At 42.8% G+C, this 57671-nt stretch carries 48 protein-coding genes and 1 riboswitch (1 of these 49 running past the window's edge); of the genes, 25 read left to right on the top strand and 23 right to left on the bottom strand.

What is annotated here, in order from left to right; all coding sequences use genetic code 11:
* The first annotated feature begins 63 nt into the window (after positions 1-63).
* Positions 64-345, top strand: a complete 282-nt coding sequence (locus FGL37_RS05295) for an acylphosphatase (protein ID WP_028070702.1) — start codon at positions 64-66, stop codon at positions 343-345.
* Between the two features lie 4 nt (positions 346-349).
* Complete coding sequence (locus FGL37_RS05290; protein ID WP_028070701.1) at positions 350-1852, top strand: lipopolysaccharide biosynthesis protein; 1503 nt, start codon at positions 350-352, stop codon at positions 1850-1852.
* A gap of 58 nt (positions 1853-1910) precedes the next feature.
* Here FGL37_RS05290 and dusB read toward each other — a convergent pair whose 3' ends face one another.
* From dusB to trmD, 6 genes are all read right to left on the bottom strand, one after another.
* On the bottom strand, positions 1911-2906 hold the full coding sequence (gene dusB / locus FGL37_RS05285; protein WP_028070700.1) for a tRNA dihydrouridine synthase DusB: 996 nt from the start codon (positions 2904-2906) through the stop codon (positions 1911-1913).
* A 126-nt stretch (positions 2907-3032) separates the two neighbouring features.
* Positions 3033-3815: an indole-3-glycerol phosphate synthase TrpC gene (trpC, locus tag FGL37_RS05280; RefSeq protein ID WP_028070699.1), complete on the bottom strand. Its 783-nt coding sequence runs from the start codon at positions 3813-3815 to the stop codon at positions 3033-3035.
* 44 nt (positions 3816-3859) lie between these two features.
* On the bottom strand, positions 3860-4432 hold the full coding sequence (locus FGL37_RS05275; protein ID WP_028070698.1) for an anthranilate synthase component II: 573 nt from the start codon (positions 4430-4432) through the stop codon (positions 3860-3862).
* Positions 4419-4712 carry a chorismate mutase family protein gene (locus tag FGL37_RS05270; protein WP_028070697.1) on the bottom strand — a complete coding sequence of 98 codons (294 nt, stop codon included), beginning with the start codon at positions 4710-4712 and terminating at the stop codon, positions 4419-4421. The genes FGL37_RS05275 and FGL37_RS05270 overlap by 14 nt, the downstream gene beginning before the upstream one ends.
* Positions 4709-6112 (bottom strand): anthranilate synthase component I family protein, encoded by a 1404-nt coding sequence (locus FGL37_RS05265; protein WP_028070696.1) that lies wholly within the window; start codon positions 6110-6112, stop codon positions 4709-4711. Before FGL37_RS05265 ends, FGL37_RS05270 begins: the two co-directional genes overlap by 4 nt.
* A 255-nt stretch (positions 6113-6367) precedes the next feature.
* Positions 6368-7045: a tRNA (guanosine(37)-N1)-methyltransferase TrmD gene (gene trmD / locus FGL37_RS05260; protein ID WP_028070695.1), complete on the bottom strand. Its 678-nt coding sequence runs from the start codon at positions 7043-7045 to the stop codon at positions 6368-6370.
* Between the two features lie 83 nt (positions 7046-7128).
* On the opposite strand from trmD, the gene FGL37_RS05255 reads away from it, so the two are divergent.
* A complete protein-coding gene (locus FGL37_RS05255) occupies positions 7129-8760 on the top strand; it encodes an ABC-F family ATP-binding cassette domain-containing protein (RefSeq protein ID WP_028070694.1) in 1632 nt (543 codons plus the stop codon).
* Positions 8761-9039: 279 nt separating this feature from the next.
* On the opposite strand, the gene gnd is transcribed toward FGL37_RS05255, so the two are convergent.
* The gene (gene gnd / locus FGL37_RS05250) at positions 9040-10455 is read right to left on the bottom strand and encodes an NADP-dependent phosphogluconate dehydrogenase (protein ID WP_232048639.1); all 1416 of its coding nucleotides are present in this window, start codon (positions 10453-10455) and stop codon (positions 9040-9042) included.
* 182 nt (positions 10456-10637) lie between these two features.
* Here gnd and FGL37_RS05245 point away from each other — a divergent pair, with 182 nt between their 5' ends.
* From FGL37_RS05245 to FGL37_RS05205, 9 genes are all read left to right on the top strand, one after another.
* On the top strand, positions 10638-12149 hold the full coding sequence (locus FGL37_RS05245) for a gluconokinase (RefSeq protein WP_037533752.1): 1512 nt from the start codon (positions 10638-10640) through the stop codon (positions 12147-12149).
* Between the two features lie 15 nt (positions 12150-12164).
* On the top strand, positions 12165-13487 hold the full coding sequence (locus FGL37_RS05240) for a gluconate:H+ symporter (RefSeq protein ID WP_028070691.1): 1323 nt from the start codon (positions 12165-12167) through the stop codon (positions 13485-13487).
* A gap of 167 nt (positions 13488-13654) precedes the next feature.
* Positions 13655-15142, top strand: a complete 1488-nt coding sequence (locus FGL37_RS05235; RefSeq protein WP_051607042.1) for a TPM domain-containing protein — start codon at positions 13655-13657, stop codon at positions 15140-15142.
* 156 nt (positions 15143-15298) lie between these two features.
* Positions 15299-15904 carry a CDP-alcohol phosphatidyltransferase family protein gene (locus FGL37_RS05230; protein WP_028070690.1) on the top strand — a complete coding sequence of 202 codons (606 nt, stop codon included), beginning with the start codon at positions 15299-15301 and terminating at the stop codon, positions 15902-15904.
* Positions 15897-16742: a phosphatidate cytidylyltransferase gene (locus FGL37_RS05225; RefSeq protein ID WP_028070689.1), complete on the top strand. Its 846-nt coding sequence runs from the start codon at positions 15897-15899 to the stop codon at positions 16740-16742. The genes FGL37_RS05230 and FGL37_RS05225 overlap by 8 nt, the downstream gene beginning before the upstream one ends.
* A 181-nt stretch (positions 16743-16923) precedes the next feature.
* Positions 16924-17955 carry a patatin-like phospholipase family protein gene (locus FGL37_RS05220; RefSeq protein WP_028070688.1) on the top strand — a complete coding sequence of 344 codons (1032 nt, stop codon included), beginning with the start codon at positions 16924-16926 and terminating at the stop codon, positions 17953-17955.
* A 210-nt stretch (positions 17956-18165) separates the two neighbouring features.
* Positions 18166-18921: an SDR family NAD(P)-dependent oxidoreductase gene (locus FGL37_RS05215; RefSeq protein WP_028070687.1), complete on the top strand. Its 756-nt coding sequence runs from the start codon at positions 18166-18168 to the stop codon at positions 18919-18921.
* Entirely contained in the window at positions 18903-20354 is a 1452-nt protein-coding gene (locus tag FGL37_RS05210; protein ID WP_028070686.1) for a phosphatase PAP2 family protein, read from the top strand. Before FGL37_RS05215 ends, FGL37_RS05210 begins: the two co-directional genes overlap by 19 nt.
* 98 nt (positions 20355-20452) lie before the next feature.
* Positions 20453-22159 (top strand): bifunctional alpha/beta hydrolase/class I SAM-dependent methyltransferase, encoded by a 1707-nt coding sequence (locus FGL37_RS05205; RefSeq protein WP_028070685.1) that lies wholly within the window; start codon positions 20453-20455, stop codon positions 22157-22159.
* Between the two features lie 73 nt (positions 22160-22232).
* Here FGL37_RS05205 and FGL37_RS05200 read toward each other — a convergent pair whose 3' ends face one another.
* Positions 22233-22484: a hypothetical protein gene (locus FGL37_RS05200; protein ID WP_138096678.1), complete on the bottom strand. Its 252-nt coding sequence runs from the start codon at positions 22482-22484 to the stop codon at positions 22233-22235.
* 165 nt (positions 22485-22649) lie between these two features.
* On the opposite strand from FGL37_RS05200, the gene FGL37_RS05195 reads away from it, so the two are divergent.
* The gene (locus FGL37_RS05195; protein WP_028070683.1) at positions 22650-23603 is read left to right on the top strand and encodes a hypothetical protein; all 954 of its coding nucleotides are present in this window, start codon (positions 22650-22652) and stop codon (positions 23601-23603) included.
* 17 nt (positions 23604-23620) lie between these two features.
* A complete protein-coding gene (locus FGL37_RS05190; RefSeq protein ID WP_028070682.1) occupies positions 23621-24841 on the top strand; it encodes a hypothetical protein in 1221 nt (406 codons plus the stop codon).
* 394 nt (positions 24842-25235) lie between these two features.
* Here the strand turns inward: FGL37_RS05190 and FGL37_RS05185 are convergent, their stop codons facing one another.
* The 7 genes from FGL37_RS05185 to FGL37_RS05155 all read right to left on the bottom strand — a co-directional run bounded on the left by FGL37_RS05185 (position 25236) and on the right by FGL37_RS05155 (position 35793).
* The gene (locus tag FGL37_RS05185; protein ID WP_028070681.1) at positions 25236-30080 is read right to left on the bottom strand and encodes a DNA repair ATPase; all 4845 of its coding nucleotides are present in this window, start codon (positions 30078-30080) and stop codon (positions 25236-25238) included.
* Between the two features lie 14 nt (positions 30081-30094).
* Positions 30095-31528 carry a serine hydrolase domain-containing protein gene (locus FGL37_RS05180; protein WP_081817915.1) on the bottom strand — a complete coding sequence of 478 codons (1434 nt, stop codon included), beginning with the start codon at positions 31526-31528 and terminating at the stop codon, positions 30095-30097.
* Between the two features lie 74 nt (positions 31529-31602).
* A complete protein-coding gene (locus tag FGL37_RS05175) occupies positions 31603-33723 on the bottom strand; it encodes a flotillin family protein (RefSeq protein WP_037533750.1) in 2121 nt (706 codons plus the stop codon).
* 55 nt (positions 33724-33778) lie between these two features.
* Positions 33779-34498 (bottom strand): OB-fold-containig protein, encoded by a 720-nt coding sequence (locus FGL37_RS05170; RefSeq protein ID WP_028070678.1) that lies wholly within the window; start codon positions 34496-34498, stop codon positions 33779-33781.
* Positions 34499-34510: 12 nt separating this feature from the next.
* Positions 34511-34705 (bottom strand): DUF4177 domain-containing protein, encoded by a 195-nt coding sequence (locus FGL37_RS05165; RefSeq protein WP_028070677.1) that lies wholly within the window; start codon positions 34703-34705, stop codon positions 34511-34513.
* Complete coding sequence (locus tag FGL37_RS05160; protein WP_028070676.1) at positions 34692-35399, bottom strand: PspA/IM30 family protein; 708 nt, start codon at positions 35397-35399, stop codon at positions 34692-34694. Before FGL37_RS05160 ends, FGL37_RS05165 begins: the two co-directional genes overlap by 14 nt.
* A gap of 4 nt (positions 35400-35403) precedes the next feature.
* On the bottom strand, positions 35404-35793 hold the full coding sequence (locus FGL37_RS05155; protein WP_028070675.1) for a type III secretion system chaperone family protein: 390 nt from the start codon (positions 35791-35793) through the stop codon (positions 35404-35406).
* A gap of 90 nt (positions 35794-35883) precedes the next feature.
* On the opposite strand from FGL37_RS05155, the gene FGL37_RS05150 reads away from it, so the two are divergent.
* Complete coding sequence (locus tag FGL37_RS05150; protein ID WP_028070674.1) at positions 35884-36543, top strand: helix-turn-helix domain-containing protein; 660 nt, start codon at positions 35884-35886, stop codon at positions 36541-36543.
* Between the two features lie 180 nt (positions 36544-36723).
* Here FGL37_RS05150 and FGL37_RS05145 read toward each other — a convergent pair whose 3' ends face one another.
* Entirely contained in the window at positions 36724-37119 is a 396-nt protein-coding gene (locus FGL37_RS05145; RefSeq protein WP_028070673.1) for a single-stranded DNA-binding protein, read from the bottom strand.
* Between the two features lie 185 nt (positions 37120-37304).
* Between FGL37_RS05145 and FGL37_RS05140 the strand changes: the two genes are divergently transcribed.
* Positions 37305-37661: a hypothetical protein gene (locus FGL37_RS05140; RefSeq protein WP_037533781.1), complete on the top strand. Its 357-nt coding sequence runs from the start codon at positions 37305-37307 to the stop codon at positions 37659-37661.
* A gap of 105 nt (positions 37662-37766) precedes the next feature.
* Here FGL37_RS05140 and metE read toward each other — a convergent pair whose 3' ends face one another.
* From metE to FGL37_RS05125, 3 genes are all read right to left on the bottom strand, one after another.
* The gene (gene metE, locus FGL37_RS05135) at positions 37767-40079 is read right to left on the bottom strand and encodes a 5-methyltetrahydropteroyltriglutamate--homocysteine S-methyltransferase (protein ID WP_028070671.1); all 2313 of its coding nucleotides are present in this window, start codon (positions 40077-40079) and stop codon (positions 37767-37769) included.
* A 74-nt stretch (positions 40080-40153) separates the two neighbouring features.
* Positions 40154-40257: riboswitch (SAM riboswitch) on the bottom strand.
* 151 nt (positions 40258-40408) lie between these two features.
* Positions 40409-41098, bottom strand: coding sequence for a response regulator transcription factor (locus FGL37_RS05130; RefSeq protein WP_028070670.1), 690 nt, complete (start codon positions 41096-41098; stop codon positions 40409-40411).
* A gap of 54 nt (positions 41099-41152) precedes the next feature.
* Complete coding sequence (locus FGL37_RS05125; RefSeq protein WP_028070669.1) at positions 41153-42985, bottom strand: sensor histidine kinase; 1833 nt, start codon at positions 42983-42985, stop codon at positions 41153-41155.
* 150 nt (positions 42986-43135) lie between these two features.
* Here FGL37_RS05125 and FGL37_RS05120 point away from each other — a divergent pair, with 150 nt between their 5' ends.
* Entirely contained in the window at positions 43136-43456 is a 321-nt protein-coding gene (locus FGL37_RS05120; protein WP_028070668.1) for a hypothetical protein, read from the top strand.
* A 54-nt stretch (positions 43457-43510) separates the two neighbouring features.
* On the opposite strand, the gene pyk is transcribed toward FGL37_RS05120, so the two are convergent.
* Both pyk and FGL37_RS05110 read right to left on the bottom strand, forming a co-directional pair.
* On the bottom strand, positions 43511-44938 hold the full coding sequence (pyk, locus tag FGL37_RS05115) for a pyruvate kinase (protein WP_028070667.1): 1428 nt from the start codon (positions 44936-44938) through the stop codon (positions 43511-43513).
* Between the two features lie 135 nt (positions 44939-45073).
* The gene (locus FGL37_RS05110) at positions 45074-45568 is read right to left on the bottom strand and encodes an IPExxxVDY family protein (protein WP_232048638.1); all 495 of its coding nucleotides are present in this window, start codon (positions 45566-45568) and stop codon (positions 45074-45076) included.
* Between the two features lie 288 nt (positions 45569-45856).
* On the opposite strand from FGL37_RS05110, the gene FGL37_RS05105 reads away from it, so the two are divergent.
* The 8 genes from FGL37_RS05105 to FGL37_RS05070 all read left to right on the top strand — a co-directional run bounded on the left by FGL37_RS05105 (position 45857) and on the right by FGL37_RS05070 (position 54353).
* The gene (locus FGL37_RS05105; protein ID WP_028070665.1) at positions 45857-46093 is read left to right on the top strand and encodes an acyl carrier protein; all 237 of its coding nucleotides are present in this window, start codon (positions 45857-45859) and stop codon (positions 46091-46093) included.
* A gap of 27 nt (positions 46094-46120) precedes the next feature.
* Positions 46121-47374, top strand: coding sequence for a beta-ketoacyl-ACP synthase II (gene fabF / locus FGL37_RS05100; RefSeq protein WP_028070664.1), 1254 nt, complete (start codon positions 46121-46123; stop codon positions 47372-47374).
* Between the two features lie 84 nt (positions 47375-47458).
* Positions 47459-48199: a ribonuclease III gene (gene rnc / locus FGL37_RS05095; RefSeq protein ID WP_028070663.1), complete on the top strand. Its 741-nt coding sequence runs from the start codon at positions 47459-47461 to the stop codon at positions 48197-48199.
* Positions 48200-48223: 24 nt separating this feature from the next.
* Entirely contained in the window at positions 48224-49606 is a 1383-nt protein-coding gene (hisS, locus tag FGL37_RS05090) for a histidine--tRNA ligase (protein ID WP_028070662.1), read from the top strand.
* A gap of 243 nt (positions 49607-49849) precedes the next feature.
* Positions 49850-50845 carry a pyruvate dehydrogenase (acetyl-transferring) E1 component subunit alpha gene (gene pdhA / locus FGL37_RS05085; protein WP_028070661.1) on the top strand — a complete coding sequence of 332 codons (996 nt, stop codon included), beginning with the start codon at positions 49850-49852 and terminating at the stop codon, positions 50843-50845.
* Between the two features lie 29 nt (positions 50846-50874).
* Positions 50875-52518 (top strand): dihydrolipoyl dehydrogenase family protein, encoded by a 1644-nt coding sequence (locus FGL37_RS05080; RefSeq protein ID WP_028070660.1) that lies wholly within the window; start codon positions 50875-50877, stop codon positions 52516-52518.
* 263 nt (positions 52519-52781) lie between these two features.
* Positions 52782-53972 (top strand): serine hydrolase domain-containing protein, encoded by a 1191-nt coding sequence (locus FGL37_RS05075; protein ID WP_028070659.1) that lies wholly within the window; start codon positions 52782-52784, stop codon positions 53970-53972.
* A gap of 21 nt (positions 53973-53993) precedes the next feature.
* Positions 53994-54353, top strand: a complete 360-nt coding sequence (locus FGL37_RS05070; RefSeq protein ID WP_028070658.1) for a CoA-binding protein — start codon at positions 53994-53996, stop codon at positions 54351-54353.
* On the opposite strand, the gene FGL37_RS05065 is transcribed toward FGL37_RS05070, so the two are convergent.
* Together FGL37_RS05065 and FGL37_RS05060 are read right to left on the bottom strand one after the other, a co-directional pair.
* On the bottom strand, positions 54350-55600 hold the full coding sequence (locus FGL37_RS05065) for an ROK family protein (protein WP_037533743.1): 1251 nt from the start codon (positions 55598-55600) through the stop codon (positions 54350-54352). The two genes, FGL37_RS05070 and FGL37_RS05065, sit on opposite strands and share 4 nt — an antisense overlap.
* 132 nt (positions 55601-55732) lie before the next feature.
* Positions 55733-57671, bottom strand: partial view of a 3-keto-alpha-glucoside-1,2-lyase-like domain-containing protein gene (locus tag FGL37_RS05060; RefSeq protein ID WP_028070657.1) — the 3' portion only. The gene runs 1463 nt beyond the window's last position; only the last 1939 of its 3402 coding nucleotides appear in the window; the start codon falls outside the window, past its right edge; it ends in the stop codon at positions 55733-55735.

Genomic DNA, 57671 nt, shown 5'->3' with positions numbered 1-57671 from the left:
ATCTTCTCATGAAGTACCTGGTCCTGGAAATATCCATCTGATTGATGGGAAAAAATATGACAGATGAAACATTTGAACATTTCAGTAAGAGGCAAAGTACAAGGAGTCTTTTTCCGATTGACCACCAAAGCCGTTGCAGACCAGGTTGGTGTCAAGGGGTTTGTTATGAACCAGCAGGACGGTTCTGTTTATATCGAGGCGGAAGGTGACGATTTCGCTCTTGATGCATTGTTGGATTTCTGCCAGGAAGGTCCAGAAAAATCAGTGGTCGAAGCTGTAGAGGTACAGGAGGGCGAACTGAAGGGTTTTTCGAATTTTGAAGTGGTTAAAAAAGCGCAATCCTAAGCCAGTGTCTACAGTCAAAAAATTTCTTAGTGATACGGTCATCTATGGTGTGACTACTATTGTTTCGAGGATGATCGGATTCCTAATGACTCCGCTCTACCTTCGTAAATTTAAGGATGCAGCAGTCTATGGGATTTATTCGAATTTCTATGCCTGGATGTCGATGTTAAATGCTGTTCTGGCATTTGGTATGGAGACAACCTATTTCAGGTACCTCCAGAAAGTTGAATCAGAAGATAGGGATAAGGTTTACAATAACAGTTTGTTTGTTACCTTGATCACCTCAGGGCTATTGCTACTATCCGTGTTTGTTTTCACAAGCCCCATCGCGGCATGGTTTGCTGACGGGGGAGATGTCTCCGTATACGAGCAATATATTAAATACTTTGCATTTATCCTTGTAGCAGATGCGCTTGCAGTTGTGCCGTTTACCAAATTGCGTGCTGAGGGCAGGCCTTATAAGTACAGCGCTCTTAAATTCATCAATATCGGTATTACGGTAGTTTCAAATCTGTTTTTTATCGTTTTTCTTCCCAGCTGGGTGCATACTTACAGTTTTTGGGAAAATTTTGCAGGCGCATGGTTTAAAGAAGGCTGGATCGGTTATGTTTTTATTTCTAATTTACTGGCGAGTTTGGTCACTTTACTTTTGTTATTGCCTGAATTATTAGCTTTTCGGTTTAGATTTGATCGAAAATTAATGCATGAAATGCTGAGATATAGCCTTCCTATATTGGTCGCTAACATTTCATTTATTATAAATGAGAATCTGGATAAAATGTTCTTTCCCAAACTAATGCCAGGCGAAGCGGGGAAAGAAGATTTGGGTATATATGGAGCTGTTGCGAAGCTGGCGGTATTTCTCAGTTTGTTTGTTACAGCCTTTAGATTGGGGGCAGAACCATTCTTCTTTTCCTATTCTAAAAATCAGAACGCTTCCAAAACTTATGCAGTGATCATGGAGTACTTCGTTATCCTGATGGTTGTCGCAATGGTGGGCCTGACAGTCAATCTGGACTGGTTGAAATATTTTATCCGAGGCAATGAAAAGGAGATCGCTGCTTATTGGACGGGACTAAAAATAGTCCCTATTCTTTTGTTTAACTATGTCTTGTTGGGTATATATATGAATCTTTCCATTTGGTATAAGCTGACTGACCACACACGTTATGCGATTTATATCTCAGGGATAGGTGCTGTCATTACTATCCTTCTTAATATCTGGCTTATTCCCATTTATTCTTATGTCGGGGCAGTGCTGTCTACCACGATGGTGTATCTAGTTATGATAGGGTTTTCACTTTACTGGGGTCAAAAATATTATCCTATCCCTTATAAATTGTTGAAGATTGTTCTCTATTTGGCGATGGGACTTTTGATCTCCTGGCTTAGCTTCCAAATTTTTGAAAGTAATATCTGGATCGGGAACTTTATGCTCCTTCTCCTGTTATTTGCGGTCTATATGCTTGAAAAGGATGGACTGGTGCGCCTGATCCGGCGGAAGTAACATGCTAAAATAACAAAGGCGATAAGCAGTATTATCGCCTTTGTATTCAATAAAAACATTATATTAATTCTGTGTGGAATGTGTGTTCAATCTCCTCGAGCACTTCCAGAATTTCTTCTTTTGTCTGTAAGCTCACAAGTTTCATGCGAGATTCTTTAAAGTTTGGAATGCCTTTGAAATAATTTGCGTAGTGTCTGCGCATCTCGAAAATCCCGAGTTTATCGCCTTTCCATTCGATCGATTTGATGAGGTGGGTTTTGCATACGTCCACACGCTCGGCAATGGTCGGGCCTTCGAGGCGCTCACCGGTGTTGAAGAAATGCTTGATTTCACGGAAAATCCAGGGATACCCTATGGCTGCACGCCCGATCATGATTCCATCGACTTCATATTCTTGTCTCCATGCGGCAGCTTTTTCTACTGAATCGACGTCTCCGTTGCCGAATATCGGGATCTTGATGCGCGGGTTGCGTTTTACATCCCGGATCATGGACCAGTCTGCCTGTCCTTTATATAACTGGGCGCGTGTACGTCCATGTATTGCCAGTGCTTTGATACCCACATCTTGTAACCGCTCTGCGACCTCATACACGTTCTTGGTGTTATCGTCCCAGCCCAGGCGTGTCTTAACGGTGACCGGTAAATGTGTTGCTTCTACCACTGCCTTGGTCATTGCCACCATTTTATCTATATCCTGCAATAGCGAGGATCCAGCTCCTTTACAGACCACCTTTTTGACAGGACAGCCGTAATTGATATCGATCAGGTCGGGATTTGCTTTGGTACAGATCTCCGCAGATTGCCGCATATGCTCAATATCGCCACCGAATATCTGAATGCCGATAGGCCTTTCATACTCAAAAATATCGAGTTTTTGGATTGATTTGGCTGCATCACGAATTAACCCCTCGGAGGAGATAAATTCAGTATACATTAAATCAACACCGTTCTGTTTACAAACATACCGAAATGGAGGATCGCTAACATCTTCCATCGGCGCGAGTAACAAAGGAAATTCTCCCAAATCAATATTTTCACCAATCTTGACCGACATCTTCAATTTTTTTTTACAAAGGTACAAAATTTGGCATTAGTATAAAGTTAGCTAACGGTCATGGGTCACAGCCCATTCCTGATCCCTCCGGATCAAGCCGTACATCGGCAGTCTGCCTGTCTCTCTCTATATTTCTCTCACAAAATCCCTGATTGCCTGCCCGGGATCGTCTGTTTTCATAAAGTTTTCGCCGATCAGAAAGGCTTGGAATCCTGCTTTTTTTAACTCCCGGATGGTTTGGGGGTTGGATATGCCACTTTCCGATACCTTGATATATTCTGAAGGTATTTTGTCCAACAGGTCATAAGAATGCTGAATGTCAACCGAGAAGTCTTTCAGGTTTCGGTTATTTACACCGATGGCATCGATATCATCGAAAAGGTTGTCGAGCAATTCCTGCTCATTATGTACTTCGAGCAGAACATTCAGTCCGATCTGATGGGCGTAGGCCGCGAACTCCCGAACCTCCTCTTTTTTGAGGCATGCCGCTATAAGAAGAATAACATCAGCCCCGTAAGCTTTGGCTTCTGCAATCTGATATTTATCCACAATAAATTCTTTACGAAGGATAGGAATACTGATCGCTTGACGTGCATTGGATAGATCCTCTAAAGTACCTTTAAAAAACTCACTATCGGTCAGGACAGAAACTGCTGAAGCTCCCGCTTCTTCGTACGCCTTTACAACATCTTCTACCCTTGCACTGCTGTTGATATCACCTTTTGATGGTGAGGCTCTTTTGTATTCGGCGATGATCCCTGTTTTATCAGGATCCAAGATGGATTCCCGCAGCGACAGACAGGCCACATTGAAGTAGGGATAGTTTACTAATTCCTCCAAGGGTACCGAAGCTTTCGCTTTTTCGACCTCTATTTTTTTCCGTTCTATGATTTTATCGAGTATAGTCATTTTTAGTGTTGAATATTGAGTATGGATATTCATTGCTGGATAAGCTAAGATAACCAGTTTTCAATTAATTTTTTCCCATTTGTTGTTAATACTGATTCCGGATGGAACTGCATGCCTCTGACATCGTATTCCGTATGGGTCAAGGCCATGATGATACCATTTTCGTCTATTGCCGTCACTTTGAGGGTGGGCGGCAGGGTGTCTTTGCTCACCGCCCAGGAGTGGTAGCGACCTATTTTAGAATCCTTTGGGAAGTCTCGAAACAGTTTCTCGGATTCGTCGGTAACGTGAATGTTTGTGGCTACGCCGTGCAGTGGTTTTTCCATATTGAACAGCGTACCTCCAAATACTTCAGCGATGGCCTGTTGACCTAAGCAAATCCCCAATATACTTTTATGTGGGGCGTAAGTACGGATTACATCCAGCAGCAAGCCGGCTTCTTCCGGTATACCCGGACCGGGGGAGAGGAGGATCTTGTCGAACGGCTCCAGGTCCTCCAGCTTAAATTTGTCATTGCGTAGCACCACATAATCCTGGCCAAGTTCCTGAAGCAGATGAACCAGATTGTAGGTGAAGGAATCGTAATTATCGATGACGACGATCTTATTGTTGCTCATAGCCTTTTGTTGTATAATCCTGATTAAAATAATTGTTTATTTGATCAAATATAGCTTGAATAAATTCAGTTGGCAGGTCAAACTTTCTGGCCATAACCGCATAATTATTGCTTATATTCCGAACGCTGTCCGCTTCTATACATTCTTTGCCAGTGAAGGCACGCTCCTTATTTAAGTATGCCTGGCGTAGGGCGAGCAACTCGACGATGCGACTGTCGATGGTGTCAATAGAGCTTTTGATGTGCTGGCTGTTGACACAGTATTCTAATGGTCTGATCATAATGTTTCTGCTAATTGTAGGGCTTTCCGCAATGCGGCGATTTTATTATTGACTTCCTGAAGTTCCATTTCGGGGTCTGAATCCAGTACGATTCCGCCGCCGGCCTGATAGTGAAGCGTATTCTGTTTGCTTAAGAAGGAACGGATCATGATCGCATGGTTGAAATCCCCATTAAATCCCATAAAACCGATAGCGCCGGAATAAAAGGAGCGCTGTAGGCCTTCGTAACGGTCTATCAGTGTCAATGCCATATGCTTTGGAGCACCTGACAGCGTACCGGCGGGATAGGTGTCGCCAACGATGTCAAAAGGATTGACATTATCCTTTAAGGTTCCGGTCACTTTAGACACCAAGTGGATAATATGCGAATAATATTGGGGTTCCATATAGGATTCTACTTTAACCTGTGTACAATGTCTGCTCAGGTCATTGCGTGCCAGGTCGACCAGCATCACGTGTTCTGAGGTTTCTTTTGGGTCTTGCTTAAGCCTAGAAGCGATTTTTTGATCTTCATCCATATTGCCTGTCCTCTTAAACGTTCCCGCGATCGGAAAAATAGTCGCCTGACTGCCATGGATACGCAATTGTGCTTCTGGAGACGAACCGAATAATTTAAAATCACCGTAATCAAAGTAGAATAAATAAGGAGAGGGGTTAATGGAACGTAGTGCCCGGTAGACGTTAAATTCATCGCCTGAGAAAGGAGTCCGGAAACCGCGCGAAGGAACGATCTGAAAAACATCGCCACGCTGGATATGTTCTTTCATCTTTTTGACAAGCTGGCGGTGCTCTTCGTCACTACGGTTGGAACTTTCCTCTCCTGCCAGCTTGAACGAATATTCGGGGAAGTTTTTGTTCTGAATAAGGAATTGCATTCTTTCCAGTTCCGATGCCTCATCTTCCAGTAGATGTTCGAAGATATAGAGCTGATTTCGGAAGTGGTCTATCGCAATAACATACTTGTAGACATGGTATTGCATAAATGGTATTTTGCGTGCAGGATCGGGCTCTGTGGTCAGCTTGATATCTTCGAAATGTTCGATGCAATCGAAAGTAAAGTAACCGAATAGACCATTGGAGATCAGGTTGAGCTCGGCAATGGTAGCATCTTCAAACGAATTTCTGAAGTCCGAAACTTCCTGACGTAGATCGATGTGCTGTGCATCCTTGACAATTCTTTCTTTTCCGGGGAAAGTCAAGGTTAGTTCTCTTTCGTCCAGCTGTATGCCGGCAATGGGCTGGCAGCAGATGTAACTGATGTTGTTGTCACGACTGTGGTAGTCGGAACTTTCCAATAGTAGTGAGTTGGGAAAGATATCCCGTAGCCGGAGATAAATACTCACCGGTGTGGTCGTGTCGGCCAGCAGTTTCCTGCTTTCTGTTTTGAATCTGAACTTCATTTTATAATTTCTTCTTTTTTACAATTTTGTACATAAAAAAACCCGATACTTTTTAGCATCGGGTTTGGAATTTCCATAAATGGTTTTGGTTGATTATGAAATATTATGACAATACCAATTAGTTCCCGATGCTTATTGCTTCAGGCCACCACCAATTTGTATTTGTATATCTTCGTGTCATTATTACACAAATTTATAAAAAAAAATAAATAAGCAAACTTTTTCTGATAAAAAATCAAAAATTCCGTTTGTTTTTTAATCATTTAATAAATCGGGGCGTCTTTCCTGGGTTCTTTTCAGCTGCTGCTCGTGTTTCCACGTAGCGATTTTCGCTTCATGTCCGCTGAGCAAAATGTCTGGTACTTTGTGCCCTTTCCAGTCTGCAGGGCGGGTATAGATCGGTGCGTCGAGCAGACCATCCTGAAAGGAGTCGGAAAGCGCGGAGGTTTCGTCGGACAGCACACCGGGAATCAGGCGGATAATGGCGTCTGTAACAATGGCTGCCGGAAGCTCTCCTCCTGAGAGCACATAGTCGCCTATGGAAATTTCTTTTGTCACGTAGATATCCCGAATGCGCTGGTCTATTCCTTTATAATGTCCGCAGAGGATCATGATATTTCCTTTGGTCGACAATCCGTTGGCGATATCTTGATTAAATGTTTCGCCATCGGGTGTCATATAGATAATTTCGTCGTATGCCCGTTCGGCCTGAAGCTGTTCTATGCATCGGGCGAATGGTTCGATCTGGAGCACCATACCTGAACCGCCGCCATAGGGATAGTCGTCCACACTCTTGTGTTTATTGGTGGAGTAATCTCTTAAATTGTGTACGTGTATTTCGGCGAGGCCTTTGTTTTTTGCCCGCTGCAATATGGAGTGTGCAAATGGGCTTTCTAAAAGGTCTGGTAAGACTGTAATGATATCAAATCGCATGGGGCAAAGATACACAAAAATGCTCCATTGTCTATTTATAAGATTGATTCGCTTATCTTTGTGCCAAATTAAGTGAATATATAGTGATTGACGTAAATAATATTTCTGTTTCGTTCGGGGGAACGACTCTTTTTTCGGATGTATCGTTTTCCATCAATGAGAATGATAAGATCGCTTTGATGGGTAAGAACGGTGCTGGTAAATCTACCCTGTTGAAAATTATCGCGGGCGTGGGTAAGGCTTCTACAGGGCATGTCGCGGGCCCGAAGGATGCGGTCATCGCATACCTGCCGCAGCACCTGCTGACTGAGGATCATGTAACGGTCTTTGAGGAGGCTTCTAAGGCTTTTGAGCAGGTGTATCGTATGCGTGATGAGCTGGAGCGTCTGAATGAGCAGCTGACTATCCGTACAGACTATGAATCGGATGATTATATGTTGTTGATCGAACGTGTGTCGGAGCTGAGTGAGAAGTTTTATTCGATCGAGGAGGTGAATTACGATGCGGAGGTGGAAAAGGTGTTGAAGGGGCTTGGTTTTGAGCGCTCGGATTTTACCCGGCAGACCTCGGAGTTTTCTGGTGGCTGGCGTATGCGTATCGAACTGGCTAAAATTTTGTTAAAAAAACCTGATCTGATTTTGCTGGATGAGCCGACTAACCACATGGATATTGAAAGTATTCAATGGCTGGAGGACTTTTTGCTAAATTCTGCGAAAGCGGTGATTGTCATTTCACACGACAGGGCTTTTGTGGACAATATTACAAACCGTACGATTGAGGTGACGATGGGCCGTATCTACGATTATCGAGCCAAGTATAGCCATTATCTGGAATTGCGTCAGGAACGTCGTCAGCACCAGTTGAAAGCATATGAGGAGCAGCAGCGCTTTATTGCGGATAATCAGGAGTTTATCGACCGTTTTAGGGGGACATACTCCAAAACTTTGCAGGTACAGTCTCGGGTCAAAATGCTGGAGAAACTGGAGATCATTGAGGTGGATGAAGTGGATACTTCGGCCTTGCGTCTGAAATTTCCTCCATCTCCGCGGTCTGGCCAATATCCGGTCATTGTGGAGGACCTGACCAAATCCTATGGCGACCATGTGGTGTTCGAAAAGGCCAATATGGTTATTGAACGTGGTGAAAAGGTGGCGTTTGTCGGAAAGAATGGTGAAGGTAAATCAACGATGATCAAAGCAATAATGGGTGAAATTGACTTTGAAGGTACATTGAAGATCGGCCACAATGCGAAGATCGGTTACTTTGCCCAAAATCAGGCGGCATTGCTGGATGGCGAGCTGACGGTTTTTGATACGATTGATCAGATTGCTGTCGGCGATGTGCGTGTCAAAATGAAAGATCTCTTAGGGGCCTTTATGTTTAGCGGTGATGACACCACCAAAAAGGTGAAGGTACTGTCGGGTGGTGAACGGACGCGCCTGGCGATGATCAAACTGCTGTTGGAGCCTGTGAATGTACTGATTCTGGATGAGCCTACCAACCATCTGGATATGCGGACCAAAGATATTATCAAGGATGCATTGAAAGATTTTGATGGCACCTTGATTCTTGTTTCGCACGACCGTGACTTCTTGGATGGTCTGGCACAAAAGGTATTTGAATTTGGAAATAAACGTGTGCGTGAACACTTTGAGGACATCAAAGGGTTTCTTGAGTATAAGAAGATGAGCAGTTTGAAGGATATTGAGCGATAGCATCTAAATCAACGGAGTGTAAACGTATGCTGTTAGTCTATCTCCTATAATCATACGCTACAAGTTTTTGTTCTAATCCCGCTATTTGCAGTATGGAAATCAGAAACCTTATCTGTAAACGAAGCTTCCTGGGCTCATCTGGTAGAGCAACGGACTTGTAACAAATAGGTCATTGGCTCATCTCGATGAGAGGCTCAGTTATAAAAAGCGGCTTACTATAAAAAAGCCGCTTTTTTGCGTTTAAACCAAAATTAAACCGAATATTCAAGCTTTTTTTCCTTAATCCCAAAGGGTGTGAAAGATACCTTCCTGATCAATACGCTCATAGGTATGTGCACCAAAATAGTCACGTTGTGCTTGTATAATATTTGTAGGTAATTTTTCGGATCGGTAGGCATCAAAATAAGAAAGTGCGTTTACGTATCCAGATACGGGTATGCCGTTTGCGATAGCATCTTTCAATACCTCGCGAAGGCTGGCCTGCGTACTCAGCAACTTTTGTGCAATGGTGTTATCGAGTAGGATATTGCGCAAGTCCGGATTAGCCGCATAGGCTTTTCTAAAATCCTCGAGCAAAGCCGCGCGAATAATACAGCCGCCGCGCCAAACTTTGGTTACCACCCGTAAATCTAGCTCATAGCTGTAGCTTTCCGATGCAACAGTAAGCTGTGCCAAACCTTGCGCATAGGTCGTGATGATCACAAAGTACAATGCCTGTTTTAAGCGATCGATGAGCGTTGTTGCGGGAAGGTCAACAGCGTGTCCATCCCAATGAAGTAATTTTGCTGCCTCCAAACGCTCGGGTTTATATTTGGACATATCGCGCATATTGACCGCTGCATCAATCACGGGCACTGGCACCTGTAGGTCCATCGCATTTTGCGAAGTCCATTTACCCGTTCCTTTTGATCTTGCCCAATCTGAAATCAGGTCCACCAAATATTGGTCACCTTCTTTTTTCTTCAGAATCTGGGCGGTAATCTCAAGCAAGAACGAGTTTAGTTCGCCCTCGTTCCATTTTTCGAAGGTCTGCTGTACGGTTTGTGTGTCAAAACCATATAATCTTTTCATCAGGTCATAGGTCTCTGCAATCAACTGCATGATCCCATATTCGATACCGTTATGCACCATCTTTACATAATTTCCGGCCGACCCGTTGCCTAGAAATTCCACACAGGGCTCGCCGTTTACCTTGGCCGAAACCGCCTCAAATATTGGCCTTAGTCTTTCGTATGCCTTTTTGTCGCCACCGGGCATCAAACTCGGCCCGCGACGAGCGCCACTCTCTCCTCCAGATATACCCATTCCGAAGAAATGTATACCCATCCCGGAAAGCTCATTAAATCTTCTGTCCGTATCCGCGAAGTAGCTGTTTCCGCCGTCGATGATTATATCTCCTTTGTCCAAAAGCGGAACAAGGCTGGCAATCGCCATATCAACCGGCTTTCCGGCCGGCACCAACAGCATAATTGCTCTGGGTTGTTGCAAAGCCCCTATAAACTCTTTTACTTGGGTCGTCACTTTGATGCGATGTCCTTCACTTGCTTCAGCTTCCAATGACTCAGCTTTCTGTGGATCAAGGTCTAATCCAGCTATCGCGAAACCCTTGTCGGCAATGTTCAGCAATAAATTACGTCCCATTACGCCGAGTCCAACAATTCCAAAATCGTAATTATTCATTTTATCTATACTCATCGTTTGATACCGTTCTTTAAAGTTGAAATTTACCATTTTTGTTGATACTATGAAAGACATTTGTCAGCAGATCGGTATGAGGCGCTTTTTTTTTGTTCTAATTACTTCGCTGGTATTGAGAATTTTGTGGTAAAACAACAGATAATCCGTATATTGAACTCTCCTAAACATCAATTTTATTTATGATCATTGGATTAGACATTGGGACATCATCCGCGAAAGCTGTTGCATTTGACTACGAAGGTAACATCTTGTCGCTGCATAGTATAACTTATCCCATATTAAACCCGTCGGAAGGCTGGTACGAGCAAGATCCGGAGATTGTTTATGCTGCATGTATTGAGTCTATTAGGTATGTCATGATTAGCTTAAAGCAATCGAGTGCCGAGATACCAAAACCCGTATGCATTTCGGTAAGTAGTGCTATGCACGGACTGATCGCTGTTGACTCGGCGGGCAAGCCACTTAGCAATTGCATGATTTGGGCAGATCGCAGAAGCGAGGATATTGCAGTTGCCTTGGAGGCAAGTGAGGTGGGCAGGCTGCTTTATCAGCAGACGGGGACACCAATACATCCCATGTCCTTGCTCTGCAAATTAATGTGGATAAAGTCTAACGATCAAAAATTATTTGCGCAGTCGCACAAGTTTATCGGTATTAAAGAGTTTCTTTTTTACAGGCTCTTCGGCGTTTATGTGGTCGATCATTCCATTGCATCTGCAACAGGGCTTTTCGACATACATCAACTAACATGGTCTGATCTGGCGTTAAGATTGACGGGCATATCGGAAGAGAAACTAGCATCGCCAGTTCCGGTCAATTATACTCTAAACATGCCTAACCGAGAAATTGCGGACTTGATGCACATCCCTCAAGATACCCCTTTCGTTATAGGTGGTAGCGATGGTTGTTTGGCCAATCTCGGGGTAGGGGCTATACGTCCCGGGGTGGCTTCGGTAACTGTCGGCACCAGTGGAGCTATTCGCGTAGCGAGTCCGCAGGCAAATCAAGAAAAAAAACAAAGACTATTTACCTACCTACTGAGACCGGATGAATATATAATTGGTGGCGCGGTTAACAATGGCGGTGTATTACGCAACTGGTTTCGAGATAACTTTTTGCATGAATTTATCCAAATGGAAGCGGATGGAAATCCTTCCGCGGCGTTAGATGCTTTGGTCGACTCCGTCGTTCCCGGAGCAGAGGGCTTGATATTCTTGCCCTATTTAACCGGTGAACGGGCACCACATTGGAATTCCAATGCAAAAGGCGTTTATTTTGGAATACAGCTGCACCATGGCAGGGCGCACTTTGCACGGGCTATGATGGAAGGGATGTTGTTTGCGATTTACAGTGTAGGAATCGCATTGGAGGAGAACACCGGCCCCATTCATACGATCTATGCAAGCGGCGGCTTAGCACGTTCATCGTTGATGGTGCAAATGCTTGCAGATATTTTCAATAAACCTGTATTCATCAAAAATACGGTAGAAAGCTCTGCATGGGGAGCAGCATTGATAGGCTTGGAAGCATTGGGTATCCAGGCGGGTGAGCCTACCGTAAAAAACAAGCAAGCGGCGGGAACACACGATACTGAGCACTATTTCAAACCAAGTGTGGAGAATCACGCCGTATATATGAAGAACTTTCAGAAATTTGAACACCTGTACTATCTATTGGAAGGTGAGTTTTAACTAGATGTAATTATTATGCCTCTAATCATTGTTGTTTTGGGAGTAGCTTTACTACTTCTTTTAGTCACTGTCGTCAGGTTAAACACGATCTTTTCATTACTGATAACCTCTGTTGCGGTCGGTTTTGCTATGAATATGAATGCCGTCGATATCCTTAAATCTATTGAAACCGGAGTGAGTAGTACCATGGGCCAGCTGGCACTTTTGTTGGCTTTCGGGTCTTTACTGGGTAAATTGATGGCGGAGGGTGGTGCTGCAGAAAAGATTACAACGAAACTAACGGCTGTATTTGGCAGAAAGAACTTACCTTGGGCAATGGTTCTTACGGGCTTTTTAGTAGGAATTCCTTTATTTTACAATGTCGGTTTCATCGTCTTGGTACCATTTGTTTTCATGGTATGTGTTTCCAATAAAATGCCCTTGCTTTATGTAGCTATTCCACTGCTGGCAGCGCTGTCCGTAACGCACGGTTATTTGCCACCACATCCGGGAGCTACGGCTATAGCGGTTACTTACAATGCGGATATAGGCTTGACGATGGCTTATGGCATTGTAGTGGCAATTCCTGCCATAATTATCGGTGGACCACTCTTTGGTAGGATGCTTAAGCATATTCCGACCAACCCACCTGCCGAGTTTTTTCCTGAACCCAATCAGGCAGATAAGAAAGAGCTTCCTGGATTTGCAATTAGCATATTTACAGGGCTGTTTCCAATAATTTTAATTGCTGTTGGTTCATTTGCACATCTAATATTCCCAAAAGATTCCCCTTGGCTGGCGGCACTACGTTTCTTGGGTGACCCGGTGGTGGCTTTAATGATTGCATCGCTAGTGGCGATGTACACGATGGGTATCCGCCAAGGTAAAAGTTTGCGGGAGCAGTCAGAAAGTGTGGAAGAAGCAATCCGTGGGATCATGATGATCCTTTTTATCATTGCAGCATCAGGCGCCTTCAAGCAAATTTTGGTAGATAGTGGTGTTGCGAACTACATCGCTGACCTAACCGCAGACTTGAGCTTGTCGCCTCTTGTGCTCGCATGGTTAATAGCCGGTATCATTCGCCTAGTTATCGGTTCGGCAAGTGTTGCCGGACTCACGGCAGCGGGCATTATGCTTCCCATTGTGCAAGCAGGAAATGTTACTCCTGAATTAATGGTACTAGCGACCGGAGCGGGCAGTCTCATGTTTTCACACGTCAACGATCCGGGGTTTTGGATGTTTAAATCTTACTTTGGAGTGAGCGTGAAGGATACATTTCGCTCATGGACGGTGATGGAAACGCTCGTTTCTGTTATTGGATTGATCGGTGTCTTGACTTTACACTGGCTTGGTCATTAACAGCGAATGAGAAAGTTTCCACGTTTTTCATCAAACGAATATTGAATTGTACAGATCCATAATCGGTTGATTATGGGCTTTTTTTTGTTGAAAACCGTTGTTTGATTTTTTTTTCTTAATATCGTGACAATGAACCAAATTTTTGTTGTTTGGTTATTCTGACAAATATGCATAGATCACAACAGCTTTATCTATATATCTTATTTTGCCTGAGTTGCTGCCTGGGCGGGGAGGCTGTTTTTGGCCAATATACAGTTGATAATATACCTAGTCCAAAGCAGAAAGGACAAGACTATTTTGTCTCTAACCCTGATGGGATTCTGTCATCGGGAACAGTAGCTGAACTGGATGGTTTATCCACACAGATTGAGGCCGCTACAAAAAGTGAATATGCCATCGTATTGGTCAATGACTATGTGGGTGACAGCGATTTTGATTTTGCGTTGAAGCTATTTAATACCTGGGGCATAGGTAAGAAGGAAAGCAATAATGGTTTATTGTTGTTTATTGCCAAAGATCGGAGGGAATACCGCTTTATAACGGGATATGGCATGGAGAGTACGTTGCCCGATGTTTATCTGAAGAGGATCGGTGAGAAATATCTGGTTCCTCATTTCCGGAACGGAGATTACGATCAGGGGGTTCTGGAGGCTTCCCAATTTATTAAAACTATTTTGCTGTCCCCTGACAGCAGAGCCGAACTGGAGCGTTTGATGCCGGAAGCAATACCGATCTGGAGCTTAAGAAATCCGATTTTGCGTAACACGCTGCTGGTTCTGGCCCTATTTGCTCTCTGCTATATCTGGCTGGATAGGCTGACCAAGGCCGTAAAAGGAAAACTCAGCAGGAAAAGCAACTATTTTCCACCCTTGGTGAGTGGCTGTGGCTGCATGGGTATGCTGATGTTTGTCAGTGTATTTGTCTGTGCTTTTGCCTTGAATAACCTTGAGGAAGTCTACCAATGGAAGAATCTGCCGTATTTTATGTTTGTTTTTGGCAGTGTCACGCTAGCTATGAAGTATAATGCCAGCCAAGCCCAGATTGTGAACTCGTATCGGGATGAGGAGAATATCCAGCATGCGCTGCGTAAGTTCCGCGCATGGGGCTTGCTGCCTCTGTTGCTGAGCCCACTGGCCCTTTTTGATTTTTTCGGGATCAATAAGCGCATCCGACGAAATACGCTTCGTCTGGCGCCCCCGGATCATTCAGGCAGCTGGCTGCGTATGAATCGAGATGATGCGGCGTTCCGGCAAAGCGCCTATCTTGATAAGGGGCAGCTTCTGGAGGAAAAACTTGGCAGCCGGGCGTATGAAATCTGGGTGGATAAGACCACAAAGGAAACCAAATTGATCCCTTGGGATGGAAAGGCAGGATATGTGGATTGTCCCGAGTGCCATTATCGCACCTTGGAAACAGGGCTGTCGCGAACCATCCGGGCGGCAACATACAGTTCGCAAGGGTTGGCCGAACGTTTTGATAAATGTAAACATTGCGGCCATCGGGTCTCTCATGGAGAGTATACGATACCGGTCAAGGCACGGTCTTCATCCAGCAGTGGCGGCGGAAGCGGGTCTAGTAGCAGAAGTTCTGGTGGCGGAGGCGGAAGTTTCGGTGGCGGCTCATCCGGTGGCGGCGGCGCTGGCGGACGGTGGTAATTAATAGATATAAAAAAAGGTTTTCAAACGGGGAGAATGAAAACCTTAAATAACCAATTATAAACCTAAATTATGATGACACAAATATAGTGTATTTTATACACTATCCAAAATATTTAAAAAAAAAAATAAAAAAATAAGCTATATAAGGTCTGTATGATTTCTGTGTATAAATTAAAACCGAAGTTTCAGCAGCTGCTGATGCCTATTTTGACCTTCTTACATCGAAAGAAGGTGACGGCCAATCAAATTACGATTACTTCGGTGCTTTTGTCTCTGATCATTGCACTGTTGTTCTGTAACGCTGATCGGTTTCCGGTTTTCTATCTGTCTTTGCCACTAGGTCTTTTGCTGCGTATGGCCTTAAATGCATTGGACGGTATGATGGCGCGTCTTTTCCAGCAGACGAGCAAGATGGGGGAAGTGCTGAATGAAGTGGGTGATGTTGTTTCTGATGTCGTCATCTTCTTTCCCTTGCTGAAATTTCACCCCGAAAGTTTATATCTGGTGGTAGGTTTTATTGTTTTGAGTGTCATCAACGAATTCTGCGGACTGGTCGGAAAGGTTGTTGCCAATGATCGTCGTTATGATGGGCCTCTGGGTAAAAGCGACCGTGCGCTGCTGCTGGGGGTCTATGGAATTTTAAGTTTGTTGCATATTTCGATAACGACTATTTCGGTCTATATTTTCGCTGTGCTATGTTTGTTATTGGTCTTAAGTTCGATAACGCGATTGAGAAAGGCATTGGTGGTACATGAGTGAGGTATCCAATCCGAAGGACAAGTTTGCTGACGTACCTGTCCGAGTCAGGAGCTGGGGCTATATTGTGTTTGTATTGGCGATTGCTTTCGTTCCACAAACGACATCTTTGCTGTTTGTTTCCTGGCTGACGTTTCAGGGCATGCGTGAATTTATGAAGATGTTTGTGCCCAATTTTAGTTTTGCGTTGGTCTCTGCTATTGTAACAGGCCTATTGCAGCTGATCCTTTTAAACTACTGTTCATACACCGGCTACGTATTCTGGGCGACACTATTGTGCCTAGGCATCGGTCTGTTTTTCCGTTTGGCACAGAAAACAGCGATGGGAGCTACTATTGCAATGACCTTTGGAGCGGCTGCCTGCCTACTTGCATTCAGCCAGCTGGTTTTTATCCGGGCAGTAGAAATTCATCAGAATGAGTGGATGGGGTTGCGGCTTGTGGCCTATATCATCGTTTTAACGGAACTGAACGATGTATTCCAATACCTCATGGGTAAATTTTTTGGTAAACGAAAGATCGTTCCGCGCATCAGCCCAAATAAAACTGTTGCCGGATGTATCGGCGGTATCGGACTCACAATAATTTTAAGTAATATCTTGGGCTATCTGTTATTACCATTTGGAGATTTTATCTGCTTTTCGTTGCTAGGTCTGCTCTTCGGTGGTTTAGGATTTTGCGGTGATGTGCTTTTCTCCTTTTTGAAACGCAGGACAGGAGTCAAGGATACGGGGACGTTAATCCCTGGGCATGGTGGCTTATTGGATCGGATAGATAGCCTGCTTTTTAATGCGCCTGTTTTCTATGGTTTGATTTGTTTGATAGAAATGACGAATTTGTAATGGTTTTATAAAGTGGGTGATGATCATCGAAATCGTGAAATTTAGAATTATGTATTCCGCAATCAGTAATCCTATAGCTTGTTTACGCATAGATAAAAATGAGATCAACTTATCAAACATTAAAAATTTGAATTAGGTCTTGACTTTGTAAAAGCATAAATGCGCATCTAATATATCGTAAATGAATTATCAACGGGCAGTTTTATTTTCAGGTGGTGGTACTCGTTTTGGCTTGTACCTGGGAATGTATGCGGCATTGGACGAACTGGGATTAAAACCGGATTTACTGATTGCTACCTGCGGCGGATCATTGGCTGCTGCGATTATCCAGGCTTTTGCAAGGGATGCAGAGCGGAAATCTTATCTCCAGTCCGAAGAGTTTTATCGCTTTTTCTGCGGACATCAGCTTACGGAGCAGCGTCATCTGGGCGAACTGGGTTGGTATGCGCTAAAAAAGCAGTGGGATAAACGGTGTGCTCCTTATCTGGAAGATGTCTTTGATCGTTATCTGGTCAAGATGGAACATGATCTGTCCCCCTTATTACCGACTTTGAACCGCCCATTTTCGGAGGAGATTCCTTCGGTTATTATTGGTTCGAGAATGCTTTTCGACCGTTCGGAAGTTGAGGAGAGACGCGGCGAACGTAAGCTTTATCAGAAAATCCTGATGGGTAATACAACTGTCCTATCGAACGTAAATCTGGATAGCATTCAAATTCAAGGTGAAAATTATGATAGAAGTGCTGTTGCCCCAACGATAGCAATAAATTCAGCGGTAACCTTGTTGGAGGCTGTTCGTATTTCCATGTCCGATATGTTTTATATAGAGCCGATACAGCGGAATGGGGAATATTATGCCGGCGGAGCCATTGATCTGGTTCCTGTGGAGCTAGCACAGTCTTTGGCGGCGGAAGTGATCTGTGAGCGGAAGCAGCCATATAAATTGCAGGAAGAAGGATTGGTCAGGGCTGTATTGGGTTTTAGCGGGAATCAACGCCTGCGGGATATTGATCAGCAATATCAGGGGATTCGATGGATAGATACAAGAGATGCAGCGGAGCAGCTTGTAGGAAACTATTGCAAAAAAGGCATCGATTGGCGTAGATTTGAAATAAGATTGTCCCTTCCGACCAGTCTGGATGAATTTGCGGCTGCTATGGAAGCACAGTGGAATTATGGATATAGCAAGACGATCGAGCTGCGTATGGGCTAAAACATGAGGGATTGGAATAAGTGGAATGAAGAAGACACTGTCCAAATAAAGATCATACGAGATGTACATAAATTATAAAGTTCAGGAAACTTTGGAAATGTTTATTGTTCAATACGGGACTGTTGGAGAATTTAATTGAAAGAAATCGAAGGCTTATTTATTTGACAAAATAGCCCGAACAGTGGGTGATATTAGCACTATTTTTTAAACATGAAGGTATTTATCGCAGGCGGAACAAGTGGAATAGGTTTGGCACTAGCACAAAGCTACCTGCAACAGGGAGCTGAAGTTGCGGTATGTGGTCGGGACCTGTCAAAGCTATCTGATCAGCTAGCATGGAATGCGCTCGTCAAGTTTGAAGTGGATGTATGTGATCGGGATGCTTTGGCTGCTGCCGTTCATTCCTTCTGTCATCATTGGACATTGGATCTTTTTATCAATTGTACAGGAAGCTACGCCGATGATGTAGCACAACGCATCAGTTATGAGGAGGCAGGTACAATGCTCTGCGTCAATATACAGGGAACTATCAATTGTTTTGAAGTTGCCAGCGAAGTCATGCTTGGACAATCAAAGGGGCAGATAGTAACCATAGCATCCGTCTCGGGAACTTTAGACTTTCCCAATTCAAGTTTGTACAGCAAAACAAAGCGGGCAGCAATCCAAGTGGCTGATGCTTATCGGCGGGCATTGCTTCCGTATGGAATTGCCGTGACAGTCATCGCACCCGGGTATGTGGATACAACCAAGCTCCGTGAACTTAATCAGCAGGATCTCTCCAAAAAGCCCTTTCTGATCAGTGTGGAAGATGCTGCGCAACGCATCTTAAAAGCCATACAGCGAAAGGAAGAAATCGTGATTTTTCCGAAGCGTATGAAATGGCTGATGGGATTTTTGGGTTTGCTCCCGCATGTATTATTAAGTAAAATCATGTTTAGGAAAGCCAAATGGATGAAAAACGATTAAAAAAGGTAAATAGCCAGCTTTTTGTTGCCATCTATTGCCTGTTACTTTTTCAGCTTACCTATCCCTTGACAGCAGTCTATGCCGGCAGCTTAGCTGCGGTACCCTCCTTTGTATTCGATTTTGAGCAGCATATTCCGTTCATTCCATGGATGATCCTGCCCTATATGAGCAGTGGACTGTTTTTTTTCCTTGTGCCTTTTTACTGTGGGCAGAAGAAGGAACTTCTGTGCTATGCAAGGCGATTTACATTTGTCACCCTGATTGCTGCAATATGTTTTCTCCTTTTTCCGCTGCGGTTTTCTTTTGACCGACCACAGGTCGAAAATCCTTTATTTACCATGTTCTTTTTCTTCCTAGAGAAATATGATTCGCCTTTTAATCAGGCACCCTCCCTGCATGTCGCTTATGCCTGTCTTTTTTGGTCTGTACTGCGCTGGAAGTTCAACGGATGGAAGAAAATAATTTTGGGCACCTGGCTCCTGATGATGGGATTAGGAACATTGACCGTATATCAGCACCAAGTAATCGACCTATTGACAGCTTGTATACTGGTTCAGTTCAGTTTTATCCTCTTTCCGAATGCCATTGAACAGGAACATAATCTACGGCAGGAATCCGGACAAGGAGGGCGTTCAGGTTATGAGAGGACATGTGGTGAAGGTAATAGTGAAGGTGTGAACTTAAATAGTGACGGCGAGCGGTTTGAAAGACGTATTTCGCTGACGAGAAATCAACAGCTAGCAAATAGCTATTACCTCGCAGGGTGGATATTCATGTTGCTTGTCCTACTATGTGAAGGACGTTTATTGTTATTGATTCTGTTTGTCTGGATAGCCTTACTCTGCTTCGCCGTTGGTTACAATTACTTGCGCGGTAATACAGGATTTTTGAAGGATCATCGGGGCCGAATACCAATGGTAAAGAAAGTATTTTACGCTCCTTATCAATTAGCGTACTGGCTGATTTGGCGTTTTTTTAGAAAGAAAAATAATCCGCCGCTAATGGAGTTACTGCCCCGCTGTTACGTGGGGCCAAGGTTGAACGCTTCGGAACTCGTAGCCTTGGGACTGGAACGCAATCTGGTTGTTTTTGACCTCGCAGCTGAGCTGGAGGACATAAAACTCTTAGGGGCCATGGAAAAGTATTATTCTTTTCCTTTGCTGGATATTGCGGAGATCAATGTGCATGATGCCCACGTGATCTTAGGCGCCATGCTATCTGCTTACCGGAACTTGGATGAGCATGAAAATATGGTCATTCATTGTACAATGGGCTATAGTAGAAGTATGCTATTTGCTATTCTGATGACGCGGGAATTATTATCTTTAGATTTAAATAAAGCTATTGATCAGGTGAAGTCGATCAATAGGTATGTGGTATTGCGGGGGTATGCGATCCAGTTGATGAAAGTTATAGTCGCTGGCCGATCCTGATCAAAAAAGAGTGGCTTGGTCTTTGTTTTTAAGAGCCACAGCTCAATAGATACGGAAATTACATACGCCATTGTATAGATGGAATAAATTATAAAAAGATGAAATCAAGTTATTTTAAGAGTTTCGATCAAGCGGAACTGCTATATCGTGTTTGGAATTATCAAAAGGGACAAAAGGCTTTAGTTGTATTGCACCGTGGGCATGAACATTCAGAACGGCTGCAGGAGATGGCTACCGATCCACAGTTTGCCGATTATTCCATCTTTGCATTTGATCTGCGAGGACATGGTCATACCAAGGTGCCCGTATCACCGAAATTCATGGATAATGTGCGCGATCTGGACTGTTTTGTGTCCTATATCCGCACCGAATATGCAGTTGAGACAAAGGATGTTTTTGTCATCGCCAATAGTATTGCTGGGGTCATTGTGAGTGCTTGGGTGCATGATTTTGCACCTCCTATCGCAGGTATGGCCTTATTGGCCCCTGCCTTTGAGATTAAACTGTATGTACCACTGGCCAACCAGATGATTGCGCTTGGAACTAAGCTGAAAAAGGATCTTGTTATCCAAAGCTATGTCAAGGCGAAGGTCCTGACCCATGATGTAGAGCAACAACAGGCTTATGATGCTGATCCCCTAATCTCAAAATCCATTAATGGCGCTTTATTGGTCGACCTATTGAAAGCCGGAGAGCGTATTGTCGATGATGCGGCCGCAATCGATATCCCCGTGATTGTGCTATCCGCCGAAAAGGACTATGTGGTTAAAAACTCGGTGCAAAAGCAATTCTTCGTATCCATCGCTTCCAAGCTAAAGACATTTATTACCCTGCGCAATTTTTATCATGGTATCCTGTTTGAATCCAACAGACAGAAAGTCTATACCTATTTAAAAGATTTTATGACGAAAGCCTATGCTAGACAAAGGCCCGAAAAGGGACTGGAGCCCGACGAATTTTCCGTAAAAGAATATGAAAAATTGTACCATAAGGTGATGCCTACGGCTGAAAAACTAAACTATGCTTTACAGAAATGGACTTTAGGCAAGATCGGATCATTGAGTCATGGTATGAACCTGGGGCTTCAGTTTGGTTTTGATTCAGGAATTTCATTGGATTACGTTTATCGCAATGAGCCGAAGGGCAGATTGGGGTTAGGCAAAATCATCGACAAGGGGTACTTGGAAGCGATCGGCTGGAAAGGAATCCGTATACGTAAACAGCATCTGTTACGTCTATTGGAGGAGAATATTGCGCAGGTCAAGTCAACAGGCCGGCCTGTGAAAATCTTGGATATCGCTGGCGGCACTGGAAATTATTTATTTGACATCAAGGAAAAATATCCGGAAGTGGAGATCGTGATCAACGAGTTTATGTTGCCCAATATTGCAGTGGGTGAGAAAATCATCAAGAAGAAAGGTCTTCAGGGAATACGTTTCACTAATTACGACTGTTTTGATCCGGAGACTTACAGCAAACTGGAATTTGAACCTAATATTGTGGTGATCTCGGGTATTTTCGAATTATTTGGCAACAATGAAATGGCGAGTAGGGCGGTACATGGCGCGACTTCCATTTGTGAGGAAAATAGCCATCTGGTCTATACCGGACAGCCATGGCATCCACAATTGAAAATGATCGCCTATGTGTTGAACAGTCATCAGAAAAAGGACTGGGTCATGCGTCGACGTTCGCAGAAAGAACTGGATCGGATTATGGCTTACAATGGAGTGATCAAGGAGCGGATGCTTATTGACGATTATGGAATATTTACCGTTTCTTCGGGAGCTGTGAAGACCGGATAATCGTATTTCCGGACATCACAATATTGATTTCTCAAAATCCTTATATTTTCCCGAAGTCTGAGAGGCAAAATATCTATAAAGCAATTATTCTGAAATTTAATTTTCCTACATTGAATTGCCCCATACTTTCTTCTACACTTTTTTCAATATGCTTTGGAATACGAATTTCCTTAGATTCGAAAGGCTCCTTTAAAGCTTTAAAAATTGCTTTGACCGTTTCGGGTTGTACCTGAGATTCGGTATATGTGGTAGAAGCTCCCATAATGATGATATTGACTTTAACAAAGCTGCCAAAATTATTGGTCCCTTCTTTTCTGTTTATCATACAATTATAAAATAATTTATCTAAAAATTTTATAATTGTATAGATTATCTTTACTTTTGTTTTGAAATATCGATTTCTGCAGACGTCGGGCTTCATGGCGCAAACCAGTTTAGTAATGTTTCAAACAAGTGATAAAATTATAAACCAATATAAATTTTTAAGATTATGAATAACATACATGGTAATCAAATAATCTACGGTAGCAAATCCGAAACTAACCAAGCTACCACCACAAACCATATTTATCTCCATCCTGGAGAGCGGAGTGGTGAATTTGAACGCTGGATGCGTGAGATCGGCGGTTTGCTCCAGATCGATCGGGAGTACTCTTCGCTGAAACCACTGTTGGATTTAATCGTTGCCGTATTGGAACCCAGACGAATGTTTCTAATACCGCATCCTGCCATTGAAAAGTATGATGTCAAAGCCTGTGTGGAAATTATTTTGGTACTCGAAGGCTGGAAACATGATTTACATAGGAAAGAGCCGATGGTAAGGAGTGTTCTTGAACTTGCATGTTTGAAACAGCGTACCGTTGTATTTAATATGTTTTCAGAGGAGTGGGAAGAAGGATTTGAAGATGAGCATTTTTATTATATGGCTCATTGTCGACCTGAATTTTTAGTGTTTTCTGGCAGTCCGTATCGTTTGGTAGGAGCAGACGACCTGTCGGTGAAGAATTCCCAAAAAAGTTTTTCATGGAAATTCGATAACCGGATTAAAGATACGGAACAGATGCTGAGAATATGTAAAACACTATTATGTGAGGAAGGAGTTATTCCCGATCTAGCTTATGCCCTAATATCATCATGTTTAAAACAGATATACCACTTGGTGATAGGCACATTTTTGTTGGATGTTCCGGCTTTAAGCAAATCGTGCAGGGAACTTGAAGAAATGGCAACGAGGGTGCTTCCACAATTAAGGGGGCAGATCAAAAAAGATATTGATGCTTATATAAATTGGAGTGCAGCTGACTTTGAAGATTTGGATGAAGATACTTTGCGTATGAAACGTTACATTCCCGATATGGTTGAGCTTGAACGTTTATTTGAAATTGCTAAGATAGCCTTTGAGCAGAAGATGGTCGTATTATTTAATTCTAATGAAGTAGTATAATAGAGGTTAAAATAATTATGGAGACAAAATATCATATTAAATATCCTGAAGAAGGGGATCATATCATTGAATGCCAGCAAGAAGAATTAAAAAGATTTTTTGAAAAAAATAAGCTGTGGGAACTGAAACAAGATCTGAATGAAATGACAAGGGATATACTGAGTTATGAACAAACGGAGAAAGATTATTCTAAACTCATCAAGCGACTCAAATTCTTAGTGAATTACGGATGGGACTTGGTTTTTCAAGACCATAAATATCAGATCCGGTTTGAACAGGAATCAGTTACTTATGCCAAAAACCCCTTTTATTTGAAGAAGTCAGCACAATCGGCTGAGTTTAGGCAACGTAATTCTGGATTGAGTGGGTTTTATGGAGATATTACCAGTTTGACCTTAAAGGAAGCCAGCGATATTTATGCCGTGCTGAACAAATTTTATAACGAAATATCCGTCGTCAGCTGGCTAAAATTATTGGATGATTGGTTATATGCCTCTGAACAAGAAGGCGGTTTATGGGAATTCGTTCAAAGCGATGAAAATCCAATTAAGACGCAACGGTTTTTGTTAAATCTCCTGGAGTCATTGTATCTGTTTAGTAGGCCTGATTTTTTATCGAGTGTTGTAGAATATCCGACAATATATCTGTTTAATAGTCGTACTTCTTATAAAGATATGGACTTGGATATTGACGCTGTGGATCAATATAATCCGTATTTCTGGTTGGAACATGTTTTCAGCAGTAAAAGCTTGGACGATTATATCGCGGACTTAAATTATTTATATAAATCTAGAGAAGAAGATAGCAATGATTCGCGTTCGAACCGAGATATATTCCAAATGGGGCGTGAGATTAGAATACTTATTGAGACTGTATGGATAAATATTCAATGTAATATTTTGCCTTATGATTTTACGAGGGCAATTGACGGAGAAGTAATGGAAAAAGACGAAATCAATCGAAGAATTACCGAGCTTCTTAAGGCAATATCTCCTGATCGCCCAGTTGAATTGCAGGATCTGATCGGTTCGATATTTGAGCGCGAGTGGAAGGTTCGGTCCTATAGACAAATAATCGATGATCTGGTGGAACATAGAATATGCAATAGACTAGCTGGTTGGTATTACATCCATTGCAAAATAGAGGAGATGGAACTATTGGTTCAAATTTGCTATTTGATGCTTCTTGAAATTAGAAAGCAGAAAATCGAAGGAAAATTACGCTGGTCGCAATTATAAGTGTTTTTTGCTTAATAAATTTATGAATCATTCCAATATAGATAATTGTATGGCCGAATGTCGAATATAGATTTGCTGTTCATTACGTAAGGAATTGCTTGAATTGATATGCTGTTAATCGTTGTTCCCTAGACTTCCTTAAAATATTTTATTCAACAGCCCATACTCATCTTGTTTTTGTTTGATTATGCTCTCAATGGGTAAAAACTCAAAAACAGGATATTGCTGCGTTGGAATCAGAGTTTGCGATAACCTTCCTATTCCGCAATTTCCGTCGATAAACGGATGTATGAATTCAATGATGTTAAAAAATTTTGATAGTAATCGTATCAATCACACTGCTATGCCAGCTGAACAGACCTGAAAAAGTCAGCTGGGATAGCAGTAGAAAATCTTAATTCTTATACTCCCGAATTGCCTGAATAATACCTTCCAGATTTTCATTGAAGTCCAGTAGCTGACCGAATACTTTATCGTCTTTGGCCAGTCCACCGTGTTTATTGTTCTTGCGGAAGATTTCTTTGATGATTTCCCAACGTTCCAGTTCAATAGGGTTTAGCAGCCCAGCCAATTCCTTTAACTTTAGGAGATTACTTTCAGTATCCGCTGTCAGTGTCTGCGACTCGCTTTCATAGTGGGCGAGCAGGAGCTGATCTATTTCCCGGTCATTCATCATCGGTACTACCTGTGCCACCAGCTTACTCATATTGCGGTACGAACCCTGCAGTTTGAACGGCGGTTCGGTACGGTAATTGTCCTGCATAGCCGCGCTCTGGATATAATTTTGATTGACCTTGATGACAACATTTCTTATTTTCAAGACATGTTTGACTACGGCCACAAAATCATCTATATCCTGCTTCAGGTAATTGCCTTCTAAATCGGGTAACTGCTCCATGACCGATTGAGCATAGTTAATTAAAGCATAGAAATCATTGAACGATTTACTAGCGATCTTCTCCAGATAGCTGTTTTCAATGGCGGCATTTTCAATTAGGCTGAGGTTGAAAAGTGCTTCGGTGTCTCCGATAACGTCGCCCAAATTATAGACATCGGCACGGTTGGCTAGCATGTCTGGTATCTGAAATTTGGAGCCGCTCTCGGTGTAAGGGTTTCCGGCCATCACAATGCAAAAACGCTTGCCGCGGAGGTCATACGTTTTGCTTTCACCTTCGAAAATACCATCAATTTTACGCTGTCCATCAGCAAGTGATATAAATTTTTGCAGAAACTCTGGATTTAAGTGCTGTATATCGTCGAGATAAAGCATGACGTTGTCTGCCATTTCAAAAGCGAGGTTGATCTTCTTCAGTTCTTCGCGCTCTCCCGAGGTTTTCGCTTCAACGGGATCTATTGAGGTGATGGAATGGCCGATGGTCGGACCATTGATCTTGACAAAATGTAGGCCCATGGTTTTAGCAAGATATTCCATCAAAGTCGTCTTCCCATAGCCGGGAGGGGAAATCAGCAACAGCATGCCCATGCGGGCGGTACGTTTGTTGTCACCGGCAGCGCCTAGTTGTTTGGCAAGGTTGTTTCCGATCAGTGGAAAGTAAACTTCGTTGATAAGTTTGTTGCGAACAAAAGATGTGAGCACCTTAGGCTCAAATTCTCCGATTTTCAGTTCCTTTGTATAAGTCCGTACAAGCTGTTCCTTCAGCGCGGCAAAAGCCATAAATCGGGATACATTAAAATTGGCAAAGTGAGTAAGCCGGTTAAGAAACTCATGATATTGAATCGCCTGCTCGCCATTGTGCAAGACTGGGTGATTGCCCTTTAATCCCGTGATGTGCGCGTAGTCTTTGGCAATAATGAGCTGCGTATCTTCCTTAGGATAGAGTAAAGTTATTGCTGCTTCTTCAATGTACCTGCGCGAAGACATGTATTCTTCATGCTCATCAATGAACGAATTCAACCAATTTAAGGCGAGATAAAAACGGTCTGTAAGACTGAACTGCTCATTTTGAATGTCGGCCTCGAACAGTTTATAGCTTTTTCTGCTCTCAAGCAGGCGGATAAATGCTTTTGTCAGCTCATCGGACTGTTCACTGATGACAAACTTATTGTAGTTCGTCAACGTCTGGAAGATATAGGTGGCCAAGTCCTGTATGTTGATGTCCGACAGATCTAAATGTGTGTCCCAGTCGTTGATCAGTTTGACGAGCCCCTCAATGACAGATTCATACCTGTTTGAATTCGGAAACGTTTTTAGGATGGTATATGTTGAATGGATCAGTGCCTTTTGTTTTAAGCGCTGTTCTTCCGGTAAAGTATGCCAAAAAAGCTGGGCCATACTGCGGAGATGCGGATCGTACCGCAGCTGGTCAAGTTTAATATCCAGCTGTTTGATGGTGTCATAAATTAAGAGAGCATCTGCATTATGCACTCCTTTTACATAACCTTCTGAATAATGCTGTTCGACCGTTTGATTGATGAATAGCGCCGCATCAAAGTCCAGCTTTCCCTTTGACGCCAAGAATGTTTTATAAGCGAGATATTCTGCCCGATAGACCCCTTTGCTTTCAGACAGCAATTCCTGGTCCCAGATATCTTTGAAATTGTTGATCTCTGAATTGTTGACTTTTTGATAGAAACTAGTTCCGGTCAGATGAAAGTATAACTCATCGTTTTTGCGGAGCAGGGTTAAGCTGAGTGACTGGTTATTGACCGAAAATTTATGCTTGCCCAAGGCAATGATATTTTTGCCGTCAACAAACAAATCGTTCTTGTCGCGTAGTATGCGCAGGGCATCCTCCTGAGATTTTTTAAGCTGATTTTCCAGATTTTCGGCTTTCGACACATCTTGTAAGTCTTTGAGTTCCTGTACGAGCTGCCGGACTTTGTCTATCATCAGATCTGAAGCATAAAAGCTGAGGATCTCCTCCCGGGTAGCGAAAGTTCTGGATTTATTTTCAATGTTTTTCAGTACACGGAGCCCGATTTGTTCAAGAGCTGAAGTCCGTTTGTTGATCTGTTCTACAATCTGTTCCCTGCGTGAATTGAATGCTTTGATGACTTCATCACGCTTGTCGGCAATTTTTAGTGCGAAATCATCAAATTCTGAAAACCTACTTTCAAGTTCTTCGAGCTGCACAATTACTTTGGTATAGTATTCGTCCACTTTTTCGGTACTGGTCGACAGCTCAAGAAAATTGGCGACAGACTGTTCCAATAAAGTCAGCTGTGCAGAAAACTCAGCTATGGCCTCTGTACTTCTTAAGGAATTAAGTTTACGTGTTAGCTGCGCACGTACTTCATTCAACGACGAGAAAATCATGGATATTTTTTCGATGATTTTGGTGGTCTGTGTAGAATCATCGATTTTCAGACTGTTGAGGATATCGATTAGTAGCTCAAGTTCACTGGATATCGTTGCATTGGCTTCCTCAATGGTTTTGGCATCAAACACTTTTGTGATCGCTTCCACATGCTCTTTTTGCTCTTTCACCTTCTGTTCATAAGGACGCAGGGCCTCATCGCGGAGGAGAAAGGCAATCGTTTTGTCGGCCAGTGCAGAGGTAATGCCGTGCAACTTGTCCAATAAATTATCTATGCGTTCGACATTGATGTACTTAACATTCTTGAGGTCTATGATTTCGCCCTGAAGGCGGCGGGAGTCTGCCAGCTGATGCACCAGCTGATCAAGTTTTTCCACAACAGTACTGTTGATTGAAAAAGTCAGCTCTTCCATTTTCTTCTCGGCACTTGAGTTCAACTCCTCTGCATGTTTGCGCTGTGCCTGCACTTTGACAAACTCATCAATGGCTGTATTGGCGACTTCTTTGATTTGTTCCAGTGGCTGCCCAAGGTTTGAAAGAGCATCCTCTTTGATCCAGAAGTAGGAATCAAGGAGAACAGTGGATTTCTTGAGAATATCTTCATAGAGCCCTTCGTAGCTATCCTCCTTGTTGATGAGCTGGATAACTTCCTGGGCTTCGGCCATGGCTTGCACGATCTGTTTGTTGCCTACCCTGTAGACAGGATCGTCTTTCTTTTGTTCATTTTCTTTCAGCATGGCCATGTATGGCGTTTCCCAGATCTGAACTTGATGATGCCTTGTTGCTTCAGCTTCGGTACGGAAGTAGATCAGACTTCCATTTTTGAATAAGGTAAAGCCATTACAGATAATAGGCGTTTCCACCGCCTGCTGGATGATGTTGTAAGATAACAGAATATACGTGTTGGTATCCTCCTGGCAAAAGATGTAAAGAAAGTCTTCACCGTTGGGCGAGGCGATCCGTCTGAGGAATGTGACGTGCTCAAACTGGGCATCAAATACTTTGTGCGTGCCGTTTTGCAGATAATAGCCATTGGAAAAAATAATTCCCTGATTATCGGGCAGCAATATCGCTGACTCATTCAGTGACTTAAGGTTAACGACCTCCTTGGTCCGCTGGTTATAAACAAATGCTCTGAAATCTTCCTGATAAGGTTTGATACGCACTCCGATGAGATTGCCAAGATCGGCGTAATAATAATCGGCATCGTCCAATTGTTGATCGGCGTTGACAACTTTCTCTGAATAGATCCCCTTGCCGGTATCGGTATTGTTTTCGATCTTAAAAGTGATATCCCCGTTGATGGCTTCGATAAAGATTTTGTCCATGATCGAGATATGGGGATATTTGCCAAGCCGGCGATCTTCGAGTGTCGTTTTTGTCCAGTCAAACTCAAACTGATTGGGCAACTTGACCTCGTGTATGCTGCGATCGTCCTGATATTGTAGTTTCCCATCCTTGATCAGCCATTTGAATGCCTTGAGATCAGCCGCATTTTTGCTGGTCTGGAAGATCATGTACAAATAGTTTTCCGTTCGGCGAAACCTGGAAAAAATAGAGTCCCGGTAATATTTATAAAGATTTTGATAGTCTGCGATGAAACTTGCGTCGTTGATGAGATCAAGCGGTTGCGGCACAAACTGATTATTCTCAAAGCTATAAATGCTGAAGACGTCTTCTAGCTTAATTTCGGTGCGTAAACCGAAGTGAACGTTATAACCAAATATGCATAGTTTGTCCAGTGCTAAAATACCGCGTGCGACACAGTTGTTTTCCGTGCTGATGCGCTGGTTGGCTTTGAGGATAAAGCTTGTGGAATTAAAGACTTCTTTACGGGCCTCATTCAGTTGCAGGAGCCGCGCCGATAGCTCCTCTTTCTGTGTAAGTAGGCGCTTTCGGATAATCTCATATGCTCCCTGATCAAGGGAATCGGCCTGCTGTATTACGTTTTCTTCTGGCATAAGGTGGTTCTGACTTATTTAACTTTGTTGAATTTTAGCTCCTGTCCATTTTGGTACAGCGTCAGAGCTGTAACTTGGTCATTGTCCTTGCTGAATTTAAGTTCGGCCTGCACGACGGTATAAAATAGTTCCAGGTCATTTTTAGGATACACCTGAACGGTAGATTGGCCAGATAACTGCGCAAATAGATTACCTTGCTCATCGGCTGTGATTTTAAATTTCAGTTGGGGCTGCTGCGCAAATTCGTAAGTCCCCAGGAGCTGCTTTATTTGAAAGTCCATCAGGGTGGTTGCCCCATTAAGCGGTTCGCGTTCTATTTTTGGCACGTTTTTGTGCTGGAAGCAGGCATTGACCCCTGTCGTGAGCGGATAAACATCAATGGTGTTCCATTTATTCAGCAGCGCGATAAAATAACGTTGGTTTTTAAAATCCCGAACGAGAATGCTTTTGTAGCCAGGATATCCGCCGGTGTGGAAGTGCATCTTATTTGCATTGTCGGTACTGTCGGTAAATAGCCAGCCAAACCCGTAGTATAAACCTCCCATTTTAATCGGCTTTCCGCTGTTGAGCGTATCGATAGAAATGGCTTTCAGAAAGTTATCGCGCTTTAAAAGCACATTGTTTTGAATGGCCTGATTCCATTTAAACAGGTCCTGTGCGGTACTGCTAATACCATACGGTCCAGTGATACTGTCAAAATAGCTGACATATCCGAAGCCGGCCATGTTGTCAACCAATTTAAAACTTTTAGTTTTAGCGTCGTAGGCCATTCCTTTTGCATAGTTTTTCAGGTCTGCTTTGTGCGAACGTGCAGAGAATACGGACGTGCTTTTCATTCCTGCCGGTTTAAATATATGCTGGTGCATATAGTCTGCAAAGGGCTGTCCCGAGACTTTTTCGACGATCAGAGACAGGAGGACATAATTTGTGTTTGAATAAGCATATTGATCGCCCGGTTTAAACGCGGTGCTGTCAATTTTGGCCTCAATGACCTTAAGAATATCCTGGTTTGTATTTATCTTCTTTGTATCGATCCACTTTGGATCCCAGCCCAAAAACTCGGGTATTCCAGCAGTATGGCGCAATAGGTTTTTAATCCGTACATCTTTAAATTTCAATTGCGGGAAGTACCGGGTGATATCATCTTCATACGAAAGTTTGCCCAGCTCTTCCAGCTGCATAATGGCCATGGCTGTAAACTGTTTGCTTACCGAAGCCAGTTCAAAGCGGCTATGGCTAGTTATCTTTTCCGTTTTTGCTGGGTTTTCGAAGCCTGTATAATGTTCGTACACAATTTTACCGCTGTCTACTACGAGAAATGCGCCGCTTAATTCGCCATCCTTGTCGAGCGACTGAAACAATGAATCTAACCGCTGCTGCACAGTCTGTGCGTGAGTAACGCAAACCTGCATAACTAGCAGGGCATAAAGAATCGAAATTCGAATCATGGTGGAACTGAATTTTTGTAAGTCATCCTGAGCTCTGAAGAATACGCCGGCTCAGGATGACTGATGCATGGTGGTTATGAACCTATTTTTTTGTTCGATATTCCCAGATTTTTCGCTAGTCCGAATAGCGAATTGATAAATCCAGTGTCTTCGCTGTTGTCAGCAGCAGAAGCTGCCTGCTGTAGTTTAATCAGCGCAGCAGAGACGGTCAGGTTTTTGATATCATTGGAAGAGATACCATATTTATCAGCGAGCCCCCGGACTTTGTCGGCAAGGTCGCCCTTTCCATCCGGCCCCAGCAGTGCGGCCTTGATATCGCTCGCATGTCTGGAGTTATCGATCAGCTGATCGAAGCCCTTAGCGTTGGACACTTGACGGACGATATTCTCGAAGAACAGGGTTTCGCCACCGACGATGTCGATTTTGGCGGATTTGAGCGCTTCCGACAGCACGCCAGCCTGTGCGGCGGCAATATCTTTCTGGATATTGATCTGTGCAAGATCGATATCGCGTTCTTTCTGTAATTGCAGTTTGAACTCTTCGTGATCTTTACCCACACCATCGAGTTTTTTCATGGCTTCGGCTTTTTCTTCTATTCCTTTTGCTTCTGCTAGTGCCTTTTCGCGGACAACTTCTGCCTGAGCTAAGCCTTCTTTGCGCATAGCTTCCGCTTTTTTCTCGATGATAGCCGCTTCGACGGTGCCTTGTTTCTCTTCGGCTTCCGCTTTTGCAACCATTACTTCGGCTTCTGATAGACCTAAGGCTGCTTCTTCTTTCGCTTGAGCTTCGGCTATAATTTTTCGGCTTTCGGCTTCTTTGAGTGAAGCTTCTTTTTTCGCCTCGGCATCAATCAATAGTTCCTGAGCCCGCTTTTCGGCAATTTTACGCGCAGCTTCAGCGTCAATTACTTTTTTCTCAGCTTCTTGTTCAGCAGCAATCTTCGCGGCTTCGGCTGCTTTTACAGTAGAGATTAATTTTTCTTCGGCTTCTTGCGATGCTGCAATCACGCCGGCCTGTTTCTTACGCTCTACCTCGCGGAACACCTCAATATCTCTGACACCTTGTTGTTCTTCGATAACACCTTTCTCCAGTTGCACACGTTCTTTGATCACGTTCTGGATACTTTTTTTCTCCGTTTCAATCGAACGCTCTTTGTCGATCTGTGCCAAGGTAACAATCCGTTCCCGTTCTGTCTGTTCCAAAGCACGGTCTTTTTCCACGCGTTCTGTTTCGACAGCGGCGGTTCGCTGTTTATTTTTCTCAGCAATAATGATCTGTCGCAATTTGTTTTCTTCCTGCACGGCGAGCTGTTCTTCTGTCGCAATACGCACACTTTCATATTTTAAGCGTTCTTCTTCGCGGACCTTGGCGATTTCCGCTTCTTCGCGTGCTCGAATGTTGTCAATTTCACGCTTTTGCTTTTCTTCTTTCTCAGCAAGCTGGCGGTCCAGTTCCAAAATAGCTTCGCGGGCTTCAACATTCTGTTTCTTGATCAGTTTTTCCTCATCACGGCGGATAAAATTGGCATTGATATTTTGCTTTGCGGTCAGTTCGGTGATTTTTTTGATACCTTCACTATCCAAAATATTGTTTGGGTTGAGGTGTTCAATATCTGTCTGTTCGAGGTAATCAATGGCACAGTCGTCCAATATATAACCATTGAGGTCAGTGCCGATGATGTCCAGGATTTCGTCTCGGAACTCTCGACGGGCTTCATATAGTTCGATAAAATCAAACTTTTTACCGACGGTTTTCAGTGCTTCAGAAAATTTGGATTCAAAAATATTCTTTAGGGTTTCGGGCTCGCTGGCGCGGTCACATCCGAGATTTTGCGCGACATTGACCACATCATCCACGTTCTTATTGACTCGGACAAAGAAAGCTACCTTAATATCCGCACGGATATTGTCTTTGCAGATCAAGCCTTCACCCTGCATACGGGCGATCTCAATTTTTTTGATCGAGATATCCATGATTTCCATCTTATGGAAGACAGGCACCACATACATTCCTTTGTTGAAGGCGACTTTAGTGCCGCCGACCCCGGTCCGTACGATTGCCTTGCCCTGCGGTATTTTTTTATAAAATGCACTCAGTACGACGAAGAATGCAAAAATCAAAAAGACAGCAAGCCCGACGATCAGAAGGATTATTCCGTTCAGGCCGCTCAAAAATAAAAGAGGTTGATATAGCATATGATTAGTATTTATTTAGATTTAAGATTATTGAGAAGGAACAAATGCACAAGCATCAAATATTTTCTATAGTGATTTCTTTGGTAACATAATAATACTTCTTGTCTTTGGATTCATCAACGATGATGACATCGTCTCCATAGCTGATTTTATCTCCATTGTGACTGACGACATTCAGGCGGATCGGATCTTGCTGGATAATAAATTCGGCTGAGCCAATTTTTTTACCTTCAATACTGGCACGCATTTTACCCATGCGGCCGAGAAAGTCATGGCTTTCTTCGCCATTGTACCCGATATTTTTAAACATTCTTGCTAGCGGTTTGGTAAGAAAATGCATCAGGATAAAAGTGATGATAAATACAGGTATCAGGATCAGAACGGACTTTATGCCCCAGGAGGCGACATCGATAAATAATGATGACAAGATTGTGATCACCCATCCTACAAACTTAAAGAGGGTGACGATCAGCATGATGGGTACTTTTCCTACATTGATGTAATCCATTGCTTTGGCGAAAAAGCCGAGCTCGCTGTGGCTGTCAGCATGACCGTGCTGCTGATGAGCCTGATCCGGTCCGTCCGCCTCATGGGAACCGTCAACTTCCGCAACATCCGGAGTAGGGTGTACATCTATATCCGCATCCGCGTCAAATAGATGCACACCATCGCCCATTAAGAACATAAATAACCAATACACTACGGACAGCCCGGTAAGGACAGTCATAATTCCATTTGACAATGGGTTGAATAAGATATTGATTAGTTCTGCCATAGTATTATTTTATTAGATTTTCTCTCTTTTGAATGTGTAGTGGAAGGACCATGAGTTGCCATTGACCTCGAGGTCTTGCATGGCAATTAATTCCCAGCCTTGGTTGCCCAGGTCATTCAAGATCTTATCTATCATTTCTGGCTCCAGCTTGGTTCCCCAAAAACCTGTTGGCTCTATCTTGACAGTTTTATATTCAAATTTTTTCATCGTTATCTAATTTTTTCTTTAACTCTTCAAGCTCATTATTGACGGTATCCGAGCCGCCGATAGTCTCATTAATTTCATCGATTTTGCTTTTGTTGCCTGCCGCGATCTCTCCGTAGGCTTTGGCCAGTGCTTCGTCTTCTTCCACCTTCTCTTTCATGCGTTCGAGCATAGAGATGGTGCTATTAGAATCGATATTGGCCAGTTGACGATTGACCATTTTGGCCGCGTTGGAAACTTTCACTCTAGCCTTTAACGTCGATAACTCATTTTCCCACTTGGTGATGTTGAATTTGAGGATATCTACATTTTTGTGCAGTTCTTCTGCAGACCTCTGGTGTATGGCTGCCTGTTTTTCCAATTCAGCTGCTTCGATCAATAATTGTTTTTTCAGTAATAGAGCCTCCTTTGCTAAGCCTTCTGCTTTATCGGCTGTAAGCTCTGCATTCTGGGCTTTCTTCAACAACAATATGGCTTTATCTTCGAACGCATTCGCTTCTTCTTTTTTCTTTTCACCATTGTTCTGGGTACGTATCGCCAAGGCTTTTACTTTTGCATAAGCCTCCAGTGATTGTTCCAGGTCTTCTTTCATTTCACGGATACCCTGTTCCGTCATCTTGATGGGGTCTTCCATTTTGTCCACTACAGCGTGGATTTCGGCCTGACCGATTCTGAAAATTCTCTTAAAAATATTCATTATTCTATAATTTTGAAAAACTTATTAATTGATTGTAATATTCGCTGATCAAAAGACTTAGCGAATTAATGGCCGCATCGAATTCATTCTGATCTAGATTGTGTATTTGTAAAGTGTACCGGAAGATCACTTTCCGGCCATCCTCTGTTAACGCAAATCCGCCGTGGATAATATCTCTATTCTTGATCAGCAGGGATTTGAACATGTCAATATTTTCGTTGGTTATGGTAAAAAGATACTGCTCAAATATGATGATGGGTTGTGCAATCCCGACAATAAGATTGCGGATGCCGTCATCTTCATTTTCGATAACAAATACACCTTCTTTTTCGTCCTTATGGGTAATGTGATAACCTATATTGGCGATATAATTTTCAATTTTTGAGAAGTACATAATCAAGTTTTTTATATATTGCACATATTCTTTGCATAAAGATAGCGAATTGCAAAAATATTTTGCAAGAAAAAATTAATTTTTTTTTAAATGAGTAACGTCGGAAACAATATTAAGAAGCTGAGAAAAGTGAAGGGATTGAGTCAGCAGGCCTTTGGGGATATTTTTAACCTTACTAGGGGGAATATTTCATCTTACGAAGAGATGCGTGCCGAACCGAAGATTGAAATTGTTTTGAAGATTGCAAATTATTTTGGCATTCCTGTGCAACATCTTATTGAGAAGAATTTATCGGTCAACGAGATTCTGAATTTTAACGATTATTTTCAGCCGGAAATTTCTATGGCAAGTACAAAGCGGCTGGTGCAGGTTCCGTTGTTGCAGCGGGAAAATCTACTGGATGTATTCAGTTACCTGACCAGGTTGAGTGAACTGCCGGTCATTGAATTTCCATTACAAAGCAGAAGTCGCTTCATGGCTGTGGAGTTTGTCGATACCATTCCTGCTCCCGGTGATTTTAAAGTGAATGCACAATCTGTTTTGTTTTTTGAGGAAGTTGATATAGAACTTCTGCATACGCTTCCTGACAGTTTCGGTCTTTATTTTTCGTCCGGTGAATTTTTTATAGGCAAGTACCTTCTTGAAGAGAAGGAGATCAGTTTGGTATTGAATGCCTGGAAAAAAGTGGACTTTGTGTTGGCAGAGAAGGCTTACTTCTGGAAGCTATACGGAAAATTTGAACGCGTCTAATCAGCGCGCTATACGGGAGCGTCCTTCTTGTGCCGTATTCATTGGTGATGCAGGTCCGCTTAAATCTGGTGGCGACATACTGGCAAGAGAAACCGGATGGTGGCCAATTGGACTAAAATCACTGCGATGACGAAGAAGCAGGAATAACATACATTCCTGCTTCTTGTTTGAACACGTAAGCTAGAAGGGTAATGGATCCTCTTCTTGTTCCTCTGGCGCAGGCAGATCGTCTTTTGGAGAATTTCGCTCGGACAAGATCAGGAAACTGTCTACCTTTATTTCTGTTACATATTGTTTAAGGCCGTCTGCGTTCTCATATTGCCGATAGGTAAGTTTGCCTTCGACCATTAATTTAGTCCCACGGCTACATTTTTTTTCGATGGTATTATTCTGGTTGCCCCAGACGACGAGTGTGTGCCACTGTACTTCTTCCACCCACTCACCGGCTTTGTTCTTGAAAAGGTCGTTGGTGGCAAGGCGCAGAATCGAATAACTTGTCCCCGTAGTCGTGGTTTTGATGACAGGATCATTTCCTAAATGACCAATTAACTGTACTTTGTTTCTTAATGTACTCATAGCTTTGATTTTTAAATGTTTGCGATAATTCTTAATTTTAGTTATAAGTCATTGTCTTCTCTACATGTGAAAAGACCCTGAACAAAGATGAAAAGCGAATGAAACAATAGCCGTCTATTTACCATTTGTATTCGACTGTAGTCGATTGTAACCGTTTGTTGTCGTTTATTTTTATAATGAATCCGATGGAAAGAACTTGTTTGGAATGCGGGCAAACTGTACGAGGGAGATCCGATAAACGCTTTTGCGATGATTCCTGCCGCAACGCGTATAACAATAAGCTGAATAGTGACCAGACTAACCTAGTCCGTAATGTCAATAATATACTGCGTAAAAACCGCCGAATTCTTTTGGAGACGCTGAACGGGGAGGGGATGGTAAAGGTTCAGCAGGAAAAGTTAAAACGCAAGGGGTTTGATTTTAAGTTTCATACCCATACCTATGTCAATTCCAAAGGACAGGTATACAATTTTATATATGAAATGGGCTATCTGATATTGGAAAACAACTGGATTCTGCTCGTCCGGAAAAAGCCGATGTAAGCTGACTAAATATAGTGCTGCCTCTGTTACTACCGACGGTTATCACGAGTGACAAAAAAGCCCAAGATGGATCTCACCTTGGGCTCTTACGATATAGTTTAAGAATTATTCGGCTCTTAAAGTTTTTGCTGCTTCAACCATAGACTCTAAAGCTGCTTTGGTTTCTGGCCATGCGCGAGTTTTCAGTCCACAGTCAGGATTGACCCAAAGTTGTTCAGCTGGAACGACCGCTTTTGCTTTACGCAATAGGTCTACCATCTCGTCTTTGCTCGGTACACGTGGAGAGTGGATGTCGTAAACGCCCGGGCCAATATCATTTGGATATTTGAAATCTCCGGCGAAAGCATTCAATAGTTTCATCTGTGAACGTGAAGTTTCAATTGTGATGACGTCGGCATCCATAGCAGCGATGTCTTCAATCACATTATTGAACTCTGAATAGCACATGTGTGTATGGATCTGTGTATCATCGGCAACGTTGGATGAAGATACACGGAACGCACGTACTGCCCAGTTGAGGTAGTCTTTTTGGTCAGCTTTGCGCAATGGCAACCCTTCACGGATTGCAGGCTCGTCAATCTGAATAATCTTGATCCCTGCTTTTTCCAATGCTTGTACTTCGTCCAGAATGGCCAGCGCGATTTGGTAAGTCGTCGTTGAACGAGGTTGATCGTTACGTACAAAAGACCATTGTAGAATCGTTACAGGACCGGTCAACATTCCCTTTACAGGGCGGTTTGTCAAGGACTGTGCATAGGATGACCAACGTACGGTCATATCTTTTGGACGGTACACATCTCCGTAGATAATCGGTGGTTTTACACAACGCGAGCCGTATGACTGCACCCAGCCATTTTGCGTGAACGCATATCCAGCCAGCTGTTCGCCGAAGTACTCGACCATGTCATTACGTTCGAATTCGCCGTGCACCAATACATCGATGTCCAATTGCTCCTGCAGACGGATTGTATTTTCTGTTTCCTCTGCGATTGCTTTATCGTATTCTTCTTGCGTTATAGCGCCTTTTTTCAAGTCTGCTCTCCATTTGCGCACATCTTTTGTCTGTGGGAAAGAACCGATTGTCGTCGTTGGAAATGCAGGCAAGTTAAATTTAGCCTGTTGTGCAGCTTTACGTACAGCGAATGGTGATGTACGTTTTGCATCGTCATCGGTGATATTGTTGGTGCGTTCTTTTACTTCGGGTCTATGGATCAATGGGGAAGTACGGCGGCTTTCTGCAGCAGCTTTGTTTGCTTCAAAGCGTTCTGCGGTCGCAGCGTCTACTTCACCATCTGCCAATACAGCAAGGTCTTTTACTTCGGCTAATTTTTGTTTTGCGAAAGCCAGCCAATTTTTCACCTCAGCCGGTAATGACTGCTCGTTGTGTTCGTTGTCCAGGTCGAACGGAACATGCAGTAGTGATGATGATGGCGCGATCCAGACGCGGTCTTTGCCCAGAGCATCTACGGCCTGTTTGATTTTAACCAACGATTTTTCATAGTCGTTTTTCCAGATGTTACGCCCTTCCACAATACCCAAAGATAGGGTTAGAGAGGCAGGTACTTTTGGTAATACGGTATCCAGTTGATTTTCGCCGCGTACCAGATCCAAATGCAAGGCATGAACCGGCAAATTGACAGCGATATCCTCATTGTCTTTTAAAGCTTCGAAATAAGTTGTCGCGATCAATTTAATGTTTTTGGCTGCAGCTGCCAGCTTCTCAAAAGTAGGCTGATACAGCGCTTTTACTTTTTCATCCAGATCCAATGCAAGGAATGGCTCATCAATCTGAACGTATTGCGCACCGGCCTCAGCCAATTTAGCTAAGATCTGTTCGTATACAGGAATTAATCTGTCCAATAGGTCGATGCGGTTGAATCCAGCTTCTTTCTCTTTACCGATCAATAGGTAAGTGATCGGGCCCAATAAAACTGGTTTCGTTTCGATGCCCAACGATCTCGCTTCGTTATATTCATTCAGAAATTTTTCAGAAGTCAACTTGAATTGTTGGTCCTTGGTGAATTCAGGCACCATGTAATGGTAGTTGGTATCCAACCACTTGGTCATTTCCATGGCAGTCACGTCGATTCCATCTTGCTGGAAACCACGAGCCATAGCAAAATATAAATCTAAGCTGTAATTATTATCTACCTTGCTCAATAGTGAGTGGTATCGGGCTGGAATTGCACCTACCGTAAGGCTTAAGTCCAGTACCTGATCATAAAAAGAAAAGTCGTTAGAAGGAATTAAATCTATTCCAGCATCTTTTTGCGTTTTCCAATTGCCCTCACGAATTTTTTTTGCTGCCTCCAATAATTCCTCAACAGAAGATTTTTTAGCCCAATAGGCCTCATTGGCTTTTTTCAATTCGCGGAATGCGCCCACACGCGGGTAACCTAAATTGTTAGTCAATAACATAATGATGTTTTTAATGTTTCTTTTCAACTATATTTCTTGCTAGAGAGAAGGACACACTAGAATTCGGTGACTTCGGCTTATCATTCCCATATTAAGTAGGGTAGAATTTAGCACCTTGTCAAGAGACAGGTTGCTAAGGCTTCATCGGGTCTATTCCCTCTGCCTTTCTCTATAAGCGAGGCTAAGTTAGAACATTTATTTCTGATATGCAAATTTTTTATAAAAGCGCATTTATTTTTTATAATCTGCTAAAGATAAAAATGTTTTATTTTCTTCTTTTCATTAAAACGGCGGATGGAGACCTATTACTGTCTCCATCTGCCCTTGTTTTAGCTGACCAGCAGCTTATAGCCCTTTCCGTGCACATTGACAATTTCTACTTTACTATCTTCCCTCAGATATTTGCGCAATTTGCTGAGAAATACATCCATACTTCTTCCGGTAAAATAGTTGTCGTCGTGCCATATTTTTAACAGCGCCTCTTCACGGGTCAATACATCATTCTTCTTCAGGCAAAGCAAGCGTAGCAATTCGGCCTCTTTTGTAGATAGCTTCTGTGTCTGACCTTTGTAAGAAATCTGCTGGCTGGTATAATCAAAGTAGTAGTCTCCTATTTCAAATTTGTCAGCGACGACTTCTTCTTCTTTGTCTCTTACGCTACGTTTCAGCAGGGCATTAATACGCAGCAGAAGTTCCTCCACACGGAATGGTTTGGTAATATAGTCATCGCCGCCCAGTTCAAAGGCTTCGGTCTTATCTTCCATCATGCCTTTGGCAGTGGCGAAGATGATCGGTACGGTACTGTTTATTTTACGGATTTCACGCCCGACGGTAAAGCCATCCTTTTTGGGCATCATGACATCAAAAATGCATAAGTCATAATCGTTCTTTTTGAACTGGGAAACAGCTTCATCTCCATCAGTGCAGAGCGTAACATCAAACTTTCCCTTTAATTCGAGATAATCCTTTAAAAGATCCCCCAAATTGGGATCATCTTCTGCTAATAATATCTTTTGCATAATGAATCTATTAATTTTCACTAATGTTCCTTGAATATACAAAAAAGGAACGTGTTATTTTTTTAAGGGCAAAATTACTTCAAAGGTTGTGCCTTTGTCTTTCTCACTTTTTACGGTAATCCTGCCGTTGAGTCTTCTTAAAATATCCTGAACATAGCTCAGTCCCAGACCAAAACCTTTAACGTTATGAACATTCCCTGTGGGGATGCGGTAAAACTGGTCAAAAATCTTTTGCAGATGGTCGCGGCTCATGCCGATCCCGTTATCCGTGATCGTGACAACAATGCTGTCCCCTGTATTTTTGGAATTAATCTGGACGTGCAGGTTGCCTTTGCTGTATTTAATCGCATTGTCCAAAAGGTTGTAGAATACATTCGAAAAATGCAGCTCGTCCCCTACGACGAGATCTTTTGTGGCGGCCAGGTCGATGCTGAATTTTCCGCCGATATTCTGCATCCGCAATTGCATGCTATCTGTGACCGCTGAGACAAGATCATTGATATGTACATCTTCGCGGTTAAGTTTCAGGGTCTCCTTTTCCAGCCTCGCCAGATCAAGTACCCGCTCGATATGGTTGCCCAGACGTACGTTTTCGTCGTAAATGATATTGGCCAGTTTTTGCACGCGGTTGTGATCCGCATTAATATCCGGATCTTTGAGCGATTCACTTGCAATCATGATCGTAGCTACAGGTGTTTTAAACTCGTGAGTCATGTTGTTGATGAAGTCCGTTTTCATTTCGGATACTTTCTTCTGCCTAAAAATGATAATGAGCGTATAGGCAAAACAGCCGACCAACAAGAACAATAATGCAAGCATTGGCAGCAACAGATAGCCCATGTTGTCTGCAATAATGGCCTTTTTGTTGGGAAAATAGATTGTAAGTTTGCCCGGTGCTGCACCGATATCCCCTTTAAATAAAGGGGTCGAGTATTTCGTGGTATTCTTCGAGTTGTTTAACGTAGCTTCGTTCAGAATGTTGGTCAGTAAAATATTGGTTGTGCTCCAAATCTCAATATTAAAGGGGACTTTGATGTCGCGCTGAGCCAATTCATCCTTCAAAAGGTCCTGGACAGTAATGATGTTGATCCTGTCTTTCAGTGGTCTGTTTGCCAGCTCCATACCGATGGCGACGTCCTCGATATAGTCTGCCTTTTTGCCTCCCAGCATGGCCACGGAGTCATAGACATTGAAAACCTGCCAAGAGTTTTGCCTGTTCAGAAAATCCAGTCTTTTCTCCAGGTCAGAGATGGTTTTTGAAAGTTTCGAATCTTCTTTGGGGGGCAGTGTGGCCACCCTGAATTTTGTCTGTAGATTAGCCATTGGATCAATCAATGGAATCACAAAACGGGTGCTGTCATCTTTGCCGTCGACCGGGTTGTCTACCTTTGAAGCATTCAGTACGATAAAAGCTTGTACAAGATTATCATCGGTCAGCTCATTTGAGACCGAGAATTTGATATATTTCTGATATTCGGGTCTTTTGATATAGGTTTCGTAAAACGAATTTTTGATTTCGATCACATTGGGATATAAGGCACGTAGTTGATCCTCCTGTTCTTTATACTTGGCATATATCGCATGTTGCTTGCTTTTCAGACGTTCAATCTTATATTGTATTTCTACCTGTTCGGCCAAAAGTTGCTGTTTCGCCTGTTCCCGTTTGGATTTTTCGATATTACGCTCTTGCTGCACTTTTGCAAAGTCCACGACTTCCCGTCTTTCGAGTTTGCCGGCAACAGCGGTTAAGGCCGCATTGACGGATTCGTCAAAAAGCTGGGACTTTTGGCGGTAGGAGTCCCGCAGAAAATAGAATTGCATAGCCAGCACTCCGACGAGGGCTAGCGACATCAGTCCAATGATCAATACAATACTATTTTTTTTCATTTAAATTTTTCTTTTTCCGGCTGATGAGAGCTTTGTTACAAATATAAAGATGCTAACTTGTTTTAATGCGGTTTTAACAATGTTTAACAGCAATAACTTTATTTTTGGGTTCTGATTGTTGTAAATTAGTGATTAAAAATAGGTTGTGTTATGAAAAGTTATGTATTGTCATTGGCATTATCTTTTATAGCCGGAATAGCCTTCGGTCAGGTGAAATTGAAAGAGCAGCGCCCCTTGCTGCAGGATAGACCGTCCAAAATGCCGGTTCTCGGCCTGGATACCAGTTCGGCAAAATATAAGATGCCGGTAAAAAAGTTCAAAAATGTGGATAGTCTCGCTCCGATGCCGGGAACGGGCAGGATACCCAGAAGGAAGAATAGGGTAGATACCCTGCGGAACAGGATGCTGGGAGATTCTGTAAAAGTCAAGGATTTTAAATTACGGATAGATTCCCTGTATCCGAAGAAATAAAAAACGGGGTTCTTGAATTCAAGAACCCCGTTTTTTATTTCTATTGCTGTTTCATTACAGCTGGGAAACACGGATGGTGTTTGTTTTGCCTTTTTCGATCAGTGGTGTAGAGGCTGTATTGATAATAATAGAGCCCGGTTTGACATAGTTGTTTTTTACGATAAACTTATTCACGTCATGGATGGAACCGTCAGTGCTTTCGAATTTGTCGTAGATAAATGTCTTGACACCCCATAATAAGCTGAGTTGTTTCAGTAATTTCTGTGTGCCTGTGAATACCAGGATATCCACATTGGGTCTGTAGCTGGCGATCTCGAATGCCGTCGCGCCAGAAGAAGTCAGTACCGCGATTGCAGAAGCGTCAGTTTTCTGTGCCAGGTATACCGATGAAGCGCAAATTGCATCAGGAATCAGAGTACCGTCGTGGATCTCACTAACTTTCTCATTATAATATGGATAAGATGTTTGTTCCACGTGAATAATGATTTTGCTCATGGTTTCGATGACAATTTCAGGGAATTCGCCAACGGAAGTCTCACCACTCAACATGACAGCATCTGCTCCGTCCAATACAGAATTGGCCACATCATTCACTTCGGCACGTGTAGGACGTGGCGTTGTGATCATGCTTTCAAGCATCTGGGTTGCGATGATAACAGGTTTAGACAGATCTCTACATTTTTGAACGATGATTTTTTGCAGTCCCGGCACTTCTTCCATTGGAAGTTCAACCCCTAAATCTCCACGTGCCACCATCACCGCGTCGGTAGCTTCAATAATAGCATCAATATTTTCGATGGCTTCAGGTTTTTCGATTTTGGCGATTACGCGGGCATGGCTTCCTTTCGCTTCGATGATTTTTTTACATTGGGCGATATCATCGGCCGAACGTACAAACGACATTGCGATCCAGTCAGCACCATGGTCCAGAGCAAAATTTAAATTGTCTAGATCTTCTTCTGTCAATGAGGGGATAGATACTTTGGTGTTTGGTAGATTTACGCCTTTACGGGATGTTAACACGCCGCCGTGCACAACTTCGCAGGTCACAGCATCTTTATGGTTGGTCTCTAAAACACGAAGTTGAAGTTTTCCGTCATCAAGTAATATGATTTCGTTGGCTTCAACATCGTTTGGAAAGTTCTCATATGTAATGTAGATCCTATTTTCGTCTCCGATGAGTTCATGGGTCGTAATTTCAACTTTTGCACCGTTAACGAGGATTGCGCCTCCTTCTTTCATTTTTCCGATTCTGATCTTGGGACCTTGTAAATCGGCTAAGATGGCCACATTGAATCCGGTTTCGCTGTTAATTGCATTTATAGTTTCGATTACCTTAAGGTGATCTTCCTGGCTGCCATGAGAGAAATTCAACCGGCACACATCAACCCCTTTAGCAATCATGTTGGTCAAAACTTGTTTGTCTGCCGAAGCAGGGCCTAATGTTGCGACAATTTTAGTCCTTTTTTGAACTTTTTCCATCTGTTATCTTGTATTTTTTAATGTTCTTCATTTATCACAACAAACAGCAGGCTGTATTGTTGTGTCTTGTCATAAACTAAATCGAATTCATTTAGATTTAAGGTGGGTGTATTTGCTACACTAACCTACGGTCGGCTAAAATATGAGATTTTCTTTAGATTTCAATATTTTTGGCGATATTTCTTTTGCAATGACGACTTCCGGTAATTTGCTGATCCTTTTGATTATATGTTCTACGTCCTCTTCGCAGATATAATTCTTGATGATGATGAAGAAATCAAAATTGGGATTTTCAGGAATTAAAAAGGTCCCCTCGATGCTTTTGTTGTTGATCAGAAAATATTCTGTATCCGAGTCGGGGCTAAGATAATGAAAGGCTGTAAAATGGTAGCTTATTTTTTTCTTGGCATCAAAGATGATATGGTATTCCAGCTCCTCTTCGGATTTATTTTTAGGACGGCCATCGTGATCGTACTTGCTTTCTTTTCCTCTTGAAAAGTTGAGTGTCGTCTCTTTATTGATGAAGTGGCAGAGGCGGTAATCTTTAAGCGGGCAAGTGATGGCAAGCAGGATAAAATCCAGTTCTTCGTCCATATCCATATCTAACCGTGCTACTAACTTATTGACCACTTTATTGTTAATTTTATTCGTTCCTGTGCTAACGAAGGTACTAATTATTTTAAGGCCGGAATATACTTTTTGTGTAAAAATTGAGTTAATTAGCTGAGCGTTTGGAATACAAAATAATTTTTGTTATACTTGAACTAAGTTAATATAGAGTGGGTTAGCTAGTATAAGACGCGAATAAGTTCCGTTGCCTAACATGGTGACTTTCATCTAAATATCAATTTAGGTTTGAATTTTGATGAAATTTATTTTTCTTTGCACAGATTTATTAAACAATTAAACTATAAAATCATGTCAGATATCGCTTCAAGAGTAAAAGCAATTATCGTTGAAAAATTAGGTGTTGACGAAAACGAAGTAACACCAGAAGCTTCATTCACTAATGATTTAGGTGCTGATTCACTTGACACTGTTGAGTTGATCATGGAGTTTGAAAAAGAATTCAACGTTGCTATTCCTGATGATCAAGCAGAGACTATTGGTACTGTTGGTCAAGCAATCGCTTATTTAGAAAAAAACGTTAACTAACTAATTTAATTAGGCTAATCGTAATAAATGGAGCTTAAAAGAGTAGTAGTAACAGGATTAGGCGCCCTTACACCAATTGGTAATACTGTCCCGGCTTACTGGGAGGCATTAATAAATGGTGTAAGCGGAGCTGCTCCTATTACGCATTTTGATGCGTCAAAATTTAAAACTCAGTTTGCGTGTGAGGTAAAGGGGTTTGATCCACATGATTTTATGGATCGTAAGGAAGCTCGTAAAGTCGATCCTTTTGTACAGTATGCGATTGCTTCTACTGATGAGGCAATCAAAGATGCTGGCTTAGATTTTGAAAAATTAGATACCAATCGTATTGGAGTAATCTGGGGCTCGGGAATTGGGGGGCTGACCACTTTTACGGAAGAGGTTGCCAACTTTGCCAAAGGGGATGGGACACCACGTTTCAATCCTTTTTTTATTCCCAAGATGCTTGTTGATATTGCTCCTGGACATATTTCTATGCGCCATGGCCTTCGTGGCCCCAACTTTTCGGCAGTGTCTGCCTGCGCATCTGCAACCAACGCCATGATTGATGCTTTTAACTATATCCGATTGGGAAAAGCTGACGTAATTGTTACAGGCGGTTCGGAAGCAACAGTAAATGAGGCGGGGATTGGTGGCTTCAATGCCATGCATGCCTTGTCAACAAGAAATGATGATCCTAAAACAGCGTCTCGCCCTTTTGATAAGGACAGAGATGGCTTCGTTTCGGGAGAAGGTTCTGGCGCTTTGATTCTAGAAAGTTTAGAACATGCCTTGGCCAGAGGAGCGAAGATCTATGCTGAAATCGCCGGGGGCGGCATGAGTGCTGATGCACATCATATTACAGCTTCGCATCCGGAAGGTTTGGGTGCCAAACTGGCCATGACAATGGCTGTCAATGATGCAGGTCTGAATTTCTCAGATATTGACTATATCAATGTGCATGGCACTTCTACACCAGTAGGCGATATTAGCGAAACTAAAGCTATTGTCGATCTGTTTGGTGAGCATGCTTACAAATTGAATATCAGTTCGACGAAATCAATGACCGGACACCTTTTGGGAGCTGCGGGTGCTATTGAAGCAATCGCGTCTATTTTGGCGGTACAGAATGATATTGTGCCACCGACAATAAACCATTTTACGGACGATCCGGAAATAGATAATAAATTGAACTTTACATTCAACCAAGCGCAAAAACGTACCGTAAATGCGGCGTTGAGCAACACATTTGGGTTTGGTGGTCACAATGCTACCGTCATTGTAAAAAAATATAAAGCTTAATGTTTGATCCTTCAAACATGGTTTGATCATATGAGTTAGCGACAGGTTCTTTGAGTAGGACTTGTCGCCTTATTTTTAGATAAGATGCCTTTTTCAAGGATATATAAGTTATATATTTCAACCGACCGGGAATACGTTAGAAAACTGAAAAACCTGCTTGGATTTGTTCCCGGGAATGTACATCTGTATAAGATGGCGTTCAGGCACAAGTCTGTCGCTGTGACAATCAAGGAGGGGGCCAAGAATAGCAACGAGCGCCTGGAATTTCTGGGTGACGCCGTTCTGGGATCTGTTGTCGCGGAATTGCTGTTTAAAAAATATCCATATAAGGATGAAGGCTTTCTGACTGAGATGCGTTCCAAAATTGTCAGCCGGGCCAATCTGAATCAGCTCTCGAGAAAATTGGGATTTAACGAGCTGATCCAGTTCGATGCGCGAATGATCAGTTTCCCAAATAAACAGGGGTCGTTACTCGGGGATGCATTCGAAGCCCTTATCGGTGCAGTATATCTGGATAAAGGCTATACGTTTACCAAGAACTTTTTGCTGAACCGCATTATCAAACCCCATGTTGATATCCAGCTTCTGGAACAGACAGAGACAAATTTCAAAAGCCGTTTAATTGAATGGTGCCAGCACACCGGCAAGGAAATCGTATTCCAGCAGACGGATAATCCGGAGGGAGAATCATCCAAGATGTTCAGCGTCGAAGCTGTGGTGGATGGTGTGGTATGTGGTCTGGGACGTGATTTCAATAAAAAGTCTGCGGAAAAACTCGCGGCTGAAAAAGCTTGCGAATTTCTAAAAATACTGGAAGTGGAATAAAGGTTTTTATTAACTTTGCCGGATATGGCAACAGTAAAACCTTCTTTGGCGAAAGGAACCCGTGATTTTTCGCCTTCCGAAATGATCAGGCGTAACTATATTTTCGACACCCTGAAACGTGTGTTTAAAAAATATGGCTACAACGAAATACAAACTCCTTCATTTGAAAACTTAACCACGCTAACCGGTAAATATGGCGATGAGGGGGATAAGCTAATCTTTAAAATTCTGAATTCGGGGGATTATCTGGCAAAGGCTCCGGACGCTCTGCTTCAGGAGAAAAACTCCAATAAACTCATTTCACACCTGTCGGAAAAAGCATTGCGGTACGATCTTACGGTGCCCTTCGCGCGTTTTGTCGTGATGCATCAAAATGATATCGCATTACCCTTTAAGCGTTTTCAGGTACAGCCGGTATGGCGTGCGGACCGCCCACAACGTGGAAGGTACCGTGAATTTTATCAATGTGATGTCGATGTGGTAGGATCGGAAAGCTTATTGAACGAAGCCGAGTTTATCCTAATCTATAAGGAAGCATTCGAACGCTTTGGATTAAAAGATTTCAATATCAAAATCAATAACCGGAAAATCCTGTCGGGAATAGCAGAGATTATAGGGAGGCCTGAGCTTATCGTAGATATGACCGTTGCGATTGATAAGCTGGATAAGATCGGATTGGACGGCGTGAATAAGGAATTGCTGGAAAGAGGATTTACAGCAGCTGATCTGGAAGTGCTAAAGCCGATCATTTTATTGGAAGGTTCAAATACAGAAAAGCTGGATGCACTAAGATCAATACTGGCAGATTCTGCTACGGGATTAAAAGGGGTGGCTGAAATTGAGGAGGTCTTTGACTATGTTGCCAAATTGGGCGGAGATGCCGAACTGTTGAGCCGTATCATTGATTTGGATATTACCTTAGCCAGAGGGCTTAACTACTATACCGGCTGTATTTTTGAGGTCAAGACCAACGAGGTTGCCATGGGCAGTATCGGCGGAGGTGGAAGGTATGATGATCTCACGGGGATGTTCGGTTTGAAAGGTCTCACGGGAGCTGGGATTTCATTCGGTGCCGATCGTATTTATGATGTGCTGGAAGAGCTGCAGTTGTTTCCAGAAAATCGGGCAGACTCGACCAAGCTATTGATTATCAATTTTGATAAAGGGCTGGAAGTACATACATTGCCGTTACTGAACAAGCTCCGTCAAGAAGGTATTGCTGCGGAGCTCTATGCTGCGCCGGTAAAACTGAAAAAGCAGATGGGTTATGCGGATGCCAAGGGAATCCCCTATGTACTACTGGTGGGAGATGAAGAAGTCAAGTCAGGGCAACTGTCGCTCAAAGACATGGAAAGTGGGGAGCAGATCCAAGTGACCGAAAGCGAGCTGATTCAAAAATTGCAATAGCAAAGTGTTTGTATAAAAATGTTTAAGCCAAATGATTATGATGTCCTTTGGCTTTTTTATTTTCATAAGTTTTTGATTTGTTTGATTGTGCCGTTCATTTATTTGCTACAAATTGCTATATACTTTAAATCAAATGTCTTAGAAGTGTCTTAAAGTATAAATAAAATTGATTTTTGGCAAAGGAAATTCGTCCAAAATTATTAGATTTGTGGTCTAGAATAGTAAGAAAATCAAAACTTTGAAATGAGTTCAACACCTATAACAAAAGAGACATATTTGGAGTGGTATAAGTCTATGTTACTTATGCGTAAGTTTGAAGAAAAAGCAGGTCAACTTTATGGACAGCAAAAGATTCGTGGTTTCTGCCACTTGTACATAGGACAGGAGGCTGTGGTCGCTGGTACGATGTCTGTGATCAGGCCTGAAGATTCTTTAATCACTGCTTATCGTGATCACGCTCATGCTTTGGCAAAAGGCGTTTCTGCAAATGCATGTATGGCCGAGCTATTCGGAAAGATTACAGGCTGTTCAAAAGGCAAAGGAGGTTCTATGCACTTCTTTTCCAAAGAGCATAAATTCATGGGTGGACACGGTATTGTTGGTGGTCAGATTCCATTGGGTGCAGGGATTGCATTTGCCGAAAAATATTTGGGCACAGATAACGTAAATATCTGTTATATGGGAGATGGAGCTGTACGTCAGGGTGCCTTCAATGAGACGCTTAATATGGCGATGTTGTGGAAGCTGCCGGTAATTTTTGTATGTGAAAATAACGGCTATGCTATGGGTACTTCTGTACAACGTACGACCAACATGCAGGACATCTACAAAATGGGATTAGGTTTTGACATGCCTTCTGCTCCGGTAGACGGTATGGATGTGGTTGCTGTACACAACGCGATGGATGAGGCCGTACAGCGTGCACGCGCGGGAGAAGGTCCGACGTTCCTTGAGATCCGTACTTATCGTTATAAAGGTCACTCGATGTCAGATCCTGCAAAGTATCGTACCAAAGAAGAACTGGAAGCCTACAAAGACCGCGATCCTTTATTGTCGACAAAACATGCTATTTTGGAAAACAACTATGCGGATGAAGCTTGGTTTGCTGAGGTGGAAGCTGGTGTGAAAAAGGTTGTTGAGGAGTCGGTTAAATTTGCAGAAGAATCTCCTTATCCGGAAGCAGACGAATTGTACAAAGATGTATATGTGCAACAAGACTATCCATTTATTTTAGATTAATACTCTTTAACTTGATAATATAACAAAGAATGGCTGAAGTAGTAAGAATGCCGAAAATGAGCGACACAATGACCGAAGGGGTCATCGCTAAATGGCACAAAAAAGTCGGTGATAAAGTAAATTCTGGTGACTTGGTAGCTGAAATCGAAACAGATAAAGCCACCATGGACTTTGAGTCTTACCAAGAAGGTACTCTTTTATATATAGGTCCTAAAGAAGGCGAGGCGGTCGCAATTGATGCTGTTATCGCTGTTTTGGGAGAACCAGGTGAGGATTTTCAGTCGTTACTGAATGATAGCGCTCCTGCAGCTGCTGAAAAGGCTCCGGAAAGTGCTGCAGAAGAGAAAACAGCGGAAGTCTCGGGGGCAGATGCTGCGTCAGCAAGTAATGTTAGTCCGGAAGACTTGGGCTGTACAGTCATTACAATGCCGTTGTTGAGTGATACCATGAAAGAAGGTGTGATCGCACAATGGAATTTTAAAGTTGGCGATACCATCAAATCGGATGATGCTATTGCTGATGTAGAAACGGATAAAGCGACAATGGAAGTGACTGCTTATGCAGACGGTACCTTGTTGTATATTGGGGTTGAAGCGGGTCAGGCGGCGAAGGTAAATGACATTATCGCCATTGTTGGCCCTGCTGGAACTGACGTTACTCCATTGTTAAATCAAAAGTCTGCTCCTACAAAAGCAGAAACAGCAGCAGCTCCGAAGGCAGAGGCAGCAGTGGCTGAATCTTCTGTTTCGGCATCTACCTCTTCGGATCAAAATGACGACGCCCGTGTTAAAGCATCACCTTTGGCCCGTAAAATAGCAAAAGAAAAAGGTATCAACTTGAGTGATATCAAAGGCTCAGCAGATGGTGGCCGCATCGTTAAGAAAGATGTCGAATCATTCGTTCCGGCTGCAGCTAAACCGGCGGAAACGAAAGCGGCTGAGGCTCCGGCTAGTGAGACAAAAGCGATCACATTGCCTACTTATGTTGGCGAAGAACGTTACACGGAGAAACCTGTAAACCAAATGCGTAAAACAATCGCACGCCGTTTGTCTGAATCATTGTTTACAGCACCACATTTCTATCTGACCGTATCCATCGATATGGACAATGCCATGGCAGCACGTGCTCAGATCAATGAGGTAGCGCCGGTAAAAGTTTCATTTAATGATATCGTTGTGAAAGCAGTGGCGGTGGCCCTGAAAAAGCATCCTGCCGTTAACTCATCTTGGCAGGGAGATAAAATCCGCTTTAACGAACATACTAACATCGGTGTAGCAATGGCTGTCGAAGATGGTTTGTTGGTGCCTGTCGTTCGTTTTGCTGATGGCAAATCTTTATCCCACATCTCTGCTGAAGTGAAAGATTTTGCGCAGAAAGCGAAAGCGAAGAAATTGCAACCTTCGGATTGGGAAGGATCTACATTCACTGTTTCCAATTTAGGTATGTTTGGTATTGACGAATTTACGTCGATTATCAACTCTCCGGATGGAGCCATCTTATCAGTAGGAGCTATTCAAGCTGTTCCTGTTGTAAAAAATGGTGCTGTGGTACCTGGTAATGTGATGAAAGTAACACTAGGTTGTGACCACCGTGTAGTGGATGGTGCAACAGGTGCTGCGTTTTTACAGACTTTAAAAGCTTTAGTGGAAAATCCAGTGAGATTATTGGCGTAATTCCTCAGGCAAGCAAATATTGGCCACTTTAGCAATAAAGTGGCTTTTTTTTGCCCTAAAATTCGTTTTTTTATACTAAATTCTTCATTTTAGCATTATTATCCTGAAACTGGATTCTTTATTGAGAATCGGGATAAAAAACTGATCGTTCTGATCAGCAAAGACAGTAGCGGTCGACTAAATGTCGATATAAAACACAGCATTCCTGCAGTAGTGAGGGAGCGCAGATATAACAGAAAATAGAAAATCCGGGAGATACTTACGTGAAATTATTTTTTTTAAAGGGAATGGTAGCTCTTTTGTTGGCGTCTACAATCGCCTGTAGTTCAAAAGAGAAAAAGCAAAAAGAAGCCGCAATAGCGCAAGCAAAGATAGACAGTACAAGACTTGTTTATAATCCACAGGAAGCGGATCAGAGGATCGACGCTTTCATGAAAAACCTGCATACACGATCTGCATTTAATGGAAACGTGCTTATTGCCAAAGATGGCAAAATTCTCTATCAGAATACTTTCGGCTGGGCCAACTATTTAAAGAGAGATAGTTTAAAAATCGATGACAAGTTTGAACTGGCTTCTGTCTCCAAACCGCTTACCGCCGTCGGTGTTCTGAAATTGGTAGAGGCAGGAAAGCTGCGTCTCGATCAGACGATCAATGATTTTTATCCCGACTTTCCCTATCCGGGCATTACCGTTAAAATGTTGTTGACACATCGTTCGGGGCTGCCTAACTATGTATACTTTTCGGAGAAACATTGGCCCGATAGAAAGAAGGGCATGACTAATCAAGATGTGATGAAGATGCTCACCGAATTTAAACCCAATAGGTATGGTGCTCCAGGCGGCCGTTTTTTCTATAATAATTCCAATTTTATGGTGTTGGGAGCGATTATTGAAAAAGTGATGAAGCAGGATTATGCCACCTATATGAAGGATAGTGTCTTCAATGTTGCGGGAATGACAAACACCGCTGCATTATCTAAAGCTGTTTATGACAAGATCCCTACCAATGTGATTGGGCACGACAAGGTCTGGAGAAGGTCGGTAGTACAGAATTTTCAGGATGGGCCACTAGGCGATAAGGGGATATATAGTTCAGTACGTGATCTTTATCGTTTTGACCTGGCGCTCCGGGATGGACGCTTGTTGAAACAGTCGACTTTGGACTCGGCATATAGAGGATACCCAGATGCAAAAAAAGGTATTTTTAGCTACGGATACGGATGGCGTACTTTTGAACATGGAAGCGATCATATCGTCTATCATACGGGATGGTGGCACGGTTTTCGCCATATTTATGTACGGGATCTGAAACGAAATATTGTTATAGTCCTGCTTTCGAATATGACAAACGGCAGTTTGGTGAAATTGGACGAGCTATACAAAATATTGGGCATGCCCGTTTTACGGAAGAATGCATATAGCTCCCATGGTGATTTCATAATAGACGAATAAATTAAACATATAGTTAGGCGGATGAAAAAGACATTGATTTTAGGTGCAAGTACAAACCCTTCTAGGTATTCCTATAAAGCTGCGAATATGCTGCGCAGACATGGACATGATATCGTTAACATCGGCCTGAGCGGCGGGGAGGCAGCAGGTGTCCCCATTGAGAAGAAAAATAGAGTGTATACGGACATTGATACGGTGACCATGTATCTAAGTGAGCGGAATCAGGAAGAGTACTACGACTATATTTTGGCGACCAAGCCGAGGCGTATTATCTTTAATCCCGGAGCTGAAAACCCGGAGCTGGAGCAATTGGCAATGGAGAATGGTATTAAAACGGAAAGAGCCTGTACTCTGGTTTTATTGAGTACAGGGCAATTTTAATTTTTCGATTTCTGCAGCAGTTCGTCAGACAGGTATTTTGTGATAAAATAGTTCGTCAATCCGACGGTGTTGCTGTCTAGATTCAAGCTGGAGACCTTGATCTCACAATGCTCTTTTAGTATCGCCATGGTGTAGGAATTGATGGCTTGTTGTATAGGTATGGTAATCAATTCATTTGCTTTGGCTATCTTGCCGCCCAGAACGATCAATTCAGGATTGAGTAGCTGAATGAGTGAAGCAAATGCTTTTCCCAGATTTGTGCCTAACTTTGAAATTTGGTTAATGGCAAATTGATCTCCTTTGTGAGCGGCCTCAATGATATGCGAGGGTGTTAAATGATCCAGCTCTTCTTTTTTAAGTTCATTTAACTTGGTGAGTTCACCATGCTGAATTTCCTGTTTGGCATTATTGACCAGTGCTATCCCTGAAGCTACAGTTTCAAGACACCCTCTTTTTCCACAATAGCAGAGTTCGCCATTATCGATAAAAGGCATGTGGCCTACTTCGCCGGAGTAACCGTCTCTGCCCAGGTACACCTCTCCATTAGAGACTATCCCCAGACCAATACCCCAGTCCATCAGTATGATCAGGCTATTTCGGGTGTTCTTCGCTAATCCAAATTTTAGTTCAGCATAGGCTGCCCCTTTCACGTCGTTTAGTATATATACTGGTTTTTTATACTTTTCTTCAAAATAGGCCGTAATGGATTGATTATCGTCATGTAAAAATGTCTCATTGGTGCCCAATTCCGCATTGATCAAGCCGGGCATACTAATAATAATGCCCGTCAGGTTGTCCATATCTATCGATCTCTCCACAATATATTGGTCAATAATCTGCCTGATGTCATTAAGGTTGTCGGCATTACGGGAAAGTTCGTTGTCCAGTTCAACCGTTTCGGCAATGCTATTTTGATTGTTGTCCATGACACTCAGGGTAATAGAAAAGCGCTGTAGCTCAATGCACAACACCTGAAACAGTCCGTCGCACAAGCGGTAGAGATTGGGCTTGCGGCCGCCAATGGATTCCCCTTTATCGAATTGGCGGATAATGTTATCATCCAATAGTTCAGCAATGAGGCTATTGACTGTCGGAAGGCTTAAAAAAAGATTTTTTACAATGTCGTTTACTGATACAGATCCTAATTCGGCTATTAATTTTATAATAGAAATTTTATTGAGCAAATTCTTCTTCTCGGGTTTGCTTTCCAATTTCTTGTTAATCAGTAGGTTTACGGCTTTTGTCATAAAACATATATTTTGAATTAGAATCCCAGGTCGTTAATTTAATAAAAGTTTTGGATTTCGCCGGCTAACAAGCTGCTTTTTAACAAAACGGGGATAAGATGCCTTATCCCCGTTTTGTTGCAGCCATGGAGATTATTTGAGTCTTTTAACCCGTATATCTTTGAAGAATACTTCTGTTCCATGCCCCAAGAAGCCGATATGACCGCTTGTGCGTTTTAGGCCGGGGTGTTTTTTCCCATCCAAGGTTCCGTTTTTGCTTGCTTCAGCGATATCAGCATCAACGATAACGGTGCCGTTCAACGTCACTTTCACGCGGTTGCCTTTCACATAGATTTCCTCGGAATTCCATTCGCCAAGTGGTTTTAAGTGACCTTTTTTGGCGGTCACCACACCGTAAATTGAACCGTGGTACTGATAGGGTTTTAGATCCTTATATACGTCAGCTCCATCGTCAAGTACCTGTATCTCCATGGCTTCGTACGCGGCATCTCCTTCCAGAGGTGCACGGATACCTACACCATTATTGGCACCCGGTGTCAATTTGAAGTCAAAGCGGTAGATAAAGTCTGCATATTCTTCTTTTGTGTAGAGGTTGCCACCAAATTTAGCATTTGGATAGACCCATATATAGCCTTCGTCATTGACTACATATGCTTTATTTTCTGTCCATTTATCCAGATTGGTGCCATCAAACAGAACCTCAAACCCGTCCTTTCTTTCTTGCTCGCTTAATTTAAAAATCTGTTTTCTCGGAAATTCCTTGATGTAAAGATCTCGATAGTAAACGACTGATCCGTGGGCTTGCAGCTCAATCTGTTCCGTTGGGAAAATGGATTGATTCCGGTCCCAGTAATTTTCGAGGGGAACGTTGTCCGTGACGAGCTGACCGTTTAGCCAGACGCTGACTTTATCACCCAGCATTTTTATTTTGAAAGTGTTCCATTCGCCAGTGGCATTATCCGCAACCTTGAGGGGTTTGCTTTCATTTTTTTGATTGTTATATAACCCGCCAGAGCCAACTTGGGCACCTACTCTTGTATTGGCAATATCCCAGATTTGTACTTGTGGAGTACCTCTCAGATAGATTCCGGCATCACCCTCTACACCACCATAGTTTTCCAATTTCCAGTCGACAAGCATTTCAAAGTCTCCATACTGTTTGACGGTGGCGAGATTATCTCCTTTGCCGTTGAAAACGATCTCACCATTGGAGACTGACCAGCCCTTTCGCATGATTTCATCTGCTTTGGCCTGTTCGGCGGCCAGTGTCTTCGCATTCATTTTACTTCTTTTTATCGGATCTGCGACCAGTCCCTTCCAACCGGTAAGATCTTTGCCATTGAAAAGCGGCACATAACCTTCTTTGGCTGGCATTTCGGATAGATAGCGAACCACTGCTTCTTTGAGATAACCGCTTTCACTGCCAGACAATTTGCCGATCACCTGTTCCAGTACTTCTCTGACTTTGCTTCCGTAATGCTTATTGTCCATAGCAATGTTCATGGCCGTATTAGCTGCGGCTTCGCCAAGCTGCAGATCATTCATGTTGTTGGCAGCAAAAATGAACGCCTGATAAGTACCTGTCGGCTGCAGCGCTGTGAGCGCAGCTTTCTTTTGTTCTGTCGTCTTGGCGACACTAAATGCGTCCCGGAGTAAAAGTGTTTTCTGGTCGGGCGTATTTGCTGAAGAGGAAATAGATTTGATCAGTCCCCTATAGACGGTGTTGAATAAATTGGCGTCTGTTTCTGTTCTGGACAATGATACAAGTTCCGCTAATGCGTTGGCCGTTGACCAGTTTGCCAAAGAGACAATAGCTGCGGACCTTAAGTCTGGATTGCTGCTGCTGACATAGTTCTTGACAGCCTGTAGCGACTGATCGTCTCCCAGACCGGCAAAAATAGGGAAATATTTACCTGCGCCCGGAGCCGCCGATTTGGAGATATTTGCAGCAAGTTTTCCGGTCAGAGATTTCGCATTGTTACTTGACTGGATGACATTGACAATTGCTTTCTGTAATAATCCTGCGGCTTTTGCATCGTTGGTGCTATTCAGTCTATTGAAGACCTCTTCC

The sequence above is a fragment of the Sphingobacterium thalpophilum genome, assembly GCF_901482695.1.
Classification (GTDB): Bacteria; Bacteroidota; Bacteroidia; order Sphingobacteriales; family Sphingobacteriaceae; genus Sphingobacterium; species Sphingobacterium thalpophilum.
This window is presented reverse-complemented; position numbering and strand designations above follow the sequence as displayed.

Excerpts from the sequence above, each read along its gene's own strand:
- FGL37_RS05295 (WP_028070702.1), top strand. The coding sequence starts at position 64 with ATGAAACATTTGAACATTTCAGTAAGAGGCAAAGTACAAGGAGTCTTT.
- dusB (WP_028070700.1), bottom strand. The coding sequence starts at position 2,906 with ATGTCGGTCAAGATTGGTGAAAATATTGATTTGGGAGAATTTCCTTTG.
- trpC (WP_028070699.1), bottom strand. The coding sequence starts at position 3,815 with ATGACTATACTCGATAAAATCATAGAACGGAAAAAAATAGAGGTCGAA.
- FGL37_RS05275 (WP_028070698.1), bottom strand. The coding sequence starts at position 4,432 with ATGAGCAACAATAAGATCGTCGTCATCGATAATTACGATTCCTTCACC.
- FGL37_RS05270 (WP_028070697.1), bottom strand. The coding sequence starts at position 4,712 with ATGATCAGACCATTAGAATACTGTGTCAACAGCCAGCACATCAAAAGC.
- FGL37_RS05265 (WP_028070696.1), bottom strand. The coding sequence starts at position 6,112 with ATGAAGTTCAGATTCAAAACAGAAAGCAGGAAACTGCTGGCCGACACG.
- trmD (WP_028070695.1), bottom strand. The coding sequence starts at position 7,045 with ATGCGATTTGATATCATTACAGTCTTACCAGACCTTTTAGAAAGCCCA.
- gnd (WP_232048639.1), bottom strand. The coding sequence starts at position 10,455 with ATGAGTATAGATAAAATGAATAATTACGATTTTGGAATTGTTGGACTC.
- FGL37_RS05245 (WP_037533752.1), top strand. The coding sequence starts at position 10,638 with ATGATCATTGGATTAGACATTGGGACATCATCCGCGAAAGCTGTTGCA.
- FGL37_RS05240 (WP_028070691.1), top strand. The coding sequence starts at position 12,165 with ATGCCTCTAATCATTGTTGTTTTGGGAGTAGCTTTACTACTTCTTTTA.
- FGL37_RS05235 (WP_051607042.1), top strand. The coding sequence starts at position 13,655 with ATGCATAGATCACAACAGCTTTATCTATATATCTTATTTTGCCTGAGT.
- FGL37_RS05230 (WP_028070690.1), top strand. The coding sequence starts at position 15,299 with ATGATTTCTGTGTATAAATTAAAACCGAAGTTTCAGCAGCTGCTGATG.
- FGL37_RS05225 (WP_028070689.1), top strand. The coding sequence starts at position 15,897 with ATGAGTGAGGTATCCAATCCGAAGGACAAGTTTGCTGACGTACCTGTC.
- FGL37_RS05220 (WP_028070688.1), top strand. The coding sequence starts at position 16,924 with ATGAATTATCAACGGGCAGTTTTATTTTCAGGTGGTGGTACTCGTTTT.
- FGL37_RS05215 (WP_028070687.1), top strand. The coding sequence starts at position 18,166 with ATGAAGGTATTTATCGCAGGCGGAACAAGTGGAATAGGTTTGGCACTA.
- FGL37_RS05210 (WP_028070686.1), top strand. The coding sequence starts at position 18,903 with ATGGATGAAAAACGATTAAAAAAGGTAAATAGCCAGCTTTTTGTTGCC.
- FGL37_RS05205 (WP_028070685.1), top strand. The coding sequence starts at position 20,453 with ATGAAATCAAGTTATTTTAAGAGTTTCGATCAAGCGGAACTGCTATAT.
- FGL37_RS05200 (WP_138096678.1), bottom strand. The coding sequence starts at position 22,484 with ATGATAAACAGAAAAGAAGGGACCAATAATTTTGGCAGCTTTGTTAAA.
- FGL37_RS05195 (WP_028070683.1), top strand. The coding sequence starts at position 22,650 with ATGAATAACATACATGGTAATCAAATAATCTACGGTAGCAAATCCGAA.
- FGL37_RS05190 (WP_028070682.1), top strand. The coding sequence starts at position 23,621 with ATGGAGACAAAATATCATATTAAATATCCTGAAGAAGGGGATCATATC.
- FGL37_RS05185 (WP_028070681.1), bottom strand. The coding sequence starts at position 30,080 with ATGCCAGAAGAAAACGTAATACAGCAGGCCGATTCCCTTGATCAGGGA.
- FGL37_RS05180 (WP_081817915.1), bottom strand. The coding sequence starts at position 31,528 with ATGATTCGAATTTCGATTCTTTATGCCCTGCTAGTTATGCAGGTTTGC.
- FGL37_RS05175 (WP_037533750.1), bottom strand. The coding sequence starts at position 33,723 with ATGCTATATCAACCTCTTTTATTTTTGAGCGGCCTGAACGGAATAATC.
- FGL37_RS05170 (WP_028070678.1), bottom strand. The coding sequence starts at position 34,498 with ATGGCAGAACTAATCAATATCTTATTCAACCCATTGTCAAATGGAATT.
- FGL37_RS05165 (WP_028070677.1), bottom strand. The coding sequence starts at position 34,705 with ATGAAAAAATTTGAATATAAAACTGTCAAGATAGAGCCAACAGGTTTT.
- FGL37_RS05160 (WP_028070676.1), bottom strand. The coding sequence starts at position 35,399 with ATGAATATTTTTAAGAGAATTTTCAGAATCGGTCAGGCCGAAATCCAC.
- FGL37_RS05155 (WP_028070675.1), bottom strand. The coding sequence starts at position 35,793 with ATGTACTTCTCAAAAATTGAAAATTATATCGCCAATATAGGTTATCAC.
- FGL37_RS05150 (WP_028070674.1), top strand. The coding sequence starts at position 35,884 with ATGAGTAACGTCGGAAACAATATTAAGAAGCTGAGAAAAGTGAAGGGA.
- FGL37_RS05145 (WP_028070673.1), bottom strand. The coding sequence starts at position 37,119 with ATGAGTACATTAAGAAACAAAGTACAGTTAATTGGTCATTTAGGAAAT.
- FGL37_RS05140 (WP_037533781.1), top strand. The coding sequence starts at position 37,305 with ATGGAAAGAACTTGTTTGGAATGCGGGCAAACTGTACGAGGGAGATCC.
- metE (WP_028070671.1), bottom strand. The coding sequence starts at position 40,079 with ATGTTATTGACTAACAATTTAGGTTACCCGCGTGTGGGCGCATTCCGC.
- FGL37_RS05130 (WP_028070670.1), bottom strand. The coding sequence starts at position 41,098 with ATGCAAAAGATATTATTAGCAGAAGATGATCCCAATTTGGGGGATCTT.
- FGL37_RS05125 (WP_028070669.1), bottom strand. The coding sequence starts at position 42,985 with ATGAAAAAAAATAGTATTGTATTGATCATTGGACTGATGTCGCTAGCC.
- FGL37_RS05120 (WP_028070668.1), top strand. The coding sequence starts at position 43,136 with ATGAAAAGTTATGTATTGTCATTGGCATTATCTTTTATAGCCGGAATA.
- pyk (WP_028070667.1), bottom strand. The coding sequence starts at position 44,938 with ATGGAAAAAGTTCAAAAAAGGACTAAAATTGTCGCAACATTAGGCCCT.
- FGL37_RS05105 (WP_028070665.1), top strand. The coding sequence starts at position 45,857 with ATGTCAGATATCGCTTCAAGAGTAAAAGCAATTATCGTTGAAAAATTA.
- fabF (WP_028070664.1), top strand. The coding sequence starts at position 46,121 with ATGGAGCTTAAAAGAGTAGTAGTAACAGGATTAGGCGCCCTTACACCA.
- rnc (WP_028070663.1), top strand. The coding sequence starts at position 47,459 with ATGCCTTTTTCAAGGATATATAAGTTATATATTTCAACCGACCGGGAA.
- hisS (WP_028070662.1), top strand. The coding sequence starts at position 48,224 with ATGGCAACAGTAAAACCTTCTTTGGCGAAAGGAACCCGTGATTTTTCG.
- pdhA (WP_028070661.1), top strand. The coding sequence starts at position 49,850 with ATGAGTTCAACACCTATAACAAAAGAGACATATTTGGAGTGGTATAAG.
- FGL37_RS05080 (WP_028070660.1), top strand. The coding sequence starts at position 50,875 with ATGGCTGAAGTAGTAAGAATGCCGAAAATGAGCGACACAATGACCGAA.
- FGL37_RS05070 (WP_028070658.1), top strand. The coding sequence starts at position 53,994 with ATGAAAAAGACATTGATTTTAGGTGCAAGTACAAACCCTTCTAGGTAT.
- FGL37_RS05065 (WP_037533743.1), bottom strand. The coding sequence starts at position 55,600 with ATGACAAAAGCCGTAAACCTACTGATTAACAAGAAATTGGAAAGCAAA.